The 57,671-nt window shown below is 43.3% G+C and carries 57 protein-coding genes and 1 other RNA gene (2 of these 58 only partly in view); 7 read left to right on the forward strand and 51 right to left on the reverse strand.

Annotated elements, in window-relative coordinates; genetic code table 11:
• The 14 genes from ECA1_RS05710 to ECA1_RS05775 all read right to left on the reverse strand — a co-directional run.
• A protein-coding gene (locus ECA1_RS05710; protein ID WP_060791931.1) for an LCP family protein crosses the window boundary here: on the reverse strand, nt 1-532 show its beginning. It extends 743 nt beyond the left edge of the window; the window shows 532 of its 1,275 coding nt (coding positions 1-532); it begins with the start codon at nt 530-532; the stop codon falls past the left edge of the window.
• Between the two features lie 117 nt (nt 533-649).
• Complete coding sequence (locus tag ECA1_RS05715) at nt 650-1,120, reverse strand: GNAT family N-acetyltransferase (protein ID WP_010748355.1); 471 nt, start codon at nt 1,118-1,120, stop codon at nt 650-652.
• Entirely contained in the window at nt 1,095-1,976 is an 882-nt protein-coding gene (pheA, locus tag ECA1_RS05720) for a prephenate dehydratase (protein ID WP_060791932.1), read from the reverse strand. The genes ECA1_RS05715 and pheA overlap by 26 nt, the downstream gene beginning before the upstream one ends.
• A gap of 1 nt (nt 1,977) precedes the next feature.
• Nucleotides 1,978-2,484, reverse strand: coding sequence for a shikimate kinase (locus ECA1_RS05725; protein ID WP_005226095.1), 507 nt, complete (start codon nt 2,482-2,484; stop codon nt 1,978-1,980).
• Nucleotides 2,481-3,770: a 3-phosphoshikimate 1-carboxyvinyltransferase gene (gene aroA, locus ECA1_RS05730; protein ID WP_060791933.1), complete on the reverse strand. Its 1,290-nt coding sequence runs from the start codon at nt 3,768-3,770 to the stop codon at nt 2,481-2,483. The genes ECA1_RS05725 and aroA overlap by 4 nt, the downstream gene beginning before the upstream one ends.
• 9 nt (nt 3,771-3,779) lie before the next feature.
• Entirely contained in the window at nt 3,780-4,862 is a 1,083-nt protein-coding gene (locus tag ECA1_RS05735) for a prephenate dehydrogenase (RefSeq protein WP_060791934.1), read from the reverse strand.
• A gap of 44 nt (nt 4,863-4,906) precedes the next feature.
• On the reverse strand, nt 4,907-6,073 hold the full coding sequence (aroC, locus tag ECA1_RS05740) for a chorismate synthase (RefSeq protein WP_005226098.1): 1,167 nt from the start codon (nt 6,071-6,073) through the stop codon (nt 4,907-4,909).
• Between the two features lie 19 nt (nt 6,074-6,092).
• A complete protein-coding gene (aroB, locus tag ECA1_RS05745; protein ID WP_060791935.1) occupies nt 6,093-7,148 on the reverse strand; it encodes a 3-dehydroquinate synthase in 1,056 nt (351 codons plus the stop codon).
• A gap of 36 nt (nt 7,149-7,184) precedes the next feature.
• Nucleotides 7,185-8,210, reverse strand: a complete 1,026-nt coding sequence (aroF, locus tag ECA1_RS05750) for a 3-deoxy-7-phosphoheptulonate synthase (protein ID WP_005226100.1) — start codon at nt 8,208-8,210, stop codon at nt 7,185-7,187.
• Nucleotides 8,211-8,249: 39 nt separating this feature from the next.
• The gene (locus ECA1_RS05755) at nt 8,250-9,119 is read right to left on the reverse strand and encodes a shikimate dehydrogenase (RefSeq protein WP_015509715.1); all 870 of its coding nucleotides are present in this window, start codon (nt 9,117-9,119) and stop codon (nt 8,250-8,252) included.
• Nucleotides 9,120-9,532: 413 nt separating this feature from the next.
• The gene (locus tag ECA1_RS05760) at nt 9,533-10,291 is read right to left on the reverse strand and encodes an ABC transporter ATP-binding protein (protein WP_005226102.1); all 759 of its coding nucleotides are present in this window, start codon (nt 10,289-10,291) and stop codon (nt 9,533-9,535) included.
• Complete coding sequence (locus ECA1_RS05765; RefSeq protein ID WP_060791936.1) at nt 10,291-11,175, reverse strand: ABC transporter permease; 885 nt, start codon at nt 11,173-11,175, stop codon at nt 10,291-10,293. Before ECA1_RS05765 ends, ECA1_RS05760 begins: the two co-directional genes overlap by 1 nt.
• A gap of 78 nt (nt 11,176-11,253) precedes the next feature.
• Nucleotides 11,254-12,306, reverse strand: a complete 1,053-nt coding sequence (trpX, locus tag ECA1_RS05770; protein ID WP_060791937.1) for a tryptophan ABC transporter substrate-binding protein — start codon at nt 12,304-12,306, stop codon at nt 11,254-11,256.
• A gap of 374 nt (nt 12,307-12,680) precedes the next feature.
• The gene (locus ECA1_RS05775) at nt 12,681-13,259 is read right to left on the reverse strand and encodes a hypothetical protein (RefSeq protein WP_010748364.1); all 579 of its coding nucleotides are present in this window, start codon (nt 13,257-13,259) and stop codon (nt 12,681-12,683) included.
• 126 nt (nt 13,260-13,385) lie between these two features.
• Here ECA1_RS05775 and ECA1_RS05780 point away from each other — a divergent pair, with 126 nt between their 5' ends.
• Nucleotides 13,386-13,784 carry a DUF1622 domain-containing protein gene (locus tag ECA1_RS05780; protein WP_010748365.1) on the forward strand — a complete coding sequence of 133 codons (399 nt, stop codon included), beginning with the start codon at nt 13,386-13,388 and terminating at the stop codon, nt 13,782-13,784.
• A gap of 108 nt (nt 13,785-13,892) precedes the next feature.
• Nucleotides 13,893-15,593, forward strand: coding sequence for a fibronectin-binding protein EfbA (gene efbA, locus ECA1_RS05785; protein ID WP_060791938.1), 1,701 nt, complete (start codon nt 13,893-13,895; stop codon nt 15,591-15,593).
• Between the two features lie 251 nt (nt 15,594-15,844).
• Here the strand turns inward: efbA and ECA1_RS05790 are convergent, their stop codons facing one another.
• From ECA1_RS05790 to ECA1_RS05880, 19 genes are all read right to left on the reverse strand, one after another.
• Nucleotides 15,845-16,333: a pyridoxamine 5'-phosphate oxidase family protein gene (locus tag ECA1_RS05790; RefSeq protein WP_060791939.1), complete on the reverse strand. Its 489-nt coding sequence runs from the start codon at nt 16,331-16,333 to the stop codon at nt 15,845-15,847.
• A 14-nt stretch (nt 16,334-16,347) separates the two neighbouring features.
• Complete coding sequence (locus ECA1_RS05795; RefSeq protein ID WP_060791940.1) at nt 16,348-17,250, reverse strand: AraC family transcriptional regulator; 903 nt, start codon at nt 17,248-17,250, stop codon at nt 16,348-16,350.
• A gap of 305 nt (nt 17,251-17,555) precedes the next feature.
• On the reverse strand, nt 17,556-18,233 hold the full coding sequence (locus tag ECA1_RS05800; protein ID WP_017144366.1) for a carbonic anhydrase family protein: 678 nt from the start codon (nt 18,231-18,233) through the stop codon (nt 17,556-17,558).
• A gap of 157 nt (nt 18,234-18,390) precedes the next feature.
• Nucleotides 18,391-19,026 (reverse strand): orotate phosphoribosyltransferase, encoded by a 636-nt coding sequence (gene pyrE, locus ECA1_RS05805; RefSeq protein ID WP_005226111.1) that lies wholly within the window; start codon nt 19,024-19,026, stop codon nt 18,391-18,393.
• Complete coding sequence (gene pyrF / locus ECA1_RS05810; RefSeq protein ID WP_015509722.1) at nt 19,023-19,742, reverse strand: orotidine-5'-phosphate decarboxylase; 720 nt, start codon at nt 19,740-19,742, stop codon at nt 19,023-19,025. Before pyrF ends, pyrE begins: the two co-directional genes overlap by 4 nt.
• The gene (locus ECA1_RS05815; protein WP_005226113.1) at nt 19,742-20,665 is read right to left on the reverse strand and encodes a dihydroorotate dehydrogenase; all 924 of its coding nucleotides are present in this window, start codon (nt 20,663-20,665) and stop codon (nt 19,742-19,744) included. Before ECA1_RS05815 ends, pyrF begins: the two co-directional genes overlap by 1 nt.
• Nucleotides 20,665-21,441 carry a dihydroorotate dehydrogenase electron transfer subunit gene (locus ECA1_RS05820; RefSeq protein ID WP_060791941.1) on the reverse strand — a complete coding sequence of 259 codons (777 nt, stop codon included), beginning with the start codon at nt 21,439-21,441 and terminating at the stop codon, nt 20,665-20,667. Before ECA1_RS05820 ends, ECA1_RS05815 begins: the two co-directional genes overlap by 1 nt.
• 21 nt (nt 21,442-21,462) lie before the next feature.
• Nucleotides 21,463-24,648 carry a carbamoyl-phosphate synthase large subunit gene (carB, locus tag ECA1_RS05825; RefSeq protein ID WP_060791942.1) on the reverse strand — a complete coding sequence of 1,062 codons (3,186 nt, stop codon included), beginning with the start codon at nt 24,646-24,648 and terminating at the stop codon, nt 21,463-21,465.
• Between the two features lies 1 nt (nt 24,649).
• Nucleotides 24,650-25,729, reverse strand: a complete 1,080-nt coding sequence (locus ECA1_RS05830) for a carbamoyl phosphate synthase small subunit (protein ID WP_010748372.1) — start codon at nt 25,727-25,729, stop codon at nt 24,650-24,652.
• Nucleotide 25,730: 1 nt separating this feature from the next.
• Nucleotides 25,731-27,014 (reverse strand): dihydroorotase, encoded by a 1,284-nt coding sequence (pyrC, locus tag ECA1_RS05835; protein ID WP_060791943.1) that lies wholly within the window; start codon nt 27,012-27,014, stop codon nt 25,731-25,733.
• 36 nt (nt 27,015-27,050) lie between these two features.
• On the reverse strand, nt 27,051-27,977 hold the full coding sequence (locus ECA1_RS05840) for an aspartate carbamoyltransferase catalytic subunit (RefSeq protein WP_005226118.1): 927 nt from the start codon (nt 27,975-27,977) through the stop codon (nt 27,051-27,053).
• Nucleotides 27,978-28,024: 47 nt separating this feature from the next.
• Nucleotides 28,025-29,305 (reverse strand): solute carrier family 23 protein, encoded by a 1,281-nt coding sequence (locus ECA1_RS05845; RefSeq protein ID WP_005226119.1) that lies wholly within the window; start codon nt 29,303-29,305, stop codon nt 28,025-28,027.
• A 19-nt stretch (nt 29,306-29,324) separates the two neighbouring features.
• Nucleotides 29,325-29,861 carry a bifunctional pyr operon transcriptional regulator/uracil phosphoribosyltransferase PyrR gene (gene pyrR / locus ECA1_RS05850; RefSeq protein ID WP_005231374.1) on the reverse strand — a complete coding sequence of 179 codons (537 nt, stop codon included), beginning with the start codon at nt 29,859-29,861 and terminating at the stop codon, nt 29,325-29,327.
• Between the two features lie 243 nt (nt 29,862-30,104).
• Nucleotides 30,105-31,013 carry an RluA family pseudouridine synthase gene (locus tag ECA1_RS05855; protein WP_060791944.1) on the reverse strand — a complete coding sequence of 303 codons (909 nt, stop codon included), beginning with the start codon at nt 31,011-31,013 and terminating at the stop codon, nt 30,105-30,107.
• Nucleotides 30,997-31,482 carry a signal peptidase II gene (gene lspA / locus ECA1_RS05860; RefSeq protein WP_005226122.1) on the reverse strand — a complete coding sequence of 162 codons (486 nt, stop codon included), beginning with the start codon at nt 31,480-31,482 and terminating at the stop codon, nt 30,997-30,999. The genes ECA1_RS05855 and lspA overlap by 17 nt, the downstream gene beginning before the upstream one ends.
• On the reverse strand, nt 31,479-32,186 hold the full coding sequence (locus ECA1_RS05865; protein ID WP_005226123.1) for a CBS domain-containing protein: 708 nt from the start codon (nt 32,184-32,186) through the stop codon (nt 31,479-31,481). Before ECA1_RS05865 ends, lspA begins: the two co-directional genes overlap by 4 nt.
• Nucleotides 32,179-32,586, reverse strand: coding sequence for a hypothetical protein (locus ECA1_RS05870; RefSeq protein ID WP_060791945.1), 408 nt, complete (start codon nt 32,584-32,586; stop codon nt 32,179-32,181). Before ECA1_RS05870 ends, ECA1_RS05865 begins: the two co-directional genes overlap by 8 nt.
• A 228-nt stretch (nt 32,587-32,814) precedes the next feature.
• Nucleotides 32,815-34,485, reverse strand: coding sequence for a formate--tetrahydrofolate ligase (locus ECA1_RS05875; RefSeq protein ID WP_015509731.1), 1,671 nt, complete (start codon nt 34,483-34,485; stop codon nt 32,815-32,817).
• 209 nt (nt 34,486-34,694) lie between these two features.
• The gene (locus ECA1_RS05880; RefSeq protein ID WP_015509732.1) at nt 34,695-35,105 is read right to left on the reverse strand and encodes an EbsA family protein; all 411 of its coding nucleotides are present in this window, start codon (nt 35,103-35,105) and stop codon (nt 34,695-34,697) included.
• 65 nt (nt 35,106-35,170) lie between these two features.
• On the opposite strand from ECA1_RS05880, the gene ECA1_RS05885 reads away from it, so the two are divergent.
• Nucleotides 35,171-35,587, forward strand: a complete 417-nt coding sequence (locus tag ECA1_RS05885) for a ribonuclease HI family protein (protein WP_005226128.1) — start codon at nt 35,171-35,173, stop codon at nt 35,585-35,587.
• Here ECA1_RS05885 and cls read toward each other — a convergent pair.
• From cls to ECA1_RS05905, 4 genes are all read right to left on the reverse strand, one after another.
• Entirely contained in the window at nt 35,567-37,033 is a 1,467-nt protein-coding gene (cls, locus tag ECA1_RS05890; RefSeq protein WP_015509734.1) for a cardiolipin synthase, read from the reverse strand. The genes ECA1_RS05885 and cls overlap by 21 nt on opposite strands.
• A 24-nt stretch (nt 37,034-37,057) precedes the next feature.
• Nucleotides 37,058-38,200, reverse strand: a complete 1,143-nt coding sequence (locus tag ECA1_RS05895) for a cation diffusion facilitator family transporter (protein WP_060791946.1) — start codon at nt 38,198-38,200, stop codon at nt 37,058-37,060.
• A gap of 278 nt (nt 38,201-38,478) precedes the next feature.
• A complete protein-coding gene (gene alaS / locus ECA1_RS05900; protein ID WP_060791947.1) occupies nt 38,479-41,121 on the reverse strand; it encodes an alanine--tRNA ligase in 2,643 nt (880 codons plus the stop codon).
• Nucleotides 41,122-41,472: 351 nt separating this feature from the next.
• Nucleotides 41,473-42,525 carry a DUF7278 family profilin-like fold-containing protein gene (locus ECA1_RS05905; protein ID WP_005226132.1) on the reverse strand — a complete coding sequence of 351 codons (1,053 nt, stop codon included), beginning with the start codon at nt 42,523-42,525 and terminating at the stop codon, nt 41,473-41,475.
• Nucleotides 42,526-42,595: 70 nt separating this feature from the next.
• On the opposite strand from ECA1_RS05905, the gene ECA1_RS05910 reads away from it, so the two are divergent.
• Nucleotides 42,596-43,039: a GNAT family N-acetyltransferase gene (locus ECA1_RS05910; protein WP_060791948.1), complete on the forward strand. Its 444-nt coding sequence runs from the start codon at nt 42,596-42,598 to the stop codon at nt 43,037-43,039.
• A 31-nt stretch (nt 43,040-43,070) separates the two neighbouring features.
• Here ECA1_RS05910 and ECA1_RS05915 read toward each other — a convergent pair whose 3' ends face one another.
• Nucleotides 43,071-44,417 (reverse strand): DEAD/DEAH box helicase, encoded by a 1,347-nt coding sequence (locus tag ECA1_RS05915; protein WP_060791949.1) that lies wholly within the window; start codon nt 44,415-44,417, stop codon nt 43,071-43,073.
• Between the two features lie 58 nt (nt 44,418-44,475).
• Nucleotides 44,476-45,639, reverse strand: coding sequence for a VanZ family protein (locus ECA1_RS05920; RefSeq protein WP_060791950.1), 1,164 nt, complete (start codon nt 45,637-45,639; stop codon nt 44,476-44,478).
• 93 nt (nt 45,640-45,732) lie between these two features.
• On the opposite strand from ECA1_RS05920, the gene ECA1_RS05925 reads away from it, so the two are divergent.
• Nucleotides 45,733-46,059 carry a hypothetical protein gene (locus tag ECA1_RS05925; RefSeq protein ID WP_005226136.1) on the forward strand — a complete coding sequence of 109 codons (327 nt, stop codon included), beginning with the start codon at nt 45,733-45,735 and terminating at the stop codon, nt 46,057-46,059.
• Between the two features lie 156 nt (nt 46,060-46,215).
• Here the strand turns inward: ECA1_RS05925 and ECA1_RS05930 are convergent, their stop codons facing one another.
• The 8 genes from ECA1_RS05930 to ECA1_RS05965 all read right to left on the reverse strand — a co-directional run bounded on the left by ECA1_RS05930 (nt 46,216) and on the right by ECA1_RS05965 (nt 51,874).
• Nucleotides 46,216-46,449 carry a hypothetical protein gene (locus tag ECA1_RS05930; RefSeq protein ID WP_010748385.1) on the reverse strand — a complete coding sequence of 78 codons (234 nt, stop codon included), beginning with the start codon at nt 46,447-46,449 and terminating at the stop codon, nt 46,216-46,218.
• Nucleotides 46,446-46,826 (reverse strand): hypothetical protein, encoded by a 381-nt coding sequence (locus tag ECA1_RS05935; protein ID WP_005226138.1) that lies wholly within the window; start codon nt 46,824-46,826, stop codon nt 46,446-46,448. Before ECA1_RS05935 ends, ECA1_RS05930 begins: the two co-directional genes overlap by 4 nt.
• A gap of 83 nt (nt 46,827-46,909) precedes the next feature.
• The gene (locus ECA1_RS05940; protein WP_016609302.1) at nt 46,910-47,569 is read right to left on the reverse strand and encodes an HD domain-containing protein; all 660 of its coding nucleotides are present in this window, start codon (nt 47,567-47,569) and stop codon (nt 46,910-46,912) included.
• A gap of 146 nt (nt 47,570-47,715) precedes the next feature.
• Nucleotides 47,716-49,230, reverse strand: a complete 1,515-nt coding sequence (locus ECA1_RS05945; protein ID WP_060791951.1) for a carboxypeptidase M32 — start codon at nt 49,228-49,230, stop codon at nt 47,716-47,718.
• Nucleotides 49,227-50,390 carry a THUMP domain-containing class I SAM-dependent RNA methyltransferase gene (locus tag ECA1_RS05950; RefSeq protein WP_010748389.1) on the reverse strand — a complete coding sequence of 388 codons (1,164 nt, stop codon included), beginning with the start codon at nt 50,388-50,390 and terminating at the stop codon, nt 49,227-49,229. The genes ECA1_RS05945 and ECA1_RS05950 overlap by 4 nt, the downstream gene beginning before the upstream one ends.
• A 66-nt stretch (nt 50,391-50,456) precedes the next feature.
• An RNA gene (rnpB, locus tag ECA1_RS05955) (RNase P RNA component class B) lies at nt 50,457-50,822 on the reverse strand.
• 24 nt (nt 50,823-50,846) lie between these two features.
• Nucleotides 50,847-51,257 (reverse strand): cell division regulator GpsB, encoded by a 411-nt coding sequence (gene gpsB / locus ECA1_RS05960; protein ID WP_005226142.1) that lies wholly within the window; start codon nt 51,255-51,257, stop codon nt 50,847-50,849.
• Nucleotides 51,258-51,328: 71 nt separating this feature from the next.
• A complete protein-coding gene (locus tag ECA1_RS05965; protein WP_005226143.1) occupies nt 51,329-51,874 on the reverse strand; it encodes an SLOG family protein in 546 nt (181 codons plus the stop codon).
• Between the two features lie 70 nt (nt 51,875-51,944).
• Here ECA1_RS05965 and recU point away from each other — a divergent pair, with 70 nt between their 5' ends.
• On the forward strand, nt 51,945-52,571 hold the full coding sequence (gene recU, locus ECA1_RS05970) for a Holliday junction resolvase RecU (RefSeq protein ID WP_010748391.1): 627 nt from the start codon (nt 51,945-51,947) through the stop codon (nt 52,569-52,571).
• Nucleotide 52,572: 1 nt separating this feature from the next.
• Entirely contained in the window at nt 52,573-54,894 is a 2,322-nt protein-coding gene (locus ECA1_RS05975; RefSeq protein WP_034857413.1) for a PBP1A family penicillin-binding protein, read from the forward strand.
• 77 nt (nt 54,895-54,971) lie between these two features.
• Here ECA1_RS05975 and ECA1_RS05980 read toward each other — a convergent pair whose 3' ends face one another.
• The 4 genes from ECA1_RS05980 to ECA1_RS05995 form a co-directional block, all read right to left on the reverse strand.
• A complete protein-coding gene (locus tag ECA1_RS05980; RefSeq protein WP_060791952.1) occupies nt 54,972-56,171 on the reverse strand; it encodes a coiled-coil domain-containing protein in 1,200 nt (399 codons plus the stop codon).
• Entirely contained in the window at nt 56,171-57,022 is an 852-nt protein-coding gene (locus ECA1_RS05985; protein ID WP_236596049.1) for a hypothetical protein, read from the reverse strand. Before ECA1_RS05985 ends, ECA1_RS05980 begins: the two co-directional genes overlap by 1 nt.
• A gap of 121 nt (nt 57,023-57,143) precedes the next feature.
• Entirely contained in the window at nt 57,144-57,623 is a 480-nt protein-coding gene (lepB, locus tag ECA1_RS05990; protein ID WP_015509748.1) for a signal peptidase I, read from the reverse strand.
• Between the two features lie 18 nt (nt 57,624-57,641).
• Nucleotides 57,642-57,671, reverse strand: partial view of a glucosaminidase domain-containing protein gene (locus tag ECA1_RS05995; RefSeq protein WP_060791953.1) — the final stretch only. 2,022 nt of this gene lie beyond the right edge of the window; only the last 30 of its 2,052 coding nucleotides appear in the window; the start codon falls outside the window, past its right edge — the gene reads right to left on this strand; it ends in the stop codon at nt 57,642-57,644.

Raw genomic sequence — 57,671 nt, forward strand, 5'->3', positions numbered from 1 at the left:
CAGCGGCCGTACCATTAAAGGTCTCTTCATCAGTCGTAGCAAAAGCAGCGTCACTTCTTGCGACTTGCTGACCGACAAGAAAAGCAATTAATGAATAGGCAAAAAGCACCAATAGTACCCGAACCACAATACGCAGAACTGGGTGCTTCCGCTTTTTCTTTTGTTTGGGTTGCTTGCTCTTCTTAAGCTTTTGCGGTTTTTGTTTGCTTTGTTCCTGACCTTGATGCATCGCAGGTCCCTGAGCAGATAGCGGGGGGATTGCGCTTTTTCGTCCCTCAGTTTTTTTTATTCCTACTTGTGACTGTTTTCGGGAACTTTGAGCCGCACGAGGGTCGCTTGCCCTAGGATGCTCGGTGTTTTGAGACAAAATGTCTCTTACTGGCTCATCAGCAGACGAAGTAGAATCACTCGGTCTGACGCGCTGGTTTCTTCTTTTGGCTTCTCGGCGGGCAAAGATACTTTCTTTGGCTGCCTGACTGGATTCCTTTTCTAGCCGTTCATGCAGTTTTTTATTCTTTTCCATCCTGCTCATTGCTTCTGATCCTCCAACTAAAAAATAGCTCTCTGTCTATAAGGATACCCTAGACCTTATAGAAAGAAAGCTATTTTCTGAAATTTTAACCTTTTTCTAGGAAATTTCTTCATTTTTCTACCTTAGATGCTTTGATGCTCCTTGTCGTGTGCTTACAAATCCTGCTTGCTCATAAAATGATTTCACTTGATTTGCCGACCAAAAGTTTAGTGAGAGATCATCGAAGCCTTTTTCCAGCGCAACGTTTTCAGCAAATGCCAACAATTGTTTCCCAATATGCATCCCTTGGTACCGAGGGTCAACAGCGATCGCTGCAATTTCCAGCCACTTTCGTTCATGCATCATTGCATTTTGTGGCAAACAGACCTCTTGAAGATGCACAAAGCCACAAGGCTGTTCCGCCAACCAAGCGATAAAAAAGTGGTGGCTTGGCTCTTGCAGCTGCTGTGTGATTGCTTGTTCAAATCTTGGCTGATCAAAGGGCTTAAAAATCGTTGGGTACCATTGATGGTGCTGCGTTTGGATCTCTTTATGAAACGTTGCTAAAAGTGTTTCATCTTGGCTAATTTTTATTTTGACTTGAGTCATTTTTTGTCACTTCCTCAACAACATTTACCGAGTACACGCCGAGAAGATGGACGTGTCCACCCAACAACTGAATCTCTTCAAAGGCATTTACAATCAGTTGCCACGGTTTGTCCATCACCAGATCGATCACGAAAAAGTATTCCCCTAAGGTGGTTTTTGACGGTCGCGATTCAATTTTGCTTAAATCAATTTCTCGCCAGCCAAAGGTTGCTAAGATTTTGTGCAAGATTCCCGGGCGATTTGCTGGCAGCGTCACAAAAATCGTTGCTTTCTCGACGGTCTGCTCTGGTAATTGGGTGTTTGCTGCTTTCTTCGTCAAAACCCAAAAACGGGTTTGATTAAAGGCAACATCTTGAATATTGGTTTCTTTGATCGTTAACTGATAAGCCAAAGCGGCTTCTTTGGAAGCAATCGCCGCAACTGCTTCTTCTGGATGTTTTGCTACGTAGGCTGCTGCAGTCGTTGTGGAAGCAACCGCCTCAACAGTAGCTCCAGCAAATCTGGCTTCGATGAAGTCGGCACATTGCGCCAAGGCTTGCGGATGAGAAATTATCTTAGTGATAGGACGGTTGTCTTTTGCTGTTTGCTGAGAAACTAACAATTGATGATTGATCGGTAAAATAATTTCCTGTTCGATGCTCAATTGATTTTGACGAAACAGTGTATCAATAGTGGCATGAACGGACCCTTCTAATGAGTTCTCGATCGGAACGACCGCGCGATCGATCACGCCATTAGCTAGCGCTTGAATACAAAGTGGAATCGATCCATAAGGGATACAGGCATTTTCTGGATACGCTTCTTGCGCAGCTAAATGCGTAAAGGAACTTTTCGGTCCTAAATAACCAATCTTCATTTTATGCACCTGCTTTGATCAAAATTTCCTGTACGATTTCTTCTGGTGTTTTGTTCGTCGTTTCAACGATCAATGAAGCAGTTTCTTCATAAAGAGGAATCCGAGGACGGTAAACGGCCAATATTTCTTCTGGTGATTTTGAGACGACTAAGGGACGAATGCTGCCAGTATCCGCCTTTAAGCGATGGATCAGTTCCTCGGGATCTGTTTTTAAATACACGACGAGCGGCATCTCTTTTAAAAGCTGACGATTTTCTTCTTTTAATACGATGCCCCCACCAGTGGAAATAATTTGTTCCTTTGCCAAAGTTTTAGCTAAAATATCCGTTTCGATTTTGCGAAAGGCTTCCTCACCGTGTTGATCGAAAAAGTCTTGAATGGTCATGCCGATCTCAGCAACGATCAAGTCATCAAAATCCACATGAGACTGTTTCGTTTCTTCAGCCAAAAGACGACCAATCGTGGTTTTTCCAGCACCCATAAAGCCAATTAATATCACTTTTTTCACTCGCTGTTTCCTCCTTTAGCCAAACGTGCGACATCCTCAAAAAAATCAGGATAAGAAACTGCTACGGCTTCGGCTTTTTCTAATTCTACCTCTTCATCTGTCAATAAGGCGGCAATTTGCAGCATCATGCCGATGCGATGGTCCCCCCGACTTGACACACGTCCGCCATGCAAAGGGGTTGGACCGTTGATGATCAACCCGTCCTCGGTGGGAGTGATGTCCGCTCCTAGTTTTGTCAACTCTTCGGCAGTTGCATCAATTCGGTTGGTTTCTTTTACTTTTAGTTCTTCCGCATCTTTGATCACCGTTTTGCCATGCGCCTGCGTGGCTAACAACGCAATGATCGGCAATTCATCGATCAAGCGTGGGATAATATCGCCAGCGATGGTTACTGCCTGCAAGGTTGAACTTTGAACGGTAAGGTCAGCTGATTGATTCTGATCGTCTTGATTAGAAAAAGCAATCGAAGCACCCATCTCCTCTAGCACGTCAAGAATTCCTGTACGAGTGGGGTTGATCCCGACATTTTTTAAAACGATCTCGCTTTCTGGCATAATCGCGCCGGCTGTTAAGAAAAAGGCAGCGGAGGAAATATCACCGGGAACAACTACTTCTTGTCCTTGGAGTGTTTGAGGTCCCGTCACAGTGATCGTTTTGCCTTGTGTTGTGATGACACCACCGAATTGACGGATCATTTCTTCGGTGTGGTTGCGGCTTGTTTCTTTTTCAATGATCGTAGATGTACCTTGTGCTTGTAGTGCCGCAAAAATCAGCGCTGATTTTACTTGAGCACTTGCTACGGGCATCTGATAATTGATGGGATGTAATGAAGCCGTGCCATTGATGGTGATCGGTGGGAACTCCCTCTGTTCATGCCCTCTCACATTGGCACCCATTTCTCTTAATGGCAGCATCACGCGATTCATTGGTCGTCTATTCAATGAGTCATCACCGAATAAGGTAGTTGTAAATGGCTGTCCAGCCAAAATCCCCATCATTAGACGAATCGTTGTGCCAGAATTACCGATATCGATTGGTTCGTCAGCAGGCTTAAGACCATTAAAGCCCTGTCCTTCAATCGTGATCGTCTGACCGTCATCATGGATCGGAACCCCTAATGATTGAAATGCATGAAGGGTGCTATAGCAGTCTTCTCCACGTAAGAAATTTCGGACAGTCGTTGTTCCTTCAGCTAACGCCCCGAACATGATACTGCGATGCGAGATCGATTTGTCAGCAGGGACCGCTATCGTCCCTTTTAAATGTGTTGCTTTTTTTAGTTTCATCCCAGCCTCCTATTTTTTTCGACACGAATAGGTCGTCTTGTTTTGGATCAGCTGCTCTGCTTGCAGCAAATCATTTTGCGTTTTGAATGAAATCTGTAAAACACCAATGATGTCTTCTCGAGTTTCAAGAATTTTTAAGTTGATCAAAGAGAGTTGATGTTCGCTCAATAGCCCCGTCACTTCAGCCACAACACCGGGATGATCCGGTACATCGATGAATAGATCATAGAATGCCGGGATCGCGCCATTTTGATGAACCGGCAATTGATCCCGTGTTTCCTTCGCGGATTCAAAGAACCGAAAGATCGCCCGTTCGTCTTTTTCCTGCAACCAGTGAGCCATGGTCGTCATTTGTTTTTGCCACTCATCGATCAGCTGCAGTAGTTCCTGTCGATTACTCATTAAGATATCGGTCCACATGCGAGGATCTGAAGAAGCGATGCGAGTGATATCGCGAAAACCGCCTGCTGCAAGTTGTTGCGCTCTGGGGTGGGCTTGGTTGAAAGCGTCTGCCTGATTGACTAATCCAGAAGCAATAATATGGGGCAAATGGCTCAACATCCCTGTGATTTGATCATGCTCTTTTGGCGCAAGCGCCACATATTTGGCTCTAGTGCCGCGAAAAAGCTCTTGCAGCTCTTCCATCCGCTGACTTTTCGTCGGTGTGAAGATATAGTAAGCATTCTCGAAAAGGTTCTCATCGGCTGCTGTGATCCCTGATTTATGAGAGCCAGCCATCGGATGGCCCCCAATAAAATCAAAGGAAAAGGACTCGGCGAATTGGGTGATTTCCGCTTTGGTACTGCCGGTGTCTGTTACCAGCACCGAAGGCTTTAATGAAAGTGCCCCCAGTTCGGCAAGATATTTTTTGGTGATCTCTACCGGCAATGCCAACAAAATCACGTCGGCACGGACAGCACCTTCTGAAAATGAAGGGGGCACTTCGTCTACTAAACTTGTTGCTAATGCGATCTCATTGGTTTCCTGACAATCCCAGCCCATCAAATGCATTTGCGGATGTGCCTTTTTGATACATTTTGCTAAGGAAGCGCCGATCAATCCTAGACCGGCGACAAAGATATTTTGGTTCATGAAAAGAATCCTCATTTCTACTGGAATTTTTGCTGGTTCTTTAATCAGTAGGTTAACAAGTATTCTCGATACGCTTGAACAGATGCAGTCAATTCTGCGAATGAATCACTTGGGAACTTTTCTAATAGTTCATTGGCCACCACTGTCGCCACCACACTCTCACAAACAACACTGGCTGCTGGTACAGCGGTGCTATCTGAGCGTTCGACGCTTGCTTTATACGGTTCTTTGCTGTCGATATCCACACTTTGCAACGGCTTGTACAAGGTCGGGATCGGCTTCATAACACCACGAACCACGATTGGTTCACCGTTCGTCATGCCGCCTTCAAACCCGCCAAGGTTGTTGCTGCGACGGGTATAGCCTCGTTGTTCGTCCCATAAAATCTCATCCATGACTTTGGAACCTGGCAAAACACCAGCCTCAAAGCCAACGCCGAACTCAGCACCTTTAAAGGCATTGATGCTGACCACGGCTTGGGCGATTTTCGCATCAAGTTTTTTGTCCCATTGCACGTAACTGCCTAAACCAGCAGGAACGCCGCCAACAAGTACTTCCACTACACCGCCGATCGTATCGCCATTTTTCTTCGTTTGATCGATCAGCTGCTTGATTTCTTCTTCGACTGACGGATCTAACACCCTTACTTCTGAAGCTTCAGAGCGTTCTGCGATTTCTTTGACGGTCAACCCTTCAGGAATTTCCGCTTTGATGCCGCCTAACATTGTTACATGACCCGCCACATCGATGCCAAGCTCCTTTAAAATTTTCTTCGCGATTGCTCCGATGGCTACCCGCATGGTCGTTTCACGAGCAGATGAGCGTTCCAAAACGTTTCGTAAATCTTGATGATGGTATTTCATGCCGCCGACTAAGTCAGCATGACCAGGTCTTGGTCGTGCCACTCGTCGTAGTTTGCGGTCTTTTTCTGGTACCTCTTCGATCGCCATGACCTTGGTCCAGTTTTTCCAATCTTTGTTCTCAACCACTAAAGTCACAGGAGAGCCTAGTGTTTTTCCATGACGGATACCCGAAGTGATACGGACTTGGTCTTTTTCAATCAGCATCCGTCCCCCACGGCCATAGCCGGTTTGTCGTCTCGCTAATTCAAAATTAATGTCTTCTGCTGTTAATGGCAATCCTGCCGGTAAACCTTCGATAATGGCGGTCAACTCTGGTCCATGTGATTCGCCTGCTGTAATATAACGCATGATCCGTTACCTTCCTTTCTTATAATAGGTAGTCTTTGATTTTTTCAGTCGGGATCGTCACGATTTTCGCCTGTCCGATCGCTTCTAATAGAATAATCTTCAATTGTTGCCCACGGGCTTTTTTATCATGAGTGATTGCTTGGTATAATTGCTCTTTATCTATTTCACTTGGTGTGATCGGCAAATGAAACTTCTCAACCATTTCTGTAAGCTGCTGGGTCGTACCTTTTGGTGTTAATCCGATGGCTTCTGCATGACGGGTGATCATGATCATCCCCATTGCAACCCCTTCGCCATGACTGGTGTCAAACGCGGCTGTTCTTTCTAAGCCATGCCCGATCGTATGACCGAAGTTCAGTGTCAGACGACTGCCATGATCAAAAGGATCTTCTTCTACTACTTTTTGTTTTACCTTTAAAGAAGCAGTGATTACTTTCTCAGCATGTGCCAAAAGATCGACTTCATCTTTCAAACCTGCTAACGTTTGCCAAAGCTCAGAATCTGCAATAGCGGCTGACTTGATGATTTCAGCAATGCCTTCTTGGACGCGTTTGAGGGGCAAACTTGTAAGTAAATCTGGATCGATCATTACACCGGCTGGTTGTGCAAATGTCCCGACGAGATTCTTGGCACTGCCAGTATTTACAGCTGTTTTTCCGCCGATACTTGAATCGACCTGTGCCAATAACGTCGTTGGAATCTGCAAGAAATCAATGCTGCGCATATAAGTAGAAGCAACAAATCCTCCAAGATCACCAATCACACCGCCACCAAGGGCAATGATCCCATCGCTTCTGGTCATTCCGAGTTGGGCAAGACCATCATATAAATTAGCTGCTTGCTCTAGTGATTTGCTTTTTTCGCCAGCTGGTACGACTAACAGTGTTGCCTCAAACCCTGCAGCGGTTAAGGAATCGACGATTTGTCCGCCATACAGGGGTGCGACGTTGCTGTCTGTAATGACGGCAATACGCTGTTTGTCCCACAACTGTTGCACCCAGGTTCCGACTTTTTGAAACGCCCCTCGCTTGATGAGGATATCATAGGAATGTTCTTCTAAATGAATGTGTAACATTGATTTTTGCCCCTCTTTTATTGGTTGTCTTGACGCTTAGTCTTGCAACGCTTTGATTTCTTTCATCGCTTTTTCCATGATATGGACTTCTTTCATCATGTTCATGTACGTTTTTTCATTAAGTGATTGAGGACCATCAGACCAAGCATTGGCTGGATCTGGATGGATCTCAACGATCATCCCATCGGCGCCAGCAGCAACACCTGCTCTAGCCATAGGCGGTACGAGATCCCAGATACCTGTTCCATGACTAGGATCAACGATGATTGGGAAGTGGCTCAGTTTTTTGATGATTGGTACCGCACTTAGATCAAAGGTATTACGGGTTGCTGTTTCGTAAGTTCGGATCCCACGTTCAATGAAAATCACTTCACTTTTATCTTGAACGGCGATGTATTCCGCTGCATTCAACCATTCGTCGATCGTGCCAGAGATGCCTCGTTTAAGGCCAATTGGTTTCCCAGTTTTCCCAACGGCAGCTAGCAATTTGAAGTTTTGCATGTTCCGAGCACCAATCTGCAAAATATCACTGTATTCCGCAACCATATCGATATGTCCTTCGTCCATGACTTCTGTGATGACTTTCATGCCCGTTTCATCCGCTGCTTGACGAATGTATTTTAGCCCTTCTTCTTCCAGCCCTTGGAATGCGTATGGCGACGTGCGTGGTTTGAAGGCACCACCACGTAAGATTTGTGCACCACCAGCTTTAGCGATTCGGGCACATTCACGAATTTGGTCTAAGCCTTCAATCGAACATGGACCAGCCATCGTAACAAAGTTGCCGTCACCGATTTTCACGCCATCTACATCCACAACCGTATCTTGCGGATGGAACTCACGAGAGGTCAATTTGTAGGTGTTTGAGATCCGAATGGCATCTTCGACACCCTCGTAGCTGCGAAAAGCAACATCTTGGATGCGGCGGGTATCCCCTTTTAAGCCGATAACGACCTGTTCTTTTCCTTGGTTGACTTGAACATCTAGGCCTTCTTTTTTGATTCTTGTTACAACAACTTCAACTTGTTCTGGCGTAGCGCCTGGTTTCATAATTACGATCATTTTTTCTTCCTACTTTCGTTTTTTTCTGTTTTTTATTTTTTACATGGATTCGATGAGTGCTTTGACTTTTTCAACAGGCATCGCTTTGCCAGTCCAAAGTTCAAATGCGGCTGCACCTTGATAGAGTAGCATGCTTAAGCCGTTTGCAGTTTTGGCGCCGACTGCTTTCGCATCTTTCAAAAGCTGCGTTTCTCTTGGATTATAGATGACATCATAGACAGCTAATGATTCCCGCAGGAGTGTTTTATCTTTCAGAGGACTTACGGTATCATTTGGTTTCATTCCCACGCCCGTGGCATTTACCAATAAGCTGCTTTGATCGATGGCTGTTTTTAAAGCCATCTGATCTTCTAAGTCGGTTAAGGTAATTTCACAAGCTGTTTTTTGTGCAATCTGTGTTAATTTTTCTTGGATGATTGGATAAAACTCATCCTTGCGGTTAAAGACATGGATCGTTTTGACGCCGTCTAGTGCGGCTTGGCTAATGATCGCTGTCGCCGCTCCACCAGCTCCAATCACCGTCATGGTGTCGCCAATGATGGATACTTGAATGTCCTCAAGAGCTCGCATAAAGCCGATGCCGTCTGTATTGTGCCCAATCAAGCGACCTTCTTGATTGACGATCGTATTGATTGCGCCGATCAACTCGGCTGCTGGTGAACATTCATCCATCAGCGCTACAGCCGCCATTTTGTGAGGCATCGATAAATTGACACCTAAGAGGTCCAACTGACGGATGCTTTGGATACTAGCGGCTAAATCATCCGGCTCAACATCAAAGGCCAGATACACGGCGTCGATCCCTTGTTCTTCAAAAGAAAGATTGTGCATCGCTGGAGAGATGCTGTGCTTGGCTGGTTTGGCAAATAGTGCCGCCAACCGTGTGTGTCCGGTTATCATTTGTTTCATCTGGTTCATTCCTTTCAACAAAAAAAGATGTCCACCGTAAATTTAAGAATCTACAGTGAACACCTTCAAACATTACATAACGACAGAGCCGATATGTGAATATAAAAAATAGCCACTATAGATTTTACGATCTACGTGGCTGCGAATTCATTACGAAATGCTCTAGCCATCATAGATACAAACTTAGCGTTTGTACCCATGCCTTCATGAATACAAACCTATCTAAAATAGCTAAAGTAATATTTATTCAGTTGTGTGGGGTTCGTTAGCAATAATTTTTGCATAGTCGTTCGCTCCAAACTGATGTAAGATTGACCTAAGTATAGGTTTAACTTTGAAAGATGTCAATGATTTTTTCTTATTTTTTTCATTTATTTGATTGTTTTTTTTGAAAACACTGTTCTATCAAGGGTTTATAAGTCATCCTCAAAGAACAATAATAGTTCAGGTAAGCTTAATTGCGCTTTTTCCTCTGCTGAAAGATCTTTGACGATCTCCCCTTTTCTGAGAAGGATCAAGCGGTCTCCGTATTTTAATGCATCTTCCATCCGATGGGTGATCATTAGACAGGTCAGGTTTTGTTCTTCCACGCGTTTTGCAGTGATTTGCATCAGCTGTTTGGAGGTCTTTGGATCTAACGCAGCCGTATGTTCATCTAGCAACAACAGTTTTGGAGTTTGGATCGTTGCCATCAATAAACTTAGTGCCTGTCGTTGACCACCAGATAAACTGCCCGTTGGCGTATCCAAATGATTTTCCAACCCGTTGCCGATTTCTTTACAAAGTGCAAAGAACATTTCCCTTTGTCCTTGGAGTTGTCGAAGACCAAGTGACCGTTTTTGCCCTCTTTTTTGGGCTAACAGCAGATTTTCTGCCACTGTCATACGGGGAGCAGTGCCCATTTTCGGATCTTGGAAAACCCGCGCCAAAAAGCGTGCGCGTTTTTCTTCCGAAAGTGTAGTCACATTTTGATCATCGATCATCACTTGCCCACTCGTCAAGGGCATGGTGCCTGAGATGCAGTTGAATAACGTGCTTTTGCCGGCGCCGTTTCCTCCAACGACCGTGACAAATTCTCCTGGCTTTAAAGAAAGATCGATTTTATTCAAGAGTACTTTTTTCTCATTTGGTCCGTTGCCGACAACTTTAAAGGCTTTTTTTAAGGCTAACATTATTCGTCCTCCGTTTCAAAACCAGTGCGTAGATGCAAGGCTTGTTTAAATTGAGGGATCAACAAGCAGATCGTCAAGACGATTGCAGAGAAGATCTTCAAGTAGGTCGTATCAAATCCAGCTTTGATCACAAATAGGATCAATAATTGGTAAATAATGCTGCCGATCACAATAGCGATCAAACGTTCCAGCAAGGTCAGTTCCCCGTATAACACTTCACCAATGATGATTGCCGCCAGTCCGATAACGATCACACCGATACCTTTGCTTATGTCGGCATAGCCGTCATTTTGCGCAATCAATGCGCCTGAGAGTGCGATCACGCCATTGGAGACGATCAATCCAATGATTTTCATTCGATCGGTATTGATCCCCATCGATTTTGCCATATGCTCATTATCACCTGTAGCGATGTAAGCTTGACCCAAATTTGTATGGAAAAAGTAAACCAAGACGCCCCCGATCAACAAGACCATGATCAATCCAATGATCACCGTATCATAATAATTAGGTAAATTCATTCTAGTAAAAAAATCTTGAATTTTCGGTTGGTTTAATAAAGAGAGGTTGGGTGAGCGCATCACAAACAGCATGACCGAGTTCAATGAAGACATCACCAAGATTCCAGCTAAAATCACGGGAATTTTGCCTTTTGTATAAAGAAGTCCTGTCACACAGCCCGCACACATCCCAGCCAATACTCCTAAACAAGTCGCTAAGACGGGCGACACCCCATGGGTGATCGCTGTCACACAGACAGCACCGCCTAACGGAAAGGACCCTTCCGTCGTCATATCCGGGAAATTTAAAATTCGATAGGTCATAAAAATCCCTAATCCCAGGATTCCCCAAAGTAGTCCTTGCCCTATTGCTGAAACAATCATCATTCTTCCTCCATATTCTTACAAGTTTTCTCTTTCAAGACCCTCTCGATGATCGCAGGTGGTCGCTGTTCTTGGTTGTTACTCGTCACTTGCTTCGCTTTCTGGCGTGGTTGTAATCAGTTTCGCCTCGTCTTTGAGGTTTTCTGGGATAGTGATGCCCAATAACTGCGCCTGAGTTTCATTGATGATCGTTTCGCCATCGCTGAATGTATAGATCGGTGTTGTCGCAGGTTCTGCTGTCCCATCAAGAATTGCTGCCACCATCTTCCCAGTTTCCACGCCTATCGTAAATTGATCTTGTCCGACCGTTGCCAAACCGCCTTGTTCCACCATCGTGTCTACGGAAGTAATGATTGGTGTTTTTGATTTATTGGCTTCTTGAACTACGGTCTGCATAGCATTTGCGATCGTATTGTCCAACGGAATATAGATAAAATCGACTTCCCGTGCCATCACTTGCACCATTTGCGCAATTTCATTACTTGAAGGAACGGCATACGATTTGCTGGTCAAGCCATTTTCTTCGGCAGCAGCTTCTGCTTCTGCCACTTGGTATTTCGAATTGTCTTCGGTCGAAGAATACAAAATACCGACTGTTTTTGCCTCTGGCAGCAAATCTTTTGCTAGTTTGATTTGTGCAGCAACTGGTGCTTTATCGGAAACACCAGTGATATTGCCGCCGGGTTGATCCATATCTGCCACCAGATTTGCCCCAACTGGATCAGTGACCGCTCCTAAAACGATCGGTACATCCTGAGTGACATTCGCCAACGCTTGTGCTGCGGGTGTTGCTACCCCAACCAAAACGTCGGCTTCTTTATTTAGCAGCTGCTGACTCATCGTTGCCAATTTGCTTTGATCCGCTTGACCGTTCTGGAATTCGATCGTCAAGTTGTCCCCTTCGGTATAGCCTGATTCTTTAAGGCCTTCTTTGATCCCCTCGGTGATCGCATCCAGTGCTTCATGACTGACAAATTGTAGGATCCCGACTGTTTTTTCAGCTTTTTCTACTGGTTCCGAAGTCTCACTAGCTTGATTGGTCCCACTTCTCATTCCTAACTGATAGACAAATGTCGCTCCTAAAAATAATAAAATAACGGCAACCGATGCAATTAATCCCTTGTTTTTCATTTTTCATTCTCCTTTTTCTGCTTACGTTTTTCGTGTTTTTCATTTTATGGTTTTTGAGAACAAAAAAAGCAACTGCCTATGTGACGGCAATTGCAAGTAAGCAAAAGCCGCATAGAAGCTTGTCCTATGCGGCGATAAATTCAACTACCAGCATAGATACAGCACTTTAGAAGGTTCTCTAAAAAGTTGTATCTATGGAATGAGGTCCCATCAATACAACTATCTACGCCAGTTTTGCCATGATTTCACTTGCAATGGAATAAATAGTTTCATGATTGTTCCTCCTTCTCAACTTGTTTTCTTTCTTGATTGAATTCAGTTTAGCTTATTGATAAAAAAACGTCAACAATTTTCTGTCAAATTGTCAGATTTTTTTATCGATCATTGGCAGAAGAACGAATCGTCCACATCGGTAAACGATTCAATTCTGGGATGAATTCCGTCGTTGGCTGCTCAAATGAATCAAAGGTAAAGCGATTTTTCTCAACCCCTTCTTCATAAAAAACAAACGTCACTTTATCAGGATCAACGCTGTATTCATTGGAGAAAAAAGCCGCATCATAGACGATTGGATAATAAAAAAATGTCCGATTCAGCTCATCTTCTTGCGCTTGGATCAGATCAAATACTTGATCGAGTTGAGGTCCGTTGGGCTTACTAAACATCACCGAGATCGCTCGTGTTTCACGAATCGTCTTGTCTGCAGTCAGATAAGGCAATGGCTGTACTTTTTCTGACGGCAGCTTGTCAAAAGCGATCCGATCCACTAAAGAAGCATTGATACGATTTTGAGAAAAGACGATCAAACCTGCGAAGACCAGTGCGAAAAGAATTCCCCCGATCAGCGTGAAAATCGTTTTTTTCTGATCTCGATAAAGATCATCTAAAAAAGCTTGCCAGCTTTCAACTATTTTTTCTTTCGTGTAATGAACAAAGTTCCTAACTTGTTCCATAATTTGCCCACCTTTTTTAAAAATCCTACTATTAATTCATACTATCAATTCCCTTCTAGAACGTCAAGAAACTTCACATTTCTTCGATAATTCGGTAAGATAAAAGAAAACGGTAAAGGAGTCATTATGCATAATCTAGCTGATTCATTGATGTCTGGAGCCAATCCAATCTTCGATTTCATCGTTGTCTGTTTGAACTTTCTCTCCATTTTTGTCATCGTTTGGGGTGTATTGATCGCAGGCATTGACTTTGTGCGCTACGAATTAACAGAAAAGGATCGATTGGTGGCAGCCAGAGAGAATAATTTTATCCGCAATTATTTAGGGAGTTATGTTTTATTAGGTCTGGAGATCTTGATTGCAGCAGATATTATTGAGACGATCATCCACCCTACTTTCGAAGACATCGTACGACTAGCTGCCGTCGTTATTATTCGGACAGTCATCTCTTATTTCTTGAATAAGGAAATCGAGCGTGCACTGCAAACCACCGATCACCAACCTACCAAGAAAAAGGAAAGCTAGCTGCCATGGCTTTTCTTTGGATTCTTCGGTATAATAGATAGGAATATTTGACATTGGAAGGATCAATCCCTCAGTCAAACTATCCTTAAAAGAAAAGAGGGAAACAATATGTCTTTTGATGGTGTCTTTACCCATTTAATGGTCCAAGAATTACAAAATCAATTAACCAGTGGACGTGTAAACAAAATTCATCAACCTTATGAAAATGAGGTCGTATTTGTGATTCGTTCCCAAGGGGAAAATCACAAACTTTTGCTATCCGCACACCCCACCTATGCTCGTGTACAATGCACAACGATCGCCTATAGCAATCCAGAAACCCCACCGAATTTCTTGATGATGCTACGGAAATATTTAGAAGGGGCGATCTTAGAATCAATCGAACAAATCGACAATGACCGTGTGATCCATTTTCATTTCACGCGACGAGATGAATTAGGTGATTTGCAAGCCCTCGTCTTGATCGTCGAACTAATGGGCCGTCACAGTACGATTTTATTAATGAATAAGACGAGCGGAAAAATCGTCGATACGATCAAACACATTGGTCATTCACAAAATACGTATCGTACCTTATTGCCAGGTGCTGTCTATGTTGCACCACCAAAGCAATCGACGCTTAATCCTTTCACAGCCTCTCGCACCAAAATTTTTGAAGAATTATCTACTCTTGATCCATTGACGGCAAAAGAACTTCAACAACGATTCCAAGGCTTAGGCCGCGATACAGCAGAAGAATTGATCGCTCGAATCAATGCCAATCCCAATGAAAAACTGCGTCAGTGGGAAGCTTTCTTTACAGAGCTTACCCAGGAGCTAGTACCAAGTTATCTCCAGTCAGAGAAAAAGGAATATTTTACACCAATTCCCTATCCATCATTGATCGATGCGACCACCACTGTCACCCATTATCAGAGTCTGAGTGAGCTTTTAGATGCGTTTTATCACGACAAGGCGGAAAGAGATCGGGTCAAACAACAAGGTGGCGAATTACTGAAAAAAATTGAGAATGAACTGAAACGGAACCAGTTGAAGTTAAAGAAACGCCAACAAACGTTGATTGATTCAGAAAACGCCGAAGAATTCCGTCAAAAAGGTGAGCTTTTGACGACCTTTATGAATCAAGTCCCCCGTGGTGCTGCTTCAGTTGATTTGGAAAATTATTATGATGAGAATCGGCTTTTGACGATCAAACTCGATCCTGCTCTTTCTCCCAATCAAAATGCTCAGAAATATTTTCAACGTTACCAGAAATTAAAAAATGCAGTCAAACTGATCCATCAGCAGATTGCCGAAACGAAAGAAGAAATCGCGTATCTCGAATCCGTGTTAGCCCAATTAGAAATCGCCTCTCCCATGGATCTGGCGGTTATTCGGGAAGAACTGATCGCACAAGGCTATGTCAAAAATCGGGCGAAACAGCGTAAAAAAGCTGCTCCTTCGCAACCAGAACGATTTCTTTCTTCAGACGGAACTGAAATTTTCGTCGGAAAAAACAATTTACAAAATGACCAACTGACCTTAAAAACAGCTCGTAAGAGTGATATCTGGCTGCATACCAAAAATATTCCTGGCTCTCATGTCATCATTCGTTCGGATGATCCTAGTGAGACAACCTTAATGGAAGCTGCAGAGCTTGCCGCATATTTCTCAAAATATCGTCAATCTGCCCAAGTACCAGTGGACTACGTGCAAGTCAAACATATTCGGAAACCAAATGGTGCCAAGCCTGGATTCGTCATTTATGAGAATCAAAAAACACTTTTTGTGACACCTGATGAGGGAATTTTGAGATTAAAACAGTCCTAGCTGTTTCTAAGTTTATTCGGATCAAAAATCATAAAGTAATCAATCAAAAAACCGATCACAAGCGCGTGCCTCTTCGCAGCGCTTGTGATCGGTTTTTATGCTTTTTCGTTCTATCTACTGCTCTTTCAGTAACAATTTTGCTTAGCTTGTATCACAAAAGGCAAGCCTTCTCAGAATTCAGCCATCAACATATCTGCTAGATCCGCTAGAATGGCAATTGAACATCACCTGCGGCTAATAGGCTCTGCTGGCTAATAAATCCCGCCATCCTCCATAGTGACTTTCTTCTCAAAATCAAAATGATACAGCTTTTCCCAGTGATTGATATTCAACGTTCCTTTGGTCAAACGGATCGCTAGAAAACAACAGCCTTTATCATCCTCATTGTTAACTTCGTCGTACCAGACAAAGGCTTTGCGAATTTTGCTTCTTAATTCTGCATTTTTAGGGTCTAGCACCCACCCTAAATTCTCTCCTTGACCGATCGCAGTAAACCATTCACCACTGACAGCAATCGCAACTGCTGAATTCTTACTGATTTGCTTCATTTTGTTTGATTGCTCATGAGTTGACACGTAAAAAACGCCGTCTTCATAAAAAGCATCTACTTCTCGGACGACTGGCTGTGTTTCTCCCTTGTCATTCTCGTTACAAGCAGTCGTGGCAAGGGCGATTACATTGTCTTTAAAATGTCCGAATTTTTCTTCAAGCAGTTTTACTCCTTCTTCAAACTGAGTCATTGTACTGTTCCTCCTTACATCTCACTTCTTTTTTTAAAAGGAATCCATAATTCAACATGAACGACATGATTTTCTCTTTCTTGATAAAGCTCAGGGAAAAAATCCTCAGCAATCCACCCCTTCTTCTTTAACCAGAAACGGGTATAGCGCATCGCCTTCCCCATATTGATGATCAGTTGCTCTGAAATCGTATCAAAACTGCAAACAACGTAATCCCGAGCCGGTAGCGTCCATTCACTGAAGGTCGATCCCTGTGAGTCATCACCTACTTGGCCAACAAAGTAACTCGAATAGCCTTCTGGAGCATCTCCTGGAAACGAAACACCGATCTGGTAGTTGGCTTTTCCCGGTTGATTGGCAATCTTTTGAAGAAATTCATGCCAAATTTCTTCAATCGGGTCGATCCCTGTTCGTTGCCCTAGCATTTTCCCATAGTTGAATGGGTAGTAACCGAGGACACCATAGAAGACCAGCGGATGCGGATTGCTTTTTTTCTGGATTTCTAAAACAACCCCTTCACTGATCAATGGGATACCCTCTTCCGTCACAATATAGCCTAATGAAAGATCTGGCTTATCAAAGTTTTGTAAGCCAATGGGCTTTTTCTGATAAAGCGAGGGTGAAATTCTATAGACCGTTTTAAACGTTCTTGAAAAAACGGCATGACTGCTAAAGCCGACTTCAAAAGCGACATCAATGACTCGCTTCTTTTGGTTTTTCAATAAAAGCGCACCTCTTGCCAAACGACGCAGTTTTATATATTCCCTAACAGAAATTTTAACCAAACGAGTGAATAAGCGCTGATAATAAAAAACGGACAATGATGCAACTTGCGCCAACGTTTCGATCTCTAATGGCTCGGTAAGATTGTATTCAATATAATCGATTGATTTTTGGATTGCCTCCCATGCATGCATATGAATTTCCTTTCTTTTACTATAAAATAATTCGCTAAAAAAGCTTTACCGTGTCTGCTCTTTTTCAATTGATTTAATTGTGTTTTATTTCACAATAAAACGAATGCTTAGAACCTGCTTATTAATTAGTTTAGCATAGCCTTTGTGCTCGATGGCTATGAAAATAAAAAAAGACGAGAATTTTCGTCTTTTTTTCCGTTCGTTTTAAACTATTGTATTGCTTGAAGGTTCCCACTACGTCGGGTTTTATAGGATAATCAGAAGAGAAGTCCGAAAAAATACGTAAAAGGAACCATTTTTATAAATCAATAGAAATAAATAGGCCGATCTTTGCGGTCTTGTAATGGGCGATTATTATTTTCTAATACTTCTTCGCGGAATTCTAAAATGAAGCGACGGCTCATCTCCCCAATCCAGTCAAAGACAAACCAGTTGATTGGCCCTTTCGTTGGTGGGGTCGTCAAGGAACCAACATAATGAAAATGGTGGGTGCGTTCTGGCAAGAACATGCTCGGATCAAACCATTGGGTGTGGTTCTCAAAGTCCCAGATGCTGTCGTCTTGCTGATTGCAGATCCAGTTGAGTTTATCCGTCAGTTTGAATAAGATACCCACCACCAAGTTTTCTCCGTCATCATTCATATGAACGAGGTGAAACTCTAACTCTTGCTGCTCGTCATCGATAATGTGTTCAGACGGCATGTGAAAATGAATATCCGTCAAATAGTAGTTGATCCCTTTAAATGTGACATAGCTTTCTTTGTTATAAGGAACGAAGTGAATCGTATTTTTGAATTCTTTTTCCGTGAACCGCTCTCGTTTATAGTGAAAAGCCAAGTCCTGATCGATGGGTTCTTCGGTCTCATCGTGGACTAAAGCGATTGGGGATTGGTAAGGAAATTCGGCACCTTGTGCATACCAGTCGCACAAAGTGTGCCAATGTTCAGGTCCATTGTCTCCGGAATAACTCCAGGGAACGTCCATATTTCTTTTCAAAAAAAACAGCCTCCTAATTCAAGTTGACAGCAAGGTATAGCCCTTCCTATCAAAAAACTTTCTCCCAATGCTATCAGAAAATAGGTAAAAATAAAACGAATATGCTTGGTCATTCCCTCACATATCCGTTTCTTATTTCAATTCCTTATTCACTCAACCAAGCAGCAGGATCTTTACGCCACTCTTGTAACAGGGCAACATCAGATTCTTGAATAGCACCCGTTTCTAAAGCCGACTCGATCAACGCTGTATAGTTTGTCAAAGTCACATAGGATAAACCTGCTTGATCAAAGTTTTCTTGGACTTGAGGCAGCTCGTAAGTAAAGATCGCAGCGACGCCTAATACATCGGCTCCTTCTCTTTTGGCTGCTTCACAAGCCTCTAAGACACTGCCACCTGTTGACAATAAATCTTCAATGACGACCATTTTTTGATTTGGTTGAATACGCCCTTCAATTTGATTGCCTTTACCGTGTTCTTTTGCTTTGCTGCGAATATAAACCATTGGCAAATCTAACAATTCAGCGACCCATGCAGCATGGGGAATCCCAGCTGTTGCGGTCCCTGCAATCACTTCTGCTTCTGGGTAAGTCGTTTTGATGACTGCAGCTAAGCCTTTCGCAATGGCGCGACGTACATGTGGATAACTCATAGTAATTCGATTGTCGCAGTAAATAGGGCTTTTGATGCCGCTTGCCCAAGTAAATGGTTCATTCGGTCGTAAGAAAATCGCCTCGATGTCTAAAAGATCTTTGGCGATTTGATTGGATTGTTCTTTCATTGGCTAGCTTCCTTCCATTCTTGTTTTATTTGCAGATAACTTTCATACGGTGCCTTAGATTGGGTGATTGGACGTCCCACAACGATCATGGTAGCCCCTGCTTTACGAGCTTGTGCAGGTGTCATGATCCGTTTTTGATCACCAACTTCACTGCCAGCTGGTCGGATACCAGGCGTCAAGCGTATGAAGGCATCCGTTGTCCTTTGTTTGATCTGCTTTGCTTCATGAGCGGAGCAAACAACACCGTCTAACCCAGCTTTTTGGGCACAAGTGGCGTAATGCATGACACTTTCTTGCAGTGACGTCATGATCTGCTGATCATGATGCATTTGTGCCTCACTAGTGGAGGTCAATTGGGTAACTGCAATCAAATCAGGAACTTTGTGCCCTGCGGGGGTTCCTTGCTGCAGGCCTTTTTTAGCAGCAGTCATCATTTCGATCCCACCGGCTGCATGAACATTCGTCAAAGCCACACCTAAAGAGGCTAAGCGTTCCATTGCTCGTCCTACTGTATTGGGAATATCATGTAGTTTTAAATCTAAAAAAATATCATGACCACAGTCTTTTAACCAAGTAACAATCGCTGGTCCTTCTTGGTAGAAAATCTCCATTCCCACTTTCACAAACAACTTTTCCTCTTTAGGAAATTGCGCTAAAAAAGTTTCAATAGCCTGTTTGTTAGGAAAATCTAAGGCAATAATTGGCCGTTCACTCATCACATGTGCTCCTCTCTCACTTCTTTTATCAGCTGTTCCAAAGAAGGGATTCCTAATTCTGCCATTCGTATAGGCAATTCTTCAATCAACTTTGGGCAAATGTAAGGATCGGTAAAGTTTGCGGTTCCGACTGCAACAGCACTAGCACCTGCCAGATACATTTCAAGGACATCATCCACTGACATCACGCCCCCCATGCCAATAATTGGTAATTGAGAAACTTGCGCCACTTGTTTGATCAGGCGAATCGCCACTGGTTTGATTGACGGACCAGACAAGCCCCCCGTTTGGTTAGCTAAAATTGGTTTCCGTGTTTTTAGATCGATCCGCATGCCTAAAAGTGTATTGATCATCGTAAACCCGTCGGCGCCGCCTGCTTCGATCGCTTGCGCAATTGGGACGATATCCGTCACATTCGGCGAAAGTTTGACATAGATCGGCACTTGCGAGACTTTTTTGACCGCTTCAGTCAATGCACCAGCAACCGCAGGATCGGTTCCGAACGTGATGCCGCCATGCTTGACGTTCGGGCAAGAGATATTCAATTCGATCGCTTTGACATTTTCTGCCTGACTGATTTCCTGACACACAAGAACATAATCTTCGACGGTCGAACCGGCAACATTCGCGATGATTGGCAAATCGGGGTGTTTTTGAGCTAAGTCGGGTAAAATTTGATTCATGACCGCTTCTAACCCAGGATTTTGCAACCCGATGGCATTTAACATACCGCTAGGCGTTTCAGCTACCCTTGGGGTCGGATTGCCAAAACGTGGTTCAGGTGTGGTCGCTTTGATCATCACCGCACCTAATTGACTGATGTCATAATATTTATCATATTCTGCACCAAACCCAAAACAGCCGCTGGCAGGCATGATCGGATTTTTTAGACTCAATCCGGGTAGCTCGACATTGATCGACATTAAATGACCACCTTTCTCGCCTGAAATACAGGCCCTTCGTCACAAACTTTGACACTTTTTGTGCCTTGTTCATCATCTTTCGTATGGCAAACACAGGCATAACAGGCACCCATCCCGCAAGCCATTCGCGCCTCCATGGATAATTGAACATCTGGAAGGTCTTCGAAAAGCTGGGCGGTGGTTTTTAAAAGACCGTTATTTCCGCAAGCAAAGACCGCCGCAGGTGTTTGCTCTGCAGCTAATAACAGGTTGCCAACATTTCCTTGTAAACCCGCGCTGCCATCATCGGTAGCGATCCTCGTATCTCCCAGTGCGCGAAATTCCTCTTCATAATACATAACGTCTTTGCTGGCAAAGCCCAAAAAGTGAATGACGTGGACGCCTTGTTGCGTCAGGCGTTTCGATAATTCATAGAGCGGCGGTACACCGATACCGCCCCCTACGATAAATGCAGTGTCCCCTTGGTTTAAATGATGATAGCGAAACCCATTTCCTAACGGCCCCATCACATCGATTGCATCACCAACAGTCATTTCTGAAAAAATTCTTGTGCCATCTCCTTCAACCCGATAAATGATTCGGCATTCTTTTTTCTCAGCATCGATATGATTGATACTGATCGGTCGGCGAAGAAGAAAGGCATTTTGAGGAACCCGCAGGTGTAGAAATTGCCCTGGGGTCCTCATCTCATTGACTAATTCACCCGTCAATGTCATTTCAAAAATCCGCGGTGCCAGTTGACGCTGTTTGCTGATGGTCATGATTTCTTGCTTCATCAAAAAACTCCTTTATCTGCGTTAAATTGCTTTCGTTGAAAAACTGCGGGATTCCATCACTTTTAGAATCGCATCCGCTGTATCAAGAGAAGTAAAGGTCGGTACACCATGTTCCACCGCTTCACGGCGGATGATAAATCCGTCTTCCGTTGCATTTTGGCGATCTTTGTCCATGGTATTGACTACTACTTGGGTCGTTCCTTTACGGATCAAATCAACAACCGTTTCTTCTGCTTGCTGTTCGGAAATCTTGGCAACCCGAGTCACTTGTAGTCCTTTTTCTTCAAAGTAATCGGCGGTTCCATTGGTAGCCAATAAGGTGAAGCCGACCTCTTCGAAACGCGCTGCCAGTGCTGCTGCCTCTTCTTTGCTTTCGTCTGCAACGGTGAAAAGTGCTTTTCCAAATTCAGGAATATGCAGGCCTGATGCCTCAAAAGCTTTATAAAGTGCTTTTGCCAAATCTTTGTCTGATCCCATTACTTCACCCGTTGATTTCATTTCAGGGCCTAAGTAAGTATCGACTTTTAAAAGTTTTGTAAAGGAGAAGACAGGTGCTTTGATGTGTACTTCATTTGGTGTTGGGGCAAGTCCGTCTTGATAACCTAACGCTGTGATCTCTTCCCCGAGAATCGCCTTCGTGGCAATTTGTGCCATTGGGATCTCTGTTACCTTGCTTAAAAATGGTACGGTTCGGCTAGCACGAGGATTTACTTCAATGACATACACTTTGTTCTCATGGATGACAAATTGGATATTCATCATACCGATACAATTTAAACCTAATGCCAAGCGTTTGGTATATTCTTCGATCGTAGCAATTAATTCATCCGAAAGATTTTGTGGTGGATAGACCGCCATTGAATCTCCTGAATGGACCCCTGCACGCTCGATATGTTCCATGATTCCAGGAATCAAAACAGTTTTGCCGTCACAGATAGCATCGACTTCACATTCTTTACCGACCAAGTAACGATCGACCAAAACAGGATGTTCTGGTGATGCTTTCACTGCATGACGCATATAATCTTCTAAATCGGCTTGGTTTTCCACGATTTCCATCGCACGTCCCCCTAAGACATAACTTGGGCGGACTAAAACAGGATAGCCGATTTCTTGAGCGATGGCGATCGCTTCTTGTTCATTCGTCGCTGTATCCCCTGGTGGTTGAGGAATATCTAGCGCTTGTAATGCTTGCTCAAAGAGATCACGATTTTCGGCACGATCAAGATCTTCAATGCTGGTGCCTAAGATTTTGACCCCAGCTTTTACTAAAGGCTCTGCTAAATTGATCGCCGTTTGCCCGCCAAATTGGACGATGACCCCAATGGGTTGTTCCAAGTCGATGACGTGTAAGACATCCTCTAAGGTCAATGGTTCAAAGTACAGCTTGTCGGAGATAGAAAAGTCAGTCGAAACCGTTTCAGGATTACTGTTCATGATGATCGCTTCATAGCCAGCAGCTTGGATCGCTTTCACCGAGTGCACTGTTGCATAGTCGAACTCCACCCCTTGTCCGATTCGTATCGGTCCAGAACCTAGGACAAGAACAGATTCTTTTTCACTGCGCTTGCTTTCATTCTCAAACTCATAGGTGCTGTAGAAATAAGGTGTTGCTGATTCAAATTCTGCGGCACATGTATCTACCATTTTGTAGACGGGCAAAATCTTTTGCTCATGACGCAGCGTGCGGATCTCAGCTTCCGTGGTTTCCCACAGCTCAGCAATCTTTTTATCCGTAAAGCCGTTTTGCTTGGCTTTTTTCAACACATCAAGGGATTGTGGTTCGTTTGCTAATGCTTGTTCGATCTCAAAGATGTGAAGCATCTTATCCAAGAAGAACAAGTCGATTTTCGTCATTTCGTTCAAATCTTCGATGGTGTACCCTCTTCGGATGGCTTCCATGACGTAGAATAGGCGATCATCTTGCGCCTTGATGACTTTTTCCATCAGATCATTATCAGAAAGAGCTTCTAATTCTTTCATTTCGATATGGTGTGTGCCGATCTCCAATGAACGAACGGCTTTTAATAATGACTCTTCAATATTACGACCGATCGCCATCACTTCACCCGTCGCTTTCATTTGTGTTCCTAATCGACGTTCCCCAGTTTCAAACTTGTCAAACGGCCAGCGAGGAATTTTTGCGACGACATAGTCAAGGGCGGGTTCAAATTCTGCATAGGTGGTTTCTGTGACTGGGTTTTTCATTTCATCCAATGTTAAACCGACGGCAATTTTCGCTGCCAGTTTTGCAATCGGGTACCCTGTAGCCTTACTTGCTAACGCAGAGGAACGCGAGACCCGTGGATTTACTTCAATGACATAGTAGTTGAAGCTATGAGGATCAAGCGCCAATTGAACATTACAGCCACCTTCGATTTTTAACGCGCGGATGATTTTTAATGAGGCATCCCGTAACATTTGGTATTCATGGTCTGACAAAGTTTGGCTCGGCGCAAAGACGATGGAATCGCCGGTGTGGATACCGACTGGATCGAAGTTTTCCATATTACAAACGACGATCGCGTTGTCAGCAGAATCTCGCATCACTTCATATTCAATCTCTTTATATCCAGCAATACTCCGTTCAATCAAGCATTGGGTCACTGGCGAGAGCTTCAAGCCGTTTTCAGCGATTTGGCGAAGTTCTTCTTCATTGTTACACATGCCGCCGCCCGTTCCCCCTAGCGTAAATGCTGGACGAACAATGATTGGAAAGCCGATTTTTTTCGCAAATTCAACTGCTGCTTCCACCGTTGACACGATTTCTGATTCTGGGATCGGTTGATCCAATTCTTCCATTAATTGTTTGAATAGATCTCTGTCTTCTGCCTGGTCGATTGCTGCTAATTTAGTTCCTAGCAACTCAATTCCTAATTCATCCAAAATACCTGAGTTGGCTAATTCCATCGCCATATTCAAGCCCGTTTGTCCGCCTAATGTCGGTAAAATTGCATCAGGCTGTTCTTTACGTAAAATCCGTGAGACGAACTCAAATGTGATTGGTTCAATGTAGACTTTGTCAGCAATTTCTTTGTCCGTCATGATCGTTGCGGGATTCGAATTGACTAACACCACTTCGTAGCCTTCTTCTCGTAAAGCTAAACAAGCTTGTGTGCCGGCATAATCAAACTCTGCCGCTTGTCCTATAATAATCGGTCCAGAACCGATAACCATGATTTTCTTGATATCTGTACGTTTTGGCATATTAGTTCTGCTCCTTCCATGCATCGATCATCTCTAAAAATTCGTCAAATAAGTGGACTGCATCATGCGGGCCCGGTGCCGCATCTGGGTGGTATTGGACACTGAATGCTGGGTAACGGCGATGACGAACCCCTTCGATCGTGCCATCGTTTACTTCGACGTGGGTCACCATTAGTTTTTCTGGATCGATGGATGCTTCATCCACAGCAAAGCCATGGTTTTGTGAGGTAAAATCGATCCGACCAGTGGCAATCTCTCTTACCGGATGGTTTAATCCACGGTGACCGAACTTCATTTTATAGGTATCTGCCCCATTCGCTAATGAGAAGAGCTGATGGCCTAAACAAATCCCGAAGATTGGTACCTTACCTTGAATCCCTTGTATCATTTTAATTGCTTCTGGCAAGCTTTTGGGATCGCCTGGTCCATTCGTCAGCATTACACCATCTGGTGCGAGGTCTAAAATTTCTTGGGCTGTCGTATTGTATGGCAAAATCGTTAAATTGCAGTTGCGGCGTGACAACTCCCGTAAAATACTGTGCTTCAAGCCGAAGTCGATAACCACGATATTGCGACCCGTTCCAGGACTTGGATAAGGTTTTGAGGTAGAAACTTGTGCCACTTGATTGGTTGGTAAAACCGCCGCTTTTAATTGATCAAAGGCATGATCAAAGACATCGCCTGCATCAACGATACTCGCTTTCATGGTTCCGTGTTGACGAATCTTTCTCGTCAACGCTCGTGTATCGATTCCTGCGATCCCTGGAATATTTTTGCGTTTTAAAAATTCGTCTAACGTCAGCTGTTTCCGCCAATTGCTCGCTAGACGCGCGTGTTCTTTCACAACAACCCCTTTACAAGTTGGTGAAATTGATTCGTAATCGTCTCGGTTGACGCCGTAATTGCCAACCATCGGATACGTAAACGTAATGATTTGTCCGTTAAAGCTTTGATCCGTAATGGCTTCTTGATACCCTGTCATGCTTGTGGTAAAAACGATCTCACCAAAAACATTGACACTGGCACCAAACCCTTCGCCTTCAAAGTATGTTCCATCTTCTAAAATAAGCCAACGCTTCATATTATTGCCCACCTTTTTGCCATACTGTTTTACCATTTACAAATGTATAACTCGTATCCCCATATAACGTCCATCCACCGAAAGGCGTATTGACTCCTTTTGATAGGAATTGCTTAGGATCCACGTTATAAGCTGATTCTAAGTCAAAAATTGCCAGGTCGGCTTTGTCTCCGACCATCATCGTTCCAGCACTTAGACCAAAGAGCGACGCTGGTTTCACGGTCATCCAATCCACTAGCTGCTGCAAGGTAAAGCGTCCTGTTTTCACAAAATGAGTGTACAACAATTGGAAGGCATATTCTGATCCGACGATGCCAAATGGTGCTTTTAAAAAGCTTTGCATTTTTTCTTCATAGCCATGTGGGGCATGATCCGTCGCGATACAATCGATCGTGCCATCCAACAGACCTTCGATCAACGCTTCACGGTCTTCTTGCCCACGTAACGGTGGGTTCATTTTCCAAAAGCCTTCATCGGCAGGAATATCTTCATCGATGAGAAGCAAATGGTGGGGAGAAACTTCGGCTGTCACATGGATCCCAGCTTTTTTGGCATCTCGAATCACTCGAACACTTTCTTTCGTAGAGACATGGCAGACATGGTAATGGGCTCCTGTTGCTTCCGCCAAAAGCACATCCCGAGCGATTTGAGAAGCTTCTGTTACACTCAAGATCCCTGGCAATCCAAGTTCTTCTGCTTTTTTACCAGCATGCATCACGCCGCCAAAGAGTAAGGAATCATCTTCTGTATGGGCAACCAAGGCCAAGTCATTTTCGGCGGCTTGCTTCATTGCCAAATACATTGTGCCAGCAGTCTGAACCCCGACACCGTCATTTGTTAAGGCAAATGCCCCCGCGGCTTTCATTCCAGCTGCATCCGTCAACGTTTCGCTGCGCAAGTTTTCGGTGATCGGGGCGTATTGTAAGACATTGATTGATGCAGCTGCGTTGATTTTTTCGTAAACAGCTGCTAATTTTTCTGGTGTATCAGGAACTGGGTCAAGGTTTGGCATTGCGCAAACTGTCGTAAACCCGCCACGAGCGGCTGCCATGCTGCCCGTTTCGATTGTTTCTTTGTATTCAAAGCCCGGTTCTCTGAAGTGTACATGAACATCCACTAAACCTGGTGTGATCAATTGCTCTTTGGCATCGATGACTTCGTCAAAATCTGTTTCGGGAAATGCTGTACCGATCCCGCGAATGATTCCGTCTTCGATCCAAATTGCTGCAGGCACACAGTGATTGTCTTTTTTGATGATTTTACCGTTTTTAATGAGTGTTTTCATGTAAACTTCCTCCTCTAATTCATTCCTTTTTGCCTGTTAGGCCTTACCGTTCAACACCGCTTCAAGAATTGCCATTCGAACAAAGACGCCATTGGACATCTGGGTGATGATGCGCGAGCGTAAGCTTTCAACTAAGGCATCAGCTAACTCCACATCGCGATTGACTGGTGCTGGGTGCATAATGATCGCATGCTCTTTCATTCTTGCGGCGCGTTCGACGGTCAACCCGTGATTTTTTAAGTATTCTTCTTTTGAAAAGCTTTCCGTTCCATCATGGCGCTCGTGCTGGACACGAAGCATCATCATGACATCGACTTCTGCGACCAATTCGTCGAGTGGCATCCAGTGACCGTATACTTCAAATTCTTCGTCATACCATTCCTTTGGACCTGAGAAGAAGACTTTCGCGCCGAGACGCTTCAACATTTGCATGTTTGATTTCGCGACCCGTGAGTGGGTGATGTCGCCTACGATTGCGACTTTCAAGTCATCAAAGTGCCCGAACTCTTCATAGATCGTCATCAGATCTAGCAAACATTGCGTAGGGTGTTGGCCGCTGCCGTCCCCACCATTGATGATACTGCACTGGATCGTTTTGCTTTGGATCAAAGAGTCGTAGTAGTTTTCATCGCCGTGGCGAATGACCGCAACGTCTACACCTAAAGCCGACATCGTCAAGACCGTGTCATACAAGGTCTCGCCTTTTTGAACAGAGCTGGTGGAGGCTTCAAATTCGATGACTTCGATCCCTAGTTTTTTCTCAGCAACATCGAAGCTTTTGTGGGTTCTGGTACTGTTCTCAAAAAAGAGATTTGTTGCGAAATATTGTTCTTTTTGGGGCATCCATTTCGCCCCTCTTTTAAATTCTTGTCCTCTGCGGATGAGTCCCATCACTTCACGGTCCGTCAATGCTTCGACCGTCAAAAGATGCTTTAAGCTGATTCTTTCGGATTGAATAATCATGAATGAATTCCTCCTTTGATTCTGTTTAAACGATGAGTTGGCACAAGTTATTTTTCTTCGCTGCGGGAGCTGTCAGGTAAAATAAGATTCAAGAAGATTCCTAGGACAGTTGCTAACGCCATTGCGGATAAGGTGAAGGTCCCGACCGTGAAGACAAGCCCGCCGATTCCTACCACAAGGATCACTGACGCAATGATCAAATTCTTTTTACGATCAAAATCGATTTTATTGTCGATCAAAATTTTCAACCCGCTGGCAGCGATGACGCCAAAGAGCAGGAAGCTGATCCCTGAGATGACTGGACCAGGAATACTTAAGATCAATGCGCTTAGTTTTCCAACGAAGCCTAGTACGATGGCTAGAATTGCCGCACCACCGATGACGAACACGCTGTGGACGCGTGTAATGGCTAAAACCCCGATGTTTTCTCCGTAACTTGTCACTGGGGGTCCCCCAACGAGACCGGCTGCGATTTGAGCAAAACCATCGCCCAAAAGTGTTCGGTTCAAGCCTGGCTCTTCAAAAAAGTTCCGCTTCGTTAATTTGTTCAAGACCATCAGATGACCAATGTGTTCGGTCATGGTAACAAAAGCGATCGGTGCCATCGTCGTGATCGCATTCAGATACAGTTTTGGTTCATAGTTAATGAAGGGAATCTCGAAGCTCGGCATGCCAAACCAGTTGGCGTCAATGATGGGCTGTACATCGACGATTCCCGCTGCTAAGGCGATCAAGTATCCGCCCACGATCCCCAGAAGGATCGGAATCAGTCCTAAGAACCCTCGCAGAAACATATTGAAGAAAATCGTTAATCCTAAGGTAGCCAACGCTACCAGAATGTACTTGAAATCGTAGACTGAGTCATTGTACATCGCATTCTGAGCTGCGTTAGCAGCTAACCCTAATCCAATCACCATAATCACAGGGCCGACAATGATCGGTGGTAAGATCTTATCCAACCAAGCAGCACCTGCACGTTTAATGATCATCGAAACGATCACGTAGACCAACCCAGTCGTGATGGCGCCTTGTGCGATAGCTGGGTAGCCGTCAGATTTCATCAGCATCTGCATCGCTGCGATAAACGCAAAGCTGCTGCCTAGATACGCTGGAATCTTCCCTTTCGTCGTAACCAAGTAAACCAATGTTCCAATACCTGAACTAACTAATGCGATGCTGGGGTTGATCCCAACGAGGATCGGAACTAAAACGGTTGCCCCAAACATCGTGAAAAGATGTTGTAAGCTTAGGCCTAACCAAGGCAGTGCTTTGGGCCGATCTTTGATGTCTAAAACTGCGTCTGGATTACGAAATTCTTGCTTCTGCATGTTGCTGTCACTCTTCTTCCTAGTCGTTTTCTTTATTGATCATGATCCGGTCAGAACCATCTGATTCTTCCATCTCCACGATAATTTCTTCACTTAAAGCAGTTGGAATATTTTTTCCAACAAAATCTGCCCGAATCGGCAGTTCACGATGACCGCGGTCAACTAAAACGGCGAGTGAGATTCTTTTTGGTCGACCAATATCCATGATTGCATCCAAAGCTGCCCGAATCGTCCGTCCTGTAAACAAGACATCATCGATCAAGATGACTTCTTTGCCATCAATGGCAGTCGGGATGTCTGATGAATGGATCTCTGGATCATCTTCTGTCTTTTTGTCATCTCGGTACAAGGTGATGTCCAATTCACCGACAGGTACTTCTACGCCTTCTAGTTGTTTTAAACGTTCTGCTATTCGTTGCGCGATATAGATGCCGCGGGTTTTGATCCCTACCAGCACCAAGTTATCAATGCCGCGATTTCTTTCTATAATTTCATAGGTGATCCGCGTTAACGCTCGTTTCATTGTTACTGCATCTACTACTTCTTTCGCTGCCATATGTTATTCCCTCCTAATTTTGAACATAAAAAAACTCCTACCTGCTTGAGGTAGGAGTCATGTTTTCCGATCGTTGCCTAAAATCCCATTCTGTGGATTTTGGGTACACGTTATCATCTAGTAAGGGTTCGAATCTCCAACGCGGGAGTCGTCTGCTTACTCATTCCTTCTTAGCCTCACGGGACTACATTTAAAGGAGCTATTTAGTTGTTACAATTACTATACAGTTCTCACACAAAAAAATCAATCATTTTTTCGCAATTTTTTTAACGTATCCGAGAACAGCTCTGGTAATGGCGCTTCAAAGACTAGCGACTCGCCTGTTGTTGGGTGGGTGAAGCCTAGAAGCTTGGCATGTAAAAACTGCCCATTGCCTTTTAGCGTGCGCTTAGGTCCATATAGCGGATCGCCAGCTAGCGGAAAACCGATGTACTGCATGTGGACTCTTATTTGATGGGTTCTTCCTGTTTCCAGCTGTAGTTCTACTAAGGTGAACTGCTCGAAGCGCTCCAACACGGTGAAGTGAGTGACAGCGGGTTTACCATTTTCGATCACGGCTTGCATTTTGCGATTGACTTTTGATCGACCGATCGGTGCATTGATGGTGCCTTTTTCGTGGCTGATCGTACCATGAACCAATGCTACGTACTTGCGTAACGATGTTTTGTCTTTCAATTGTTTCGCTAACGACTCGTGCGCCTGATCATTTTTGGCGATCATTAACAGACCCGACGTATCTTTGTCGATTCGATGAACGATTCCTGGCCGAACAACATCATTGATCGTGGATAAATCATCCATATGGTACAATAATGCATTAACCAAGGTGCCATTTGGATGCCCAGCGGATGGATGAACCACCATCCCTTGCGGTTTGTTGATGACTGCCACATCAGCATCTTGATAGACGATCGTCAAAGGAATATTTTCTGGTTGTAAGTCTACAACTTCAGGTTCTGGTACTTGGATGATCAAGTGATCACCTGCTTTTACCTTATAATTTGCCCGAACCGTTTCGCCCTTCAATGTGACCGCATCTTCTTTTAGCCACTGCTGGATTTGTGACCGACTATGATTTGGCAAGCGTTCAGCCAACACTTTGTCGACCCGCCCTTTTTCTTCTTTAATGATTACTTCAATTTGCTTTTCCATTTGATTCTCCTTGTTTCCCTTTTGCTTCGTCATCTACCAGTGCATAAATAAAAATCAAGATCACCCCGAACACTAATGACATATCAGCGATATTGAAAATTGGGAAATTGATAAAATCAAGCTGGAACATATCGACCACAAAGCCATGCTGCAACCGATCGATAAAATTACCGATCGCCCCACCTAGAACAAACGCCAGTCCGAAACGAAACCATAGGCTGCTTTTTTGGTAGCGAAACAATAGGTAAACAACAACAGCAACCGCGATAACGGTGATGATCGCAAAAAAGGTGATTTTTCCTTCTAGAATACTCCAAGCTGCGCCCGTATTCTGAAGATAGGTCAGGGACAACACATTGTCGATCAGAGAATGTGTTTCACCCAGTTGATAATTGGCAACGATCCAAATTTTCAGCCATTGATCCAAGCCAATGACAACAGCACTTAACAAAAAAAACAACGCGATCATAAATTTTCCACTCTTTCTTCTTTAAAAATATCTCGCGGACGGATGATGCCCAAGAGATTTCCATTCGGATTTTTATCCTTGGTGATCAAAACCGCCTCAAGCAGGGCATTTTTTTGAAACAATTCTTCCACTTCTACGATGGTCGTTTCAGCCGACACGAAACAATAATTCGATCGTTTCCCATCTCCTGCTAATAATTCATCTGCCGTTCTGCCTGCCAACTTGATTTCACCATGGAGGCTTTCTTTCGCTAACCAGTATCCCAGCATCCGCAAGGTGATCAAGCCCAAAAATCGACCATTATCATAGATCGGAAATTGTGAATAGCGCTTTTGGGCAACGATTTTCAATAACTCTGGTAATGGCAGGTGCTTTTCAAAACCAGTCACTCGTTTCGCAAAACGCGGCATGACTTTTTCAGGTGCCAGTAAGGAGCGTTCAATTTCTTGGATGCGATTGACAACCCATTCATTCGGTTCCGCAATGACAAAGTTTTCTCCGATTTTTTCATGTACGATGGCATTGCGCAGCTGAGCCATTTGTAATAGATCATCTTCTGCTCTTCTGACATTGATATTTTTGCTTTTTGACAAGCGACGAACCATTTCAGAAAAACCCATATTCCGCGGATTATCCAATTCGTCACGAAGCCGCTTTTCGATTCGATTAAAACTGCTCAAAAATTGATCTGCACCACTAGCCATGAGGAACCTCCTTGATAAGATACGCTTTTTTTAAATAAATCAAAACAAAGACAAAATATGCCACTAAATACACACCGACAAAAAGCAACGAGTAAAGGGAGATGGATAATAAGCCCAATACCCCCATCATGAGAAAAAGGCTTAAATAAAAGCCGATATATATTCTTTTAAGCGCAGGATTCATCACGACCTCCAGCTTGAGCGCTGATTGGCCTTTTGGTAACTGAAAAGGCTGACTTTCTAAAAAAAACATGCGCACACGAATCGGCGTCCGCTCAGCCAGCGCCAAAAAAATCGTTTGCTGATGATTGATGGCAGCGATTCTTTTTTTTCCTTGCATGACCTCCAAGGGACTGCCCATTCCATAAAAACCAGTCCTCCTAGTTAGTTGTAGCTCCATTGACAAAGATCACCTCAATTGGTTAAGTATACTTGATTATCAAAAGAAAGAAAATAGACTTTTGCTTGCTTCCTTGATTATTATAACAAGAATCCCTACTTTTATCTTCCATCACGTCTAATGAACGAGAAAAAGACGAATGCCGCTTGCACCCGTCCTTTCAAATCATCTCTTTCCGTTTTTCCGTTTCAAATGCCGCGAATGCCTTCTTTGTTTGTGATAGCTCTTTTAGAAAAGACCGATCGCTTGGCCATCAGAAGTCACGTCCATATTGATGGCGGCAGGTTTCTTCGGTAATCCTGGCATCGTCATCACGGCACCTGTCAAGGCTACGATAAAGCCAGCCCCTAATTTTGGCACGAATTCGCGAATCGTTACTGTAAAGTCATCTGGTGCGCCCAATCGCTTTGGATCATCACTGAAGGAATACTGGGTTTTTGCCATACAGATCGGCAGCTGATCCCAGCCTTGTTCTTTGAAGCTTTGCAACTGTGCCTTGGCTTTCGGCGCAAACTCAACCTCTGCCCCGCCATAGATTTCCCGCACGATCAAAGAAGCTTTATCCGCTAAAGGCAAATCGTCGGTATACAAGCGTTGATAGTTGGCAGGTTTTTCCTCGATTACTTGAACCACTGCTTTTGCTAGATCCGTTCCACCTGCACCACCGTCTGCCCAAACGGCTGTCCGTGCGATGGTGACGTCGATTTGCTGGCACATGGTTTCGACTAATGTTCGCTCCGCTTCGGTGTCTTGTGAGAACTCATTAAGCGCAACGACAACTGGAATCCCGTATTTACGCATGTTTTCAACATGTCGCTTTAAATTACTGAAGCCTAACTCTAATGCTTTTAAGTTTTCTGTCCCTAAATCAGCCACAGCGACCCCACCATGCATCTTCAGTGCTCTGATCGTCGCTACTACTACGATCGCATCTGGTGCCTTTGATAAGTTCGGTGTTTTGATATCAAGAAATTTCTCTGCCCCTAAGTCAGCACCAAACCCAGCTTCGGTCACCGTGTATTCGCCTAAGTGCAAAGCCGTCTCGGTTGCGATGACACTATTACACCCATGGGCAATATTCGCAAAAGGTCCGCCATGGATCAGCGCAGGGGTTCCTTCAATCGTTTGAACAAGATTCGGTTTGAGGGCATCTTTTAAAAGTAAGGCTAAAGCACCTTGGACCGCCAGATCTTTTACGTAAATCGGTTGTTTCTCAAAAGAATAACCAATTAAAATCTTTCCTAATCGCTCTTTTAAATTATCAATGCTTGTTGCCAAGCACAAAATCGCCATGATTTCACTAGCAACAGTGATGTCAAAACCGTCTTCTCGGGGAACGCCTTGTAACGGTCCCCCTAGACCGACGATCACTTGTCGTAACGCTCGATCATTCAAATCGACAACCCGTTTCCATGTGACCCGACGTCCGTCGATCCCCAACTCATTGCCTTGCTGGATATGATTGTCGATCAATGCAGACAAGGCATTGTTTGCTGCTGTGATCGCATGCATATCGCCAGTGAAGTGTAAGTTGATGTCCTCCATCGGCAACACTTGTGCTTTGCCGCCGCCGGTGGCGCCGCCTTTGATGCCCATTACTGGTCCTAAAGATGGCTCACGTAAGGCGATGACGGTTTGCTTGCCGATTTGATTTAACGCATCTGCAAGTCCAATGGTCACGGTTGACTTGCCTTCTCCAGCGGGTGTCGGACTGATCGCTGTGACTAAAATGAGTTTACCCAGTGGATTGTTTGCTTTTTCGGTGATTGCCGACCATTCGATTTTTGCTTTATACTTGCCATAAAGTTCCAGGTCATCTCCTGTTAAACCAAGTGGTTCAGCAATTTCAATAATCGGTTTAGGCATTGATTCTTGTGCAATTTCGATATCTGATTTCATTTTTACCCTCAATTCACGAACTATTTAGCACTTTAAAATGTATTTTGTTTGCTATGCTCTTATTATACTTGATTTTATTCAGAAAGAAAGAGTGATTTTTCACACTTTTACAAGAAGTTTCACGAATCCTTTATGTAAACAAAAAACAACGTCCCTCCTAAGGCTGTAACGCCAAAAGGAGTGATCGTTGCTTTCTAGATTCCTATGAATTACTCGTTGGTTTCGATCTGCACCCTTTTTTCAGGGATTTTTTCTTGAAAAAAAGTTTCTAACCATGCCACATCTTTTTTACGCAACGTGAAGGTATACGTTTTTTGATGATCGGTAATGCTTATTAAACGGTTTATAATTTGCCATTTTTCTATCTCAGGTAAAGAAATAAGGCTTTTCTTCCATAAGCGCGCATAGCGAATCAGGAGCAAATCATTCCTGATGAGCATGCTTCGGTGAATCCCTAACCATACAAAAAAGAAAAAGACGGCTAAAACGAGGTTGCTTTTCCAATAAGGTCTGGTATTTTCTAACGAAAGAATCAAACTGATAAATAATATCATCATAGTAAACGACCAATAAATGATCGCTGTAGCAGCTTCCGGTTGCCAATACAATTTACGCTTCATAAAAGTTCCTCACAACATAAAATTTCTAGTATACTATCTTTATCATATCAAAAAAGGGTGAGACAATGTTAAAAGTTTATCTTGATGCTTCCACGAAAGGCAACCCCGGCCCTAGTGGCGGTGGAATCGTCATTGTCGGTACTGATCTGCATGAACAAATTGCGTTTCCGCTACCTGATTCAACCAACCACCAAGCAGAGTTCGCTGTGATGGTCAACGCGTTACAGCTGCTGATTGACAAAGGTTTACAGGAACAGACAATTATGCTCTATACCGACAGCAAAGTCGTTGCGCAGACCATCGACAAGAATTATACCAAAAACCCTGCTTTTTCTGATTATTTAACAGAAATTCAATACTTGTTGAAACAGTTCGCTTTAGCAATCATCCAATGGGTCCCTGAGAGTCAAAACAAAGGTGCCGACCATTTGGCACGCCAAGGATTAGCAAAAGCGATGAAATTAAAGGATCGGAGACAATAACCGAGAGAAGTTTTGTTTGAAGCGCAACCAGTAAGATTGCTTCGCCAAAATTTCATCCGTCAGTAATGTTGATTGTGCCATATCTTCTTCAAAGAAGCCTTTCAACGTTTGCGTGACATCGTGATCGTAGGCGAAGGCATTGACTTCAAAATTCAAGGCATAACTCCGAATGTCTTGATTCGTCGTCCCAAAGGAACTAATGGTATCATCCATCATGACCGTCTTCGCATGGAGGAAACCATTGTTATAGATGTAGATTTTTGCACCACGGCGATGCAAGTAATTAGCATAATGCTGTGTTGCCCGATAAATGAATGGGTGGTCAGGCATACATGGAATCATGATTCGGACGTCTACACCTGAGTGGATGGCAATTTCCAATGCGTTCATCATACTGTCATCAGGAATCAAATAAGGCGTTTGGATCCAAATCGATTCTTTGGCAGCTAAGATCATTTTTACAAAACCGCCTTTGAGAATTTGGGTCTCACTTTCAGGCCCATCAGCGACGATCTGCAAATCGACATTTCCAGAGCGCTCTTTCGGCGGTAGAATAAAGTAACGATCCTCGTATTCCAGCTGATCCTCTTCTCTTTTTACAGATGCGTTCCAGTCACGAATAAAAATCTCTTGTAGTGTAAAACTGGCAGTACCTACGATTCTCGCATGGGTGTCTCGCCAATAGCCAAATTTGGCCTTTTTCCCTAAATATTGATCGCCGACATTAAAGCCGCCAGTCCATCCGATTTGACCGTCGATCACAACGATTTTTCGATGTAGATGGTAGTTCAATCGTGTGTTGCGGATCAGGTTCTTCGAAGTGATGAAAGGCACGACTTTTCCACCGGCATCAATCAACGGTTGAAAGAATTTCCGATTGGCCTTCGGTGACCCCCATGGATCATAGACCAAACGCACTTCAACACCTTCACGGGCTTTATCGATCAAGATTGACAAGAATTGGCCACCGATCTCATCATTAAAAAACGAATAATACTCCACATGCAGATTATCTTCTGCTTGCTTCATGTCCTCAAACAATGCTGCAAATTTTTCTTTTCCATCTGTATAAAATTCTACTTTGTTTCCTTTCGTCAAGGGCGATTCATCAAGGTTCTTAAAATAGCGCTCTAATAGATGATTGTCATCTGAGTAAGGATGTTCAGGAAAAGAATAATTGTGCACTTTGATGATTTGATTCAACTCATTGATCCTACTTTGGTGGTGCTCACTAAATTTATAAATAATTTCTCCGTCGATCCCCCGACCACAAAACAAGTACAACAAGAACCCGATGCCGGGGATGAATACCAACGTCATCATCCAAGCAAAGACACTTGCAATCGAGCGTGGTTTCCGAAAAACAGTAATAAAGGCAGCGATCGTATTAATAAACAAAAGTGCCAATAATACCGTGGAAATCATGCTCATATCCATTTTTATCATAGTTTCCTCCTATATCCTGTAACCCTATAATAGGTAACTGTGATCGAAAGCAAGCTTCAATTCATAGTCCCCTAGTGTTTCTTTGATTTTTTGTTTCAGCATTTCTTCGATTTCTTGATCACTATACGCCGATTTTGCGGGAATCACTAAATCAAAAGCCAACAGATCTCCTTTGACCTGAAAATCATGCATCCGTAACTGTGGGTCAACGAAGCGAATGATCTTTGACACTTCTTTTTTTAAATGCCGATACTGCTGATCTTGAATTGGTACTGGATCAAGATGACAGACCAGGTCGACCTTTAAAGATTGGCGAAAATCTTGTTCAATCGCATCAATCACCTCATGCGCTTCTCGTAAAGACCACGTTTCATCCACTTCGATATGCACACTGGCAAAGCGATTTTTCGGTCCATAATTATGAACCAGTAAATCATGGTAACCGAGAATCGTCGGATAGTGATCCAAGCGTTGCTCCATGGCAGCTACTTCTTCTTGGGTTGGGCGTGCCCCTAATAATTCGTTGATAAAGGAACGAATCATTTTGATTCCGCTAATCAAAATATACAAGGCAATCAGACAGCCGACAAAGCCATCGATACGTAGGCCAGTCAGCCACTCGATCGTCGCTGAAAACAAAACTGCCCCCGTTGTATACACATCGTTGAGACTGTCTTGTCCGCTGGCTTTAAGTGTTTGAGAGCCGATCAGGTTCGCCAGTTTGCGGTACATCGCTCCCTGCCAGATTTTGATCAAAATCGATAAGACCAAAACGATAAACAATAGTGGGGAAAGACGGATACTCGTCGGTTCCATTATGCGTTGCACAGAGCTGATGAGAAATTGGCCGCCAACAAACGTGATGATCAAAGATACTACAAACCCACTGATGGCTTCAAATCGCTCATGACCATATGGATGTTCACTGTCGGCTGGTTTCGCAGAGATCCGAAAACCGATCAATGTTAAAATAGACGAAGCGGTATCTGAAAGACTGTTGATGGCATCTGCCATAATCGAAACAGACTGGGCAGATAAGCCAATGATAAATTTCCCAGCAAATAATAGTAGGTTAGAAAGCAACCCGAGGCTACCTGCTAACTTCCCGATGGCTGTACGTTCGTAGACACCATTTTTTTTGCTGCGATTTAAAAAAAAGTTTAGCAAATCATCACCCTCTCAAAAAACCATCTTTCTTATTTTACCCCGAAGGAATTCAATTAAACAACTATTCGTATCGTTTTTTCGAAAAAAAAGCGAATTCCCTTCAATTATCAAACGCATTTTCAGATAACACGTAGGAAAAAAGGAAAAAGATAACGGAAGGGTCTCCCCCTCCGTCATCTTCGTTCAAAAAAGGAATGTGTTAAAGACCTACGCTCCACTTTCACCTATCTTCTTAAAGGAAAGGAACTCGCGGGTACAGATTCAACCAGCTAGTGTGCTTACTTGGCAGCTAACCACGCTGCTGCTGTCTCAAGTGCTGCTGCGATTCCTTCTGGATTCTTCCCGCCGGCTTGTGCCATATCAGGACGGCCGCCACCGCCGCCGCCAACTTTAGGTGCGATCTCTTTGATCAAATCGCCTGCTTTCAATCCTTTTTCGTTGGCTGCTTTGTTCATGGCAGCTAAAAGATTCACTTTGCCATCATTCGCGGTAGCTAACACTAAAATATCAGAATGGTCTTTTTGTTTCCATTGGTCAGCTAGTTGACGTAATTGGTTCATGTCCTTTACAGTCACTTTTGCTGTGATCAGACGCAGACCATTTACTTCTTTGACATCCTTGAAAACATCCCCTGCTTGCTGGTTTGCTAACTTGCTGGCAAGAGCTTCGTTTTCTTTTTGCAATTCACGCAGCTGCGCTTGCAGTTGTTCTGTTTTGGCAACGACTTCTTTTAATTGGGCGGATTTAACGATCCCTGCAATTGCTTTTAATTGCGCTTCTTCTTCATGCAATAACGTATAAGCTTCTTGACTAGTCACTGCTTCGATCCGACGAACACCAGCACCGATCCCTGATTCAGAAACGATTTTGAAAATACCGATATCCTCCGTATTTGCTACATGGGTTCCCCCACATAATTCGATCGACCAATCGGCAACATTGACGACGCGAACGTCATGCCCATATTTTTCACCAAAGAGTGCCATCGCTCCCATGCCTTTTGCGGTATCGATATCCGTTTCGATCGTCACAACAGGAAGAGCTTCCCAAATTTTCTGGTTGACGATTTGTTCCATTTGGCTCAGCTCTTCGCTGGTCACTTGCCCAAAATGACTAAAGTCAAAGCGCAAATGTCCTGGAGCAACTAATGAACCTGCTTGGTTCGCATGGCTGCCTAATACTTCTTTTAAGGCTTTATGCAATAAGTGAGTAGCCGTATGATTTTTAATGATCTTATTGCGACGATGCTGATCCACTTGTAAGAAATAGTTCACGCCTTCTTTTAGTGGTGCTTTGATTGTAGCAGTATGCAAGAACTGACCGTTCGGTGCTTTTTTGACATCCGTCACTTCCGCTACAATCGTACCATCTTCTGCTACGATCGTGCCTGTATCCGCAACTTGTCCACCCATTTCTGCGTAAAATGGTGTTTCGGCAAAAATCAGTTTTGCTTCACCTGTCGAAACAGAATCATGTAACGCTTCGTCTTGGATGATCACTAATAATTCGCTGTTTGCTTCAAGTGAATCATAGCCAACGAAACGGCTGTCTACTTTGATATCTGTCAATAAAGCGGATTGTACGCCCATTGAAAGCTCCGTTTGTCGAGCCGCACGAGCACGGGCACGTTGTGCATCCATTTCTTGTTCAAACCCTTGGTGGTCCACTTTCAACCCTTCGTCTTCCGCCACTTCTTCTGTCAATTCAACTGGGAAGCCGTAAGTGTCATACAATTTGAAAATATCTTGACCAGCTAACGTATCTTGACCGTCTGCTTTTACTTGGGCGATCACTTGATTTAAAATATCTAACCCTTCATTGATCGTTTCATGGAAACGTTCTTCCTCGTTGCGGATCACTTTCTCAATAAATTCTTGCTGTTCTAGTACTTCAGGATAGTAGCTTTCCATGATCTCGCCAACGATCGGTACTAATTTGTATAAGAAGGCAGTATCGATCCCTAATTTTTTCCCATGCATGACTGCACGACGTAATAAACGACGTAAAACATAGCCACGGCCTTCATTTGAAGGAAGTGCCCCATCGCCGATCGCAAAAGAAAGCGCGCGGATATGGTCTGCAATCACTTTAAAGGAGATATCTGTCGTTTTGCTGTCGCCGTAGTTCACACGACCGCTTAAATCTGCCACTGCATTAATGATCGGCAGAAACAAGTCTGTTTCAAAATTGGTTGGTGCATTTTGAACGATGGAAACCATTCGTTCCAGCCCCATCCCCGTATCAATGTTTTTATGTGGTAGTGGTTCATAGGAGCCATCTGGTTGATGATTGAATTCTGAAAAGACCAGATTCCAGATTTCCAAATAGCGTTCATTTTCGCCACCAGGGTAGTTTTCGGGATCATCTTCCGCTACGTCATTAAACTCAGGACCACGGTCATAGAAAATCTCTGAATCCGGTCCACAAGGTCCTGCACCGATGTCCCAAAAGTTGTCTTCAATCTCAACGATATGCTCTGTTGGTAAGCCGACTTCTTCTGCCCAAATCCGTTTTGCTTCTGTGTCTTTTGGATAAACCGTGACATATAATTTGTCTGGATCAAAAGCCATCCATTCTGGTGAGGTCAAAAACTCCCATGCCCAATGGATCGCCTCATTTTTGAAGTAATCGCCGATTGAAAAGTTGCCTAGCATTTCAAACATCGTATGATGTCTTGCTGTTTTCCCAACGTTTTCAATGTCGTTAGTCCGAATCGATTTTTGCGCATTGGTAATTCTTGGGTTTTCAGGAACAACACTGCCATCAAAATATTTTTTTAGCGTTGCCACCCCTGAATTGATCCATAATAAGGTTGGATCGTTGACTGGAACAAGGGACGCACTCGGCTCGATGGAATGTCCTTTTGATTGAAAGAAGTCCAAAAACATTTGGCGTACTTCTGCACTGGATAATTGTTTCACGTTATTCTCCTACTTTCTTCTGTGTTCGCTTAAGATACAGGGGCTGACAAAATTGCTGGTAAGGCGCTCTTATTCCTGTAGAGTCATTTTGACGATAAAAAAACACCATTGCAGAGCAAGGACGTCGATACGCGGTACCACCTTGCTTGCAATGATGTGACTCATTACCTCTTAGACTCGTTAACGCGGAGTGGACGGCAACATTTCTGCTGCAGTTGAGCACCAAAGGGAGCAATCCGTCCGAATTCATGTTTTTCTCTCAGCAGTGAAAAACTTTCTGTAATGAATCATCAAACCGACCATATCCTTCGTCATTCAAAGTATAAGGAAATGTTTCGAAAAAGTCAATCCTCAAATCCGTTCTTTGTTGATCAGAATCGCTTTGCGGTAACGATAGCTCTGGGGAGAAAGCTTTTGATCTGGCTGCAGCATTTTCCGTGAACGGTAATAACTGGCATATGGCAAGGCATCGAATAAAGGATGCCCACAAATCTGCCAGTTCTCCATTTTTAAAGACAAGCCATCTGTCAGCTCCCACGCATCCGCAAGCCCATAGGTGCAGCCAAATAAATTCGGTTCAAGCAATTCAGCGGTTGACAAAGAGACACCATCGTCGCAGGACTTTTCATTGCCCCAGCGAAAAAGTCGCCGAGTCGCAGCACCGCAAACGTATTCCCATTGATCCTCTGATAGCAGCTGAAAGCCTTGTTTGTCTAACTGCTGTTTCAATTCTGTTTGACTGACGGATTCGTGGGTAAATAACTGATAGGTTTCCGATAACGGCTCGAGTGCAGCAAAATAGCGATTCTCTTCGTGGTAAAAAGCGGGTAATTCCCAACGCAAGCTTTCCTCAAAGGACGCTGGTGCTGTGAATTGTGCCTTTAGCTCTTTTTCGAAAACACTGAATTGATCGACTAACCCGTGAAACTCCCCAGTGATTGTATTTAACTGCCCGATATACCTTGCGCCAGCAGGCAGAGAACTTTTTTGGACTAGCATAGGATCAATCACAGCTTTGCGCAAAGGGCTCGTAGACTCATTGACAAAAATCCCCCAATCCTGGCTGGTTTCTAACTCATAGATTGTTTCCAGCTGGCGAATGATCTCGTTGGGTGGTGACTGCCAATTTTTACTCCAGCAAGTAGCTGGTAATCCTTGCACACCGAGATCCCAACCTAAGATCGCCTCAGAGTTCCCTGGTATAAAGACAAAGTCTTCACCATCGATCGTTAATTCAAAGGTAGCACATTTCAACCCTGCATACGTCAACTGACTAAAATGGACATCGGTGATCTCCTTTAAAGGACTGACAAAATACATTAAAATTTGCTGGATCAGCTGTTCTTTGATTTCAAAGGACAGTGTCTTCCAATTTGACCATTGTAACGCCTCAAAAAAATCCACGTCATTTCTCCTCTCATCTGCTACAATTACTATATAACGAGTATACCACGAAAAAGGAGGAAAACGACTGATGCTTTATTTTGGACGCAGTCCGTGGATGCTACAAGCGGTTTTCGCCCTGCGGCAAGCCGTTTTTGTGGAAGAACAGCACATTCCTATAGATTGGGAATTTGATGAAAAAGACCAAACTTGCCCATACTATCTTTGGTTAGATGGACGCATCCCGATCGCGACCATTCGCTATCAATTCTCTTCACCGAACACTCTGCAACCTGATCGCTTTTGCGTAGCTAAGGCCTATCGGCACCAAGGGTACGGCACCAAATTATTGCATTATCTCGAAATGCGTGGTGTCCAAGAGGGTGCCCTCCAATCAGTGTTATCCGCAGAGATCGACGCTTGTGCGTTTTATGAATCCTGTGGGTATCAAAAAACATCTGAACCCTATGCTGAAGATGGCGTATTGTGTGTAGAAATGACCAAGCAATTAAAAACAGCAGTCAAGGAAGAGTAGTTCTCTTCCTTGACTGCTGTTTTGGTAAGCATTAGCTATTCGAATTTTTCTTGTTTTTGCGGGCGGTTCGAGTCGTTTGACGACGTTCGATCTTCCGTTTTTCTTTGTTCTTCTTATCAATAGCCCATTGAATTTTTTTCTTGTAGCCAGGCTTGATTTTTTTCTTCTTTTTCTTGACTAAGCCAATCAAGGTTGGGTCTAATTCGTCACGAGATTTTTCCCGCTTTTGCCGACGATTCCGATCGTAAGTCGCAACGATCTCGCCATTTTTGATTTCCTTCGGTTGGAAAACAACCCCTAGATCTTCGATGGCTTGAATTGCCCCTTCATCGCTTGGATCATATAAAGTGATCGCGGTCCCATCCATTTGGTTTCGACCGGTCCGACCAACACGGTGGATAAAGAAATCCAAATCAGCTGGAATCTCAGCATTGATGACATGAGAAACCCCTTCAATATCAATTCCTCGCGCAGCTAAATCTGTTGCGACAACATATTGGTAGTCCAAATTTTGCACTTGGCGCATGATCCGTTTTCTTTCACGAGGACTGATGTCGCCGTGGATCTTCGCTACTTTTAAGCCTTGTTCCTTTAAGTAATCCGTAATTTCATCCACACGGCTCTTCGTGTTGGCAAAAACGATGGCAAGATAGGGATGGCCTGTAGTCAATAATTGATAGATCAATTTATTGGTATTTTTCCCTTTGGTAGAAATCAACCAATTCTCGATCGTATCAGAGATGACTGCTTTCGATTTGATTTCTTCGATCAATGGATTGGCCATGTATTTTTTCAAGAATGGGCGCAATTTCTCTGGAATCGTTGCGGAGAAAACCAGCATTTGCAGTTTCTCAGGCAAACGCCCCGCAATTTGATCGACTTCTTCCAAAAAGCCCATATCCAAGGTCATGTCTGCTTCATCCACGACAAATACATTGGCAGTGTGAACCCCTAACGCTTGTTCGTTGATCATATCCAAGATACGACCAGGTGTCCCAATCACGACATGGGGCTGTTGATTTTGCAGACGGCTTAATTGACGTTGCTTATCTGTTCCTCCGACGAAATTTGACACTCGAATTTCAGGATCATGAAATCCGCCGATTTGTTTTGCGGCGTGATAGATTTGCGTGGCTAATTCACGACTCGGTGCAGTGATCACTACTTGCACTTCATCTTTTTCGGCATCGATTTTATCCATCAACGGCAGTAAAAATGTGTGGGTCTTACCACTTCCGGTCTGTGATTGCCCTACAACACTGCGTCCTTTTTGGATAACAGGTATCAGTTTTTCTTGCACTTCTGTTGGTTTAGAGAACTTTTTATCAGCAAGTGCTTCATAAATAAATGGTTGAAATTTAAATGACTCAAAAGACATTCAAACACCTTCTTTCTTTTAGCATCCTTTGGATTATAGCATATGTTGCCTTGTTTTCCTAACTTTCTTTTGTAATCGATTGAGGATCGATCGTACTGATAGTATACGTTGCACTGCGGCGTTCATAGAAAAAGCGGCTTTCTTTTTTTATTGCTGCCCACAAGAGATTCAAGTAAAAACCAAACTGGATCAACCCAAAAATAACTACCATCAACAAACTAACGACTAAAAGCAGCAGATTGTTGGACTCAAGAAACGGTGCGAAAAAGATATTGACCCGACTGATGCTGGCATAAATCAGATAAAACAAGCCATAGCGTTTCAATAAAGCCCCCAAGCTGACACGCTCACGGCCTTCTTGCATGATTTTGATTCGTACGAGTTTTTTTCCAATCGTTTGTCCTTTGGCAAGGTAAGCCAACAACACAAAGTACAGCAATACTTCAAGAGCAAAGTACCAATAGTCCCCACTAAAGTCCCGAACCGTCTGTTGAGTGAGCAAACGAACAGCGATCACCACAATAAAACTGACCACATTCAGTATTGCCCAGTCGATCAACCAAGCAAACACCCTTCGTGTCACAGTCACCCGAGTGCCTTTTGCGTAAGAATCGGCATCCATCTCTTCCCTTGATGGCAATAAGAACGTAAAAAGCGGGGCGATCGTCCAGCCCACAAGCCCTCCAACTGTATTGACAAAGAGATCATTGACATCGAATAAGCGATACGGACGAGGATAAATAAAATACAGTCCCGTCAACTGCGTTAACTCAAAAAACAACGTCAGGCAAAACGTAATAACGAGTGTTTTTAAAAAGGAACATTTGAAGTAATAACGCAAATAGACCCCAAATGGTAAGGTCAACAATAAATTAAAGAGTGGCTCAAGGAAGACGCCCTGCTTCATAGCGGGAAGATAGGTTTGCGGATCGTGAATGTTTAAGACGGTCTGTTGGACAAAATGTTGCCACGATGCCCCTAACTGCAATTCCATCTTAGGACCAGTCATCTGCGCTACCTCTTCGATCGAGGGCAATGGTAGGATAACTAAGAAATAGGCGCACAATAAATAGAAGACAAATGAATACAGAACCAGTGCGCGTGACAAGATAAAACGACCGTATTTTCGATATTGGATAACAAAAAAAATCATTGATATCGCCAATGCTAGGAAAGGAAAAACCAGCAAGGCAACCTTTATTGGGGTAATATAAGCGGACATAAAGAACTCCTTCACGTTTTCTTTTTATCTTACACGCTATTTCCCAAAACGTAAATTTTGGAGTATCATAAAAGAAAAGGAGGTTAAAAAACCATGTTAAATCCCTATTTTGCCTTTGGCGTACCGGCATTCCTTTTGGTTTTATATGCAGCTTTTGCTCTTTTTCGCCGGTCTTCCGATATTCCCTATTTAGGCTTCGTCCTTTTCATCATTGCTGGTTTTCTGACAGGATTTAGTTTACAAGTCATTCAACAAGCCATCAATGAAGTGGAGAAAACATCTCTTGAACACGTGCAAGCAACCCACCTTTACTCGCCTTACTTATTAGCGATTCCATTGATTGTGGGCATTCTTTTACTGATTGTCAACTTGATTCGCGGCTATTTAAAAGTCAAAAACGTTCGTCTGCGGACAAAATAAAAGCAACCTACCTAGAAATACGAATTGATCCTGCTCCTCTTGACGGGAAATGAGATCGCTTCGTATTTTTTTGGTAAGCTGCCTTGATTGCTAGACCCCTTCTAAAGATCCATCCGCCACTTTCGTAGTAAAACAGTTTATCAACTAAAAAAAGGTTTATTCGTCGGCTAGTTCTTCATCCAGGTCTGTCTCTGAGGTATCAGCAAAAGACTCTTTCACATCATCATTGACTTGCTCCAATAAATATTGCCAATCACTATTCGACACAACCACCACATCGATATTCTTTTCTTCATCGATCAGCTCGAGATTCGAAACATCCTCTCCTAACTGCTGGAATAGGTCGATCAATGTTTGGTCTTGTAGCGTTACGTATTCAGTCCGTTTCATCCTTCTTCCCCCCATGAGTCAAAAAATTCATAAAACAAGATATCGAAACTAGTAAGATCGGTCATCTTTTGTAAAGTAGATAGATCTAAACGAATAAACGCTTTTTCCACTAATAAATAATGGTTTTCTTCCAGCGCTTCTTCGATAAATGGTAAAATCTCTTCTTCATCTCCTAATGTTTCACTAGAGATTTGGTCGATTTGATCAAACAAGCGATCATCTTGCAACAAAAAGAATTGATCGTCGTAAAGATAGACTGCGATTTGATATTGCCGGATGGGTAGCTCAGCCCGAATGACAAAAAAGCATTCCCCTGAATTGGAAATCGCTGGCAATAGTTCATTCGGTTGTAATGCCTGTTGGTAGTACATTTCCATCCCTCCTTTGTACTTATTATTATAAAGAACAATGGAGGAAAAAGGAAATAATCGAATTTCAGTTTAAAAAACTCTAAACAAAGTTAAACATCCCACTCTGCATAGAATTCTTCTAAAAAATCCTTCATGAAAGCCACACGTCGTTGGGCTTCTTTTTTGCCATACGCCGTGGTCATCTTTTCAGGAAGCAAAAATAGTTTCTCATAAAAATGATTGATCACCGTCGTTCCTTTTCGGTAATCTTCATGATTTTGAAACGTCTTTGGGGCTAAGTCACTGACATGGATCGGGTGTTGATGACTCCCACCAAAATAACTCGTCCGTAAAATACCGATCGCACCTAAAGCATCGAGACGATCTGCATCACGAACGACGCGGCCTTCTACTGAGACAACTTGCGCGCCTTGCAAAAGTTCTTTTGAAAAAGACAGATTCTCGATAATAGAAAAAATTTCTTTCGTTTGTGCTTCACTGGCTCCCGCTGTGGTCAAACAAGCTCGCACTTCATTAGACGCCGCTGTGACATCCGCCACAACTTTGTCATCCACCGTATCATGGAGATAGGCTGCCGCCTGTACGACAAAGCGATCAACTGTCAATTCGTCGGCATCAATGATGGCTTGACTTAACCCAGCCACTCGTTTGACATGATCAAACCCATGTCCTGTGTAATCATTCCCCAGAATACTTTCGGCATAAGCAATTACTTTACTAAGATCGGCAACATTGTTTTCTTCCTTCATTTTTTTCCTTCTTTCGATATGAAAGCAGCTAGCCTTCTTTTTTCGATGGTGATTGATACAAAAGGAAAAGAAGTTCAACAAGACGAGCACCCCATGAAATAATTGGGGCGGCAACGTCTTGCGAAGCTTCTTTCCACTCGTTACTTTTAAGCGAAATCTTGCGTCTCGCTGATTTTATAGACACTAAAATAGATCTTGCGTAAATAGTCTAATAGATATTGAGGATTCAATAATTCATCCGTTGCATCTAAAATCAATTCATTTGGTTTCTTGGATGCGCCATATTGATGAATATTTTCAGTCAGCCATTTACGAATCGGTGAATAATCATCCGAAGCCAACACTTCATCGACATTGATTTCTTTTTCCATAGCGTGGAGTAATTGCGCTGCATACATATATCCTAGAGCATAGGATGGGAAATACCCGAAGCTTGAACCAGACCAATGAACGTCTTGTAAGATCCCTTCCAGGTCATTTTCTGGACGAATCCCTAAATATTCCTCGTATTTGTCATTCCAGATTTTTGGCAGTTCATCGATCGATACGGTTTCGTTAAAGATCATTTTTTCGATCTCGTAACGAATAATGATATGGATGACATATGTCAGACTATCGGATTCAATACGGATCAAGCTAGCTTTTGAATTCTTCAAAGAGTCATAGAAAGTGTCAAAAGACACATCATCGAACGTGCCTTCCGCACATTCTTGGAAAAATGGGTATTGCTTTGCCCAGAAATTACGGTTGCTACCGATAATGATTTCATTAAACAGCGATTGGGATTCGTGGATTCCCATGGACGCCCCTTCATGAACAGGCGTGCCTTCGTATTTCTCATCGATGTTTTGCTCGTACATCCCGTGACCAGCTTCATGAATCACACCGAACAGTCCCATCGAAAAGTCAGTTTCGCTCCAGCGTGTGGTCAACCGTACATCATTGTGGTTGATCCCCGTAGCAAATGGGTGGACCGTATTATCCAAACGGCCACGAGAAAAGTCATAGCCTAAGTCGGCGATCACTTTTGAGATAAATTTACGTTGCTGCGCTTCGGTCATCTTACGTGAAAGGATCGAAGTATCTGGCGCTGTTCCTTTTTCAGCCAATTGACGACGAATATCCATGATACCGTCTCTCACTTGTGAGAATACGTTATCCAAAATCTCAACCGTCATATTCGGTTCGTATTGGTTTAATAACACGTCATAGTTCGTCAGCTCATTTTTCTTCCAATAAGGAATCAATTCTTTCGTCAAGCGAATGTTTTCAGAAAGAGCGTCTTTAAATAAAGTAAAATCTTTTTCTTTACGGGCTTTTAGCCAAGCAGTATGTGCTTTTGACGTAGCTGCGGAAGCCGCCATCGCCAACTCATTGGGTACATCTTTTTGCAATTCATATTCTTCTTTGACTAATTGATACGCAGCTTTCCCTACTTCTGATAATTCATCTGGGTGTTTCCCGAAATAGCTGATCGCTTCTTGGATTGGTTCCCCCACTTTTTTATCAAAGTATAGACCATATAAATAGCTGTCAACTTCCGCACGGTAATCACTGGCTTTTTCTGGCATCCCTGTTTGATTATCCCAGCCTAAGATCCCCATTGCTTGTTGTAATAGATCGATTTCTTTTAATTCTTTCAGAAATTCTTGTTCTTTCATTCAGCAGACTCCTTTTTGCGTGGCGGACGTTGTCCCCAGTATTGGAAGAGATCGGTACGAATCGCACCGTTGTATAATTTGCGTTTTTTTGTCGCTTTTTCGCCGTAATGGGTCTCAAAAGTCAAGTCACTGGTCAAAAAGTACTTGCTCCAGGTTTTAAGCGGCCGAAACACTTGGCCCATTTCCTGATACAGTCGCTGAACGGACGCTTCTTCTCCTAAGCGTTCGCCATAAGGAGGGTTAGCCACAACGACACCATACTCTTTTTCTGTTTTAAAGTCTTTAACGGCTTGTTGTTTGAAGGTGATCGAGTCTCCTAGACCGATTTCTTCCGCATTTCTGCGGGCGATCTCAATCATTCGACCATTGATATCCGAACCGGTAATATCTAATTCGACATCATAATCTGCTGCTTCATCTGCTTCTTTCCGTACTTTTTCAAATACTTCTGCTGGGAACCAATCCCACGTTTCGCAAACAAATTCCCGATTAAAGCCAGGGGCGATATTGTGACCGATCAACGCTGCTTCAATACACAACGTGCCTGATCCACAAACAGGATCGACAAACGGTTTGTCTTTGTACCAATTTGTCAGCATCACTAAAGCCGCAGCCATGTTTTCTTTCAGCGGCGCGCCTCCTTTTTCTAAACGATAGCCACGTTTAAACAAACTAGGGCCAGTCGTATCCAATGTGATCATCGCATGGTCTTTCAATAAAGCGACTTCTAATTGGAAAAAAGCGCCCGTTTCAGTCAGCGGCACACTTGCTGGACGATGGTATACTTCTCTTAAACGATTGACGATTGCTTTTTTGGTAATTGCTTGACAATCAGGTACACTATACAATTTTGATTTGATTGATTTTCCAGCTACTGGAAATTCAGCGTCTAAAGGTAAAAAGTCTTCCCACGGTAACGCTTTAACTTCTTCAAACAGCTGATCGAAAGTCAATACGTCAAATTCCCCGACGACGATTTTGATACGGTCCGCTGTACGGAGCCACAAGTTCGCAGTAGCAATGGTCTCCATCGTCCCTTTAAAACGCGCTCGGCCGTTTTCAACCTCACACTCGATCCCTAAATCCCGTAATTCTTTGCCCACTAGTGCTTCTAAACCGCTCGCAGCGGTGGCAATACAATTAAATGTTTTTTCAGTCATAACGCTCTCCTTCTTGGTATAAAAAAACCTTCCGTTGCTGGAAGGATTCCCTGATAGGTTGTGATTTTCTATAAGCCATGTTTTGTCCGTATTTTCCTCAGGGAGAAGAAAACACTGGGTAATTATCTATCTGCAATTACTTGCCTTCTTGCTCCGTTCATTTCCGTGCAAAAAGTGCCCCTACCATTGTTTGGGTTGCTCGCTCGAGGGGTTTACCGCGTTCCACCAAGACGGTTTCCCGCCTTGCTTCGTCACTGTGGCACTTTCAAGGATACTTTGGCATAGCTTACACCTTAGCCATTTTTCCTGCCGTTACTTTCTCAAGTACCCTAGCTTATGGTTTCGCTAGGCACGAACACTACAAGCATCTCAGCTTGTGCGAGCATGGACTTTCCTCAGCATAATCGAGTTATGCCGCAATTACCCGAAAACCACAACTATCTTTTCTACAGTAGATTAGAATTGACGGGTTTTTTCGTTGTCATCTTCAAAATCAGCATTTGTATAGTTGCTGTTGTAGGAAGAAGAACGAGTGACAGGTTCTGATTCACGATCAAGCTTTTTGCCAAACACTTCTTTTTCAAGATTAGACAAACGTTTCAAAATATCAAAGTTTGTAACGGTTTGGCTTTTCGGCGCTTCTTGTTGAACACGAGATGCGATCGCTTGGTTTTTCGACAATTGATCGATTTTCGCTGTCAGACGGTCATTTTCTTCTTGCAGGGCTAAGATCTCTTTATTGTAGCTTTCGTAGTCTTTAATGATATTATCTAAAAACTCATCCACTTCAACTGGATCATACCCGCGCATTTTTGTTTTGAATTCTTGTTGCAGAATATCTTTTGGACTATAAATTAAATTTGCCATTATTTACACCTCATTGTTTATTCCAAATGGTTTTCACTTTCTAGACCATTCTATCAAAAAATATACGAAAATCAAAGTAAATTACTATCAAATGTTGCGTTTTGTAGGTCATCCATTGTTATTTGATGAATAAAGTAGGGATTTTGCTCACTATAAGCTTTGGCATCTCTTAAGAAATAATTAGGTTTTCCTGGAAATTCGTCATCATATAACACAAGTGCGCCTTCGGTATGCTCCAGTAAAAATGCCGTGTGATTTCTTAATTGACTGGGGTCTTGGTAAGGCTTATGGCTGGTGGCATTGACATAATCGGCAAATGACTTCGCTGTTTGCAGTGCCTGCTGATTTGTTTCGTTCCAATTTTCACCAAACCCTTCAAAAGGAAAAATAATTCCTAGTTTCAGTTCTGGGTATGTTTGTTTTAATTGTTCAACGGCTTCGGCACACCACAGCTCCGCGCCAAGATTCCCGCTGATCAAGAGCCATTCTAACCCTTCTTCGACATAATTGGTCAAAGTCGACATTATTACTTTCTTAATAACTGCAATCTTGGGATCTTTTGCTTGAAAGACACCTAATTCATAATTACGATAGCCAGTAAAGTATAAGGTTTTCATTGTTTCTCTGGTCATCTCTTTTCTTTCCAAACGACTTTTTGGTATAATGTTGCCTAGGAGTGTGAACAACATGGTTATTCGTTACCCGAATGGACAATCTACTACCTATGATGACGGCAAAAAACAAAAAATGCAAGAGAAACTAATAAAGCCAAAAACGTATGCCAATCGTGGGATGCGTTTTGAAGAAGCGATCAATGAAAGCAACCTTTATTATTTGAATCGGAAACTTGCTGTCATCCATAAGAAACCGACACCAATTCAAATCGTGAAAGTAGATTATCCAAGAAGAAGCGCCGCCGTAATCAAAGAAGCCTATTTCCGTGAGGCATCCACCACTGATTACAATGGGGTTTATCAAGGGCAATATATCGACTTTGAAGCGAAAGAGACTCAAAACAAAACGTCATTTCCCTTTAAAAATTTTCATCCACACCAAATCAAGCATATGGAAGACTGTTTGGAACAAGCGGGTTTATGTTTCGTTCTTTTATGGTTTTCTAGTCTACAACGCTGCTTTTTTCTCGATAGCAAGTGCTTAATTTCTCAATGGCACCTGCAAAAAGAAACGGGGAAAAAATCAATGACACTGGCCTATATTGAAACGAATGGGATTGAAATCATCCCTTCAATTGCGCCGCGTATTCCCTATTTAAAAGCAGTTGATCAATTTTTAACGATGAAGGAGAATGATTAGTATGGCAAATGGATCACAATCGAGGACCTCTCGGCATGATTCTAAAAAAGGTACAGCTAAAAAAGCACCAAAGCCTCCTAAGGCAAAAGGCAAACGAAGCATTGGGAGTATTCTTTTAAAAGTATTTATGGGGCTGTTTTTCTTGGGCTGTATCGGGATTCTATCCGGGATGGGGCTATTCTGGTGGTATGCCAAAGATGCGCCTGCACTTGATGAAACACGTTTGGATTCAACGGTTTCTTCTCGTTTCTATGCGTCAAATGGCGAATTGATCACTGAATTCGGTAGTGAAACCAGAGAAAAAATTACAGCAAGTGAGATTCCTCAACTGCTGGAAGACGCGATCGTCTCTGTCGAAGATCGCCGCTTCTACCAGCATATCGGAGTCGATCCGATTCGGATCGTCGGTTCCGCATTATCCAATGCCACAACCGGCGGTATGCAAGGCGGAAGTACGTTGACACAGCAATTGATCAAGCTGTCCTTCTTTTCTACCAGCGCTGAAGACCAAACATTACGTCGTAAAGCACAAGAAGCATGGATGGCGGTTCGTCTTGAACAAATGAAATCAAAACAAGAGATCCTCACTTACTACATCAATAAAGTATATATGTCCAATGGTGTATATGGGATGCAAACGGCCGCAATGAAGTTTTACGGCAAGCCGTTAGCTGAACTAGACCTTGCGCAAACCGCATTGATTGCCGGTTTACCAAATGCCCCTTCAGCTTTTGACCCATTTGCGCATCCTGATAATGCGAAAAGTCGGCGAGATGTTGTTTTAGGTGCGATGCTGGAAAATGAAAAAATCACGCAAGCGGAATATGATGCGGCCGTTGCCGAGGATATTCAAGAAGGCTTGCAAGACAATCCCCGTGAAAACCAAGAGTGGAAATACTTTGACAACTACTTTAACGAAGTGATCGCTGAAGTCAAAGAAAAAACTGGGAAAGATGTGTATACTGACGGCTTAGATATTTATACTAATGTCGATATCGATGCACAAAAACGATTATATGACATCGTCAACAGTGACGACTACGTTGATTACCCAGATGACAAGATGCAAGTTGCCGCTACCTTAGTTGATGTTAACACAGGCAAGGTGACCGCTCAGATCGGTGCCCGTAATGTTGATGATGTTCTAGCAAATAACCTGGCTGTCAATGTCGCACGAGACTTTGGTTCGACCGTCAAACCAATCACAGACTACGGCCCTGCCTTTCAATTTCTACAAGATTCCACGGGTAGAATGATTTTAGATGAACCTTACACGTATAAAGGGACGAATATTCCTGTTTACAACTGGGATCGCCAATATATGGGCAATATCACCTTGCGGACCGCTTTAGCAGAGTCTAGAAATGTGCCAGCAGTGAAGCTGTTTGATGAAGTCGGCGCGGACAATATCGCAGACTTTCTCAGTGGTTTAGGAATCGAATATGATACGATCACCCAATCCAATGCGATTTCCAGCAATACGGATAAATTGGATGGCACAAAGTATGGGATCTCCAGTCTGAAAATGGCCGCTGCTTATGCTGCGTTTTCAAATGGTGGCACCTATTATGAACCACAGTACGTCAATAAAATCGTCATGCAAGATGGCACAGAAGACGAAGAATCCTTTAAAGTTTCTGGTCAAGAAGCAATGGATGATACGACAGCTTACATGGTGACCGATATCTTAAAAGATGTTATTTCTGTCGGAACTGGAACCAACGCGCAAATCGATGGTTTGTACCAAGCAGGGAAAACGGGAACGTCCAATTACACCGATGACCAGTTAGCACAACTGGATACATCGAATGGTGCCTACCCTGATATTACCTTTGCCGGTTATACTCCCTCCTACTCATTGGCGGTTTGGACAGGCTACAACGACAAAATGACACCGATCACTGATAGTAGTACCCATGTGGCTTCAGATGTCTATCGTGAATTGATGCGCTATGTTTCTGCTTCTGTAGAAAACACGGACTGGACAATGCCTGACGGATTGACACGGATCGGAAGAGAGCTTTATCTTGAAGGGACGTACACCCAACCAAGCTATTCAGCACCAAGTTCGTCCAGCAGCAGTTCCTACGTTGAACCAACGACACCTTCTACAGAAAGTAGCGAATCAACACCATCAAGTACAACAGAATCATCAAGCGAAGTGACACCACCAGTGACAACACCTGATGAGGATGATTCATCATCGGTCGTTACGCCTCCTGCTTCTAGTCAGGATCCCGGTTCAACAACACCTTCCAGCAGTGAGGATAATCCTTCCTCACCACCGGACCCGCCGGAACCAAACGATGGTAGTGTCGAATAATGGAGAATCGCAAAAAAACAGTAGATCAAAATCTGATCTACTGTTTTTTTTAATTCCTGCCATATAAATGTAGAACCTTACTTTTCAAGCTCTTCAAACAGCAATTTTTTATCGGAAAGCTGATAAACTTGATTATGCAGATCGTCAAATAAATGAATCACATTTTCTTTCGTCTCGTTCACTTCAAAAAGAATCTCTTTGGCACGATCATGAATCCCATCGATCCGCATTTCTGTTGTACGGATCATTCGTTCAGATTCGATTTTCGCTTCTTGAATCGTGCGATTCGCTTTTCTTCTAGCAAAGACTAAGACCTCGCTGATTTCTGTTTGGAACTGCTCGTTTTCGATTTGTAGGGCTGCATTTTCTTCCCTTAATGCTTCGATTGTCGCCTGAAGCTCTGCGACTTCTTCATTTGATTCGCTAGCTGATCCATTTGCAGCAAGCTCTTCTTTTTCTGCCAATTGCTGTTTCAAATCAGCAATTACCTCTTGCAGCTGCTGGATTTCTTGCCGCTTCAAGGTCCATTCAGCGCGTTCCTTTTCGTAAGTTTGTTTCTCTTGTTGCTCTTTTTCTTGCTGAACAGCTAACTTGGCTTCTAATTGCTGGATTTTTACTTCAAGTTTTTCTGTATCTACTTTTGCAAGCTGCTCTTCTAGGTCTTTGACTTTCTTATTCGCTTCTACTAGCGAAGCTTTTAATTCTTTTGCCTCTGCTTCTTGTTGAGCCACTACCTTCTGCTGTTTTTTTAACTGATTTTTTTCTTCCTGTAGTTGCTCATTTTCTAAAATCAATTCTTTGATTTCAAAAGATAAATTTTCAATCATATGATCCTTTTCTTGTTCTTTTGACTCTTGCTTATTTGTCTGGTTTGTACTCAATTCTTTCTCCATACGTTCTCCTTTATCTTCAACGAGTTGACTATCCTTGGCGTAGCTATCACGGTTGCCAGAGGACTTTTGCTGCACTGCTATCTTTTTGACACTTTGCTCTTTCTGCTGATCTCCAGCCACTCTTTGGTGAGAAATCGGTTTTGCGAAAGTTTGTGCGACAGGTTTTACTGCTTCTTTCTGGGTTTTAGGGAGTTCATTGTCTGCTGGTCGATTGGTCTCGTCCTCATTTTTTTCAGGGGTAGCCTTTGCGGACCCTTGATCCTCAACGATTCCCTCTTCTTGATTTGTCTCCTCAAATTCATTCAGCTCTTCTATGGATAATTGATTCACTTCATCCATTAGCTTTTGGGCAGAAAACCAACCTTTGTTTTTCTTTTTCATCATTAATTTTTCACACTGCCTTTTTGTTCATTTGTATTGATCGTTTCACTTTGATCCGTTTGAGGAGTAGACGATATGCTCTCGCTCCTCTCGTTGTTGGCTACTTCTTGAGCATCAGTGTTTGGGAATCTGCGTTCTAAAAGGGTCCAGACCCCATTCTCGTCACGAATGATCGTTTGCTCAAAGGACTGATCAGAATCCTTGGAAAATTGGACAGAGAAGGTTCCTTGGGTGATCAGGGGAACGTTCTGCATATCATGGAGTAGACGAGAAAAATTCTCTTCCCATCCGTTTAAGTCATCAATTGATGGTAATTTGCTAGATAGAACAATGGAGATTTCTTGCAAAGGCTGATCAACAAAAATCATCGCTACAGTGCGACCTAGATATGGTGATAACTGATAGGCCAACTCATATTCAGCTGCAAACTGTGCTTCACGATCATTGGAGACGAGTAAATGCTCCCAATCAATCGCTTCAAAAGAAAAGCCGTTCTCAGGATATGCAAAAATCGGCATCCGCACCCATTCCGTTTGTTCAGTTCTTAGCGCGAAGACTTCCTCTTTCAATTGACTGGTTTCTTCTTGCAGCTTTTGCAAATGAATGCCGCCTGTCAGCTGAAAAACTGTTAGTAGCAAGACACTTACGATTATGGCACTACTGCAGCCCAATAAAATTAGCAGGTGCCCACTGCGCAGGTTGTGCTTAAATAAACGCAGTTTCCTTTTGGCTAAAGCATCTGACGACAGCTGCCTTTCAACTTTTCTTAATAAATATTCTCGATACAATCGCCAACCGATGATACTACCTGCTCCAATGGCAAGCAGTATCATCCCAATACAGATAAAAATCACAGTCTCTTCCTTCCATCAAAACTAAAATTCGTTTTATTCATCCATTTTGATACAAACTTAGTCTCGTTGATATGTTGCAAGAAATGAATCATCGCAAACTTCCTTTCAAAAAGCTGATGTGTCAGAAGAACGTGGTCACCACACCATAAAAGGTTTTACTTGAAATGATTCCAAATTCTCTACTATCACTTGAAGTGAGCAGTGCATCGCCAACGACAAAGTACTCATCTTCTTTGAGGTACCCCCGAATCGGCAACGCCTCAACGGCTTCATCCTTCACAGTGATCATAAATGAAAAATCAAAGTCAGTATCCTCCGCCCCAATCAACAACCGCTCCTGTGTACGAACGAAGGAATCCCCCGGCACACCAATCACTCTCTTGATCAAAAATTTTCCTTCCTGTTCGAAAGCGATCAGCTGATAGCGATTTGGCTGGCGCTTTTTATGAATCAGCACAACTTGTCGATCCTCGATCGTCGGCAGCATGGACGTTCCTCTGACTAACGCCAGTCGATACGGCTGAAGAAACGCAATAAGCAAAAGGACCATCAAAAAGATACCGCTGATAGGAAGACCTATTTGTCTATGCCTTTTACTCATATTGCCAGCCCTCCATCCTTATTTTGGCATAATATATGAAACACTTGA

Source organism: Enterococcus casseliflavus NBRC 100478, assembly GCF_001544095.1.
In the GTDB taxonomy this organism is placed as follows: domain Bacteria; phylum Bacillota; class Bacilli; order Lactobacillales; family Enterococcaceae; genus Enterococcus_D; species Enterococcus_D casseliflavus.

What these genes read in the sequence shown, in the direction of transcription:
- ECA1_RS05950 (WP_010748389.1), bottom strand. Translation starts at nt 50,390, where the DNA reads ATGACTGAAAAAACATTTAATTGTATTGCCACCGCTGCGAGCGGTTTA.
- ECA1_RS05800 (WP_017144366.1), bottom strand. Translation starts at nt 18,233, where the DNA reads ATGGACGTTCCCTGGAGTTATTCCGGAGACAATGGACCTGAACATTGG.
- ECA1_RS05795 (WP_060791940.1), bottom strand. Translation starts at nt 17,250, where the DNA reads ATGCATGCATGGGAGGCAATCCAAAAATCAATCGATTATATTGAATAC.
- ECA1_RS05820 (WP_060791941.1), bottom strand. Translation starts at nt 21,441, where the DNA reads ATGAAGCAAGAAATCATGACCATCAGCAAACAGCGTCAACTGGCACCG.
- ECA1_RS05885 (WP_005226128.1), top strand. Translation starts at nt 35,171, where the DNA reads ATGTTAAAAGTTTATCTTGATGCTTCCACGAAAGGCAACCCCGGCCCT.
- ECA1_RS05920 (WP_060791950.1), bottom strand. Translation starts at nt 45,639, where the DNA reads ATGTCCGCTTATATTACCCCAATAAAGGTTGCCTTGCTGGTTTTTCCT.
- ECA1_RS05940 (WP_016609302.1), bottom strand. Translation starts at nt 47,569, where the DNA reads ATGAAGGAAGAAAACAATGTTGCCGATCTTAGTAAAGTAATTGCTTAT.
- aroF (WP_005226100.1), bottom strand. Translation starts at nt 8,210, where the DNA reads ATGATCGTAATTATGAAACCAGGCGCTACGCCAGAACAAGTTGAAGTT.
- lspA (WP_005226122.1), bottom strand. Translation starts at nt 31,482, where the DNA reads ATGATCGCGTTGTTTTTTTTGTTAAGTGCTGTTGTCATTGGCTTGGAT.
- carB (WP_060791942.1), bottom strand. Translation starts at nt 24,648, where the DNA reads ATGCCAAAACGTACAGATATCAAGAAAATCATGGTTATCGGTTCTGGA.
- ECA1_RS05910 (WP_060791948.1), top strand. Translation starts at nt 42,596, where the DNA reads ATGCTTTATTTTGGACGCAGTCCGTGGATGCTACAAGCGGTTTTCGCC.
- ECA1_RS05965 (WP_005226143.1), bottom strand. Translation starts at nt 51,874, where the DNA reads ATGAAAACCTTATACTTTACTGGCTATCGTAATTATGAATTAGGTGTC.
- ECA1_RS05735 (WP_060791934.1), bottom strand. Translation starts at nt 4,862, where the DNA reads ATGAACCAAAATATCTTTGTCGCCGGTCTAGGATTGATCGGCGCTTCC.
- ECA1_RS05790 (WP_060791939.1), bottom strand. Translation starts at nt 16,333, where the DNA reads ATGACTCAGTTTGAAGAAGGAGTAAAACTGCTTGAAGAAAAATTCGGA.
- ECA1_RS05830 (WP_010748372.1), bottom strand. Translation starts at nt 25,729, where the DNA reads ATGAAGCGTTGGCTTATTTTAGAAGATGGAACATACTTTGAAGGCGAA.
- pheA (WP_060791932.1), bottom strand. Translation starts at nt 1,976, where the DNA reads ATGAAGATTGGTTATTTAGGACCGAAAAGTTCCTTTACGCATTTAGCT.
- ECA1_RS05870 (WP_060791945.1), bottom strand. Translation starts at nt 32,586, where the DNA reads ATGGAGCTACAACTAACTAGGAGGACTGGTTTTTATGGAATGGGCAGT.
- ECA1_RS05840 (WP_005226118.1), bottom strand. Translation starts at nt 27,977, where the DNA reads ATGATTATTCAATCCGAAAGAATCAGCTTAAAGCATCTTTTGACGGTC.
- ECA1_RS05780 (WP_010748365.1), top strand. Translation starts at nt 13,386, where the DNA reads ATGCATAATCTAGCTGATTCATTGATGTCTGGAGCCAATCCAATCTTC.
- ECA1_RS05855 (WP_060791944.1), bottom strand. Translation starts at nt 31,013, where the DNA reads ATGGAAAAGCAAATTGAAGTAATCATTAAAGAAGAAAAAGGGCGGGTC.
- ECA1_RS05925 (WP_005226136.1), top strand. Translation starts at nt 45,733, where the DNA reads ATGTTAAATCCCTATTTTGCCTTTGGCGTACCGGCATTCCTTTTGGTT.
- ECA1_RS05930 (WP_010748385.1), bottom strand. Translation starts at nt 46,449, where the DNA reads ATGAAACGGACTGAATACGTAACGCTACAAGACCAAACATTGATCGAC.
- aroC (WP_005226098.1), bottom strand. Translation starts at nt 6,073, where the DNA reads ATGCGTTATATTACAGCAGGCGAATCACATGGACCAGAGTTGACCGCC.
- ECA1_RS05975 (WP_034857413.1), top strand. Translation starts at nt 52,573, where the DNA reads ATGGCAAATGGATCACAATCGAGGACCTCTCGGCATGATTCTAAAAAA.
- ECA1_RS05935 (WP_005226138.1), bottom strand. Translation starts at nt 46,826, where the DNA reads ATGGAAATGTACTACCAACAGGCATTACAACCGAATGAACTATTGCCA.
- ECA1_RS05755 (WP_015509715.1), bottom strand. Translation starts at nt 9,119, where the DNA reads ATGAAACAAATGATAACCGGACACACACGGTTGGCGGCACTATTTGCC.
- pyrR (WP_005231374.1), bottom strand. Translation starts at nt 29,861, where the DNA reads ATGGCAGCGAAAGAAGTAGTAGATGCAGTAACAATGAAACGAGCGTTA.
- gpsB (WP_005226142.1), bottom strand. Translation starts at nt 51,257, where the DNA reads ATGGCAAATTTAATTTATAGTCCAAAAGATATTCTGCAACAAGAATTC.
- cls (WP_015509734.1), bottom strand. Translation starts at nt 37,033, where the DNA reads ATGATAAAAATGGATATGAGCATGATTTCCACGGTATTATTGGCACTT.
- ECA1_RS05815 (WP_005226113.1), bottom strand. Translation starts at nt 20,665, where the DNA reads ATGTCGATCAATGTCGAGCTACCCGGATTGAGTCTAAAAAATCCGATC.
- ECA1_RS05845 (WP_005226119.1), bottom strand. Translation starts at nt 29,305, where the DNA reads ATGCAGAAGCAAGAATTTCGTAATCCAGACGCAGTTTTAGACATCAAA.
- pyrE (WP_005226111.1), bottom strand. Translation starts at nt 19,026, where the DNA reads ATGAAAGAACAATCCAATCAAATCGCCAAAGATCTTTTAGACATCGAG.
- ECA1_RS05915 (WP_060791949.1), bottom strand. Translation starts at nt 44,417, where the DNA reads ATGTCTTTTGAGTCATTTAAATTTCAACCATTTATTTATGAAGCACTT.
- ECA1_RS05760 (WP_005226102.1), bottom strand. Translation starts at nt 10,291, where the DNA reads ATGTTAGCCTTAAAAAAAGCCTTTAAAGTTGTCGGCAACGGACCAAAT.
- ECA1_RS05980 (WP_060791952.1), bottom strand. Translation starts at nt 56,171, where the DNA reads ATGATGAAAAAGAAAAACAAAGGTTGGTTTTCTGCCCAAAAGCTAATG.
- ECA1_RS05880 (WP_015509732.1), bottom strand. Translation starts at nt 35,105, where the DNA reads ATGAAGCGTAAATTGTATTGGCAACCGGAAGCTGCTACAGCGATCATT.
- recU (WP_010748391.1), top strand. Translation starts at nt 51,945, where the DNA reads ATGGTTATTCGTTACCCGAATGGACAATCTACTACCTATGATGACGGC.
- lepB (WP_015509748.1), bottom strand. Translation starts at nt 57,623, where the DNA reads ATGAGTAAAAGGCATAGACAAATAGGTCTTCCTATCAGCGGTATCTTT.
- efbA (WP_060791938.1), top strand. Translation starts at nt 13,893, where the DNA reads ATGTCTTTTGATGGTGTCTTTACCCATTTAATGGTCCAAGAATTACAA.
- ECA1_RS05875 (WP_015509731.1), bottom strand. Translation starts at nt 34,485, where the DNA reads ATGAAATCAGATATCGAAATTGCACAAGAATCAATGCCTAAACCGATT.
- aroA (WP_060791933.1), bottom strand. Translation starts at nt 3,770, where the DNA reads ATGAAACTAAAAAAAGCAACACATTTAAAAGGGACGATAGCGGTCCCT.
- ECA1_RS05865 (WP_005226123.1), bottom strand. Translation starts at nt 32,186, where the DNA reads ATGGCTAGTGGTGCAGATCAATTTTTGAGCAGTTTTAATCGAATCGAA.
- trpX (WP_060791937.1), bottom strand. Translation starts at nt 12,306, where the DNA reads ATGAAAAACAAGGGATTAATTGCATCGGTTGCCGTTATTTTATTATTT.
- ECA1_RS05765 (WP_060791936.1), bottom strand. Translation starts at nt 11,175, where the DNA reads ATGATTGTTTCAGCAATAGGGCAAGGACTACTTTGGGGAATCCTGGGA.
- pyrC (WP_060791943.1), bottom strand. Translation starts at nt 27,014, where the DNA reads ATGAAAACACTCATTAAAAACGGTAAAATCATCAAAAAAGACAATCAC.
- ECA1_RS05775 (WP_010748364.1), bottom strand. Translation starts at nt 13,259, where the DNA reads ATGGAACAAGTTAGGAACTTTGTTCATTACACGAAAGAAAAAATAGTT.
- ECA1_RS05945 (WP_060791951.1), bottom strand. Translation starts at nt 49,230, where the DNA reads ATGAAAGAACAAGAATTTCTGAAAGAATTAAAAGAAATCGATCTATTA.
- pyrF (WP_015509722.1), bottom strand. Translation starts at nt 19,742, where the DNA reads ATGAGTGAACGGCCAATTATTGCCTTAGATTTTCCTAACAAACAGGCT.
- aroB (WP_060791935.1), bottom strand. Translation starts at nt 7,148, where the DNA reads ATGTTACACATTCATTTAGAAGAACATTCCTATGATATCCTCATCAAG.
- ECA1_RS05715 (WP_010748355.1), bottom strand. Translation starts at nt 1,120, where the DNA reads ATGACTCAAGTCAAAATAAAAATTAGCCAAGATGAAACACTTTTAGCA.